At 69.5% G+C, this 56,359-nt stretch carries 44 protein-coding genes, 13 tRNA genes and 1 pseudogene (1 of these 58 cut by a window edge); 21 read left to right on the plus strand and 37 right to left on the minus strand.

What is annotated here, in order from left to right; genetic code table 11:
• Nucleotides 1-309 precede the first annotated feature (309 nt).
• Together K8640_RS15600 and K8640_RS15605 are read right to left on the minus strand one after the other, a co-directional pair.
• Nucleotides 310-1,017 (minus strand): hypothetical protein, encoded by a 708-nt coding sequence (locus K8640_RS15600; RefSeq protein ID WP_223747746.1) that lies wholly within the window; start codon nucleotides 1,015-1,017, stop codon nucleotides 310-312.
• Nucleotides 1,018-1,020: 3 nt separating this feature from the next.
• Complete coding sequence (locus tag K8640_RS15605) at nucleotides 1,021-1,593, minus strand: DUF4920 domain-containing protein (protein ID WP_141325240.1); 573 nt, start codon at nucleotides 1,591-1,593, stop codon at nucleotides 1,021-1,023.
• 89 nt (nucleotides 1,594-1,682) lie between these two features.
• Between K8640_RS15605 and K8640_RS15610 the strand changes: the two genes are divergently transcribed.
• Together K8640_RS15610 and plsY are read left to right on the plus strand one after the other, a co-directional pair.
• On the plus strand, nucleotides 1,683-2,114 hold the full coding sequence (locus tag K8640_RS15610) for a DUF2752 domain-containing protein (protein ID WP_223747747.1): 432 nt from the start codon (nucleotides 1,683-1,685) through the stop codon (nucleotides 2,112-2,114).
• Between the two features lie 9 nt (nucleotides 2,115-2,123).
• Complete coding sequence (gene plsY / locus K8640_RS15615) at nucleotides 2,124-2,702, plus strand: glycerol-3-phosphate 1-O-acyltransferase PlsY (RefSeq protein WP_141325242.1); 579 nt, start codon at nucleotides 2,124-2,126, stop codon at nucleotides 2,700-2,702.
• Here the strand turns inward: plsY and K8640_RS15620 are convergent.
• The 3 genes from K8640_RS15620 to K8640_RS15630 form a co-directional block, all read right to left on the minus strand.
• Complete coding sequence (locus K8640_RS15620; protein WP_223747748.1) at nucleotides 2,619-3,857, minus strand: class I SAM-dependent RNA methyltransferase; 1,239 nt, start codon at nucleotides 3,855-3,857, stop codon at nucleotides 2,619-2,621. The genes plsY and K8640_RS15620 overlap by 84 nt on opposite strands.
• A gap of 51 nt (nucleotides 3,858-3,908) precedes the next feature.
• Entirely contained in the window at nucleotides 3,909-4,193 is a 285-nt protein-coding gene (locus K8640_RS15625; RefSeq protein WP_223747749.1) for an antibiotic biosynthesis monooxygenase, read from the minus strand.
• 124 nt (nucleotides 4,194-4,317) lie between these two features.
• Nucleotides 4,318-7,416: a DNA translocase FtsK 4TM domain-containing protein gene (locus K8640_RS15630; protein ID WP_223747750.1), complete on the minus strand. Its 3,099-nt coding sequence runs from the start codon at nucleotides 7,414-7,416 to the stop codon at nucleotides 4,318-4,320.
• 179 nt (nucleotides 7,417-7,595) lie between these two features.
• Here K8640_RS15630 and K8640_RS15635 point away from each other — a divergent pair, with 179 nt between their 5' ends.
• The 4 genes from K8640_RS15635 to gatB are packed head-to-tail and all read left to right on the plus strand — an operon-like array spanning nucleotide 7,596 to nucleotide 11,186.
• Complete coding sequence (locus K8640_RS15635; protein WP_141328100.1) at nucleotides 7,596-7,925, plus strand: zf-TFIIB domain-containing protein; 330 nt, start codon at nucleotides 7,596-7,598, stop codon at nucleotides 7,923-7,925.
• 28 nt (nucleotides 7,926-7,953) lie between these two features.
• Nucleotides 7,954-8,241 carry an Asp-tRNA(Asn)/Glu-tRNA(Gln) amidotransferase subunit GatC gene (gatC, locus tag K8640_RS15640; protein WP_223747751.1) on the plus strand — a complete coding sequence of 96 codons (288 nt, stop codon included), beginning with the start codon at nucleotides 7,954-7,956 and terminating at the stop codon, nucleotides 8,239-8,241.
• An 18-nt stretch (nucleotides 8,242-8,259) separates the two neighbouring features.
• Nucleotides 8,260-9,726, plus strand: a complete 1,467-nt coding sequence (gatA, locus tag K8640_RS15645; protein WP_223747752.1) for an Asp-tRNA(Asn)/Glu-tRNA(Gln) amidotransferase subunit GatA — start codon at nucleotides 8,260-8,262, stop codon at nucleotides 9,724-9,726.
• A 20-nt stretch (nucleotides 9,727-9,746) separates the two neighbouring features.
• On the plus strand, nucleotides 9,747-11,186 hold the full coding sequence (gatB, locus tag K8640_RS15650; protein ID WP_223747753.1) for an Asp-tRNA(Asn)/Glu-tRNA(Gln) amidotransferase subunit GatB: 1,440 nt from the start codon (nucleotides 9,747-9,749) through the stop codon (nucleotides 11,184-11,186).
• 205 nt (nucleotides 11,187-11,391) lie between these two features.
• Here gatB and K8640_RS15655 read toward each other — a convergent pair whose 3' ends face one another.
• Nucleotides 11,392-12,408, minus strand: a complete 1,017-nt coding sequence (locus K8640_RS15655; protein ID WP_223747754.1) for a carbon-nitrogen hydrolase family protein — start codon at nucleotides 12,406-12,408, stop codon at nucleotides 11,392-11,394.
• 54 nt (nucleotides 12,409-12,462) lie between these two features.
• A complete protein-coding gene (locus K8640_RS15660) occupies nucleotides 12,463-13,425 on the minus strand; it encodes an isopenicillin N synthase family oxygenase (protein WP_223747755.1) in 963 nt (320 codons plus the stop codon).
• Between the two features lie 178 nt (nucleotides 13,426-13,603).
• Between K8640_RS15660 and K8640_RS43410 the strand changes: the two are divergent.
• Nucleotides 13,604-14,695, plus strand: a pseudogene (locus tag K8640_RS43410) (serine/threonine-protein kinase); the annotation flags it as partial.
• A 1,062-nt stretch (nucleotides 14,696-15,757) separates the two neighbouring features.
• Entirely contained in the window at nucleotides 15,758-16,933 is a 1,176-nt protein-coding gene (locus K8640_RS43415) for a PilZ domain-containing protein (RefSeq protein ID WP_223748022.1), read from the plus strand.
• A gap of 46 nt (nucleotides 16,934-16,979) precedes the next feature.
• On the opposite strand, the gene K8640_RS15675 is transcribed toward K8640_RS43415, so the two are convergent.
• Entirely contained in the window at nucleotides 16,980-17,339 is a 360-nt protein-coding gene (locus tag K8640_RS15675; protein WP_223747756.1) for a hypothetical protein, read from the minus strand.
• A 250-nt stretch (nucleotides 17,340-17,589) separates the two neighbouring features.
• On the opposite strand from K8640_RS15675, the gene rplU reads away from it, so the two are divergent.
• The 6 genes from rplU to K8640_RS15705 all read left to right on the plus strand — a co-directional run bounded on the left by rplU (nucleotide 17,590) and on the right by K8640_RS15705 (nucleotide 23,087).
• Nucleotides 17,590-17,898: a 50S ribosomal protein L21 gene (rplU, locus tag K8640_RS15680; RefSeq protein ID WP_223747757.1), complete on the plus strand. Its 309-nt coding sequence runs from the start codon at nucleotides 17,590-17,592 to the stop codon at nucleotides 17,896-17,898.
• 38 nt (nucleotides 17,899-17,936) lie between these two features.
• A complete protein-coding gene (gene rpmA / locus K8640_RS15685; RefSeq protein ID WP_046711556.1) occupies nucleotides 17,937-18,209 on the plus strand; it encodes a 50S ribosomal protein L27 in 273 nt (90 codons plus the stop codon).
• Nucleotides 18,210-18,337: 128 nt separating this feature from the next.
• Nucleotides 18,338-19,762, plus strand: a complete 1,425-nt coding sequence (gene obgE, locus K8640_RS15690) for a GTPase ObgE (protein WP_223747758.1) — start codon at nucleotides 18,338-18,340, stop codon at nucleotides 19,760-19,762.
• Between the two features lie 4 nt (nucleotides 19,763-19,766).
• Nucleotides 19,767-20,447 carry an RNA methyltransferase gene (locus K8640_RS15695; protein ID WP_046711558.1) on the plus strand — a complete coding sequence of 227 codons (681 nt, stop codon included), beginning with the start codon at nucleotides 19,767-19,769 and terminating at the stop codon, nucleotides 20,445-20,447.
• 77 nt (nucleotides 20,448-20,524) lie between these two features.
• Complete coding sequence (locus K8640_RS15700; protein ID WP_223747759.1) at nucleotides 20,525-21,382, plus strand: outer membrane lipoprotein carrier protein LolA; 858 nt, start codon at nucleotides 20,525-20,527, stop codon at nucleotides 21,380-21,382.
• The gene (locus tag K8640_RS15705) at nucleotides 21,330-23,087 is read left to right on the plus strand and encodes a hypothetical protein (RefSeq protein WP_223747760.1); all 1,758 of its coding nucleotides are present in this window, start codon (nucleotides 21,330-21,332) and stop codon (nucleotides 23,085-23,087) included. The genes K8640_RS15700 and K8640_RS15705 overlap by 53 nt, the downstream gene beginning before the upstream one ends.
• A 284-nt stretch (nucleotides 23,088-23,371) precedes the next feature.
• Here the strand turns inward: K8640_RS15705 and rimO are convergent, their stop codons facing one another.
• The 7 genes from rimO to K8640_RS15740 form a co-directional block, all read right to left on the minus strand.
• On the minus strand, nucleotides 23,372-24,769 hold the full coding sequence (gene rimO / locus K8640_RS15710; protein WP_255653149.1) for a 30S ribosomal protein S12 methylthiotransferase RimO: 1,398 nt from the start codon (nucleotides 24,767-24,769) through the stop codon (nucleotides 23,372-23,374).
• Between the two features lie 33 nt (nucleotides 24,770-24,802).
• Complete coding sequence (locus K8640_RS15715) at nucleotides 24,803-25,918, minus strand: hypothetical protein (protein ID WP_223747762.1); 1,116 nt, start codon at nucleotides 25,916-25,918, stop codon at nucleotides 24,803-24,805.
• Nucleotides 25,919-25,926: 8 nt separating this feature from the next.
• Nucleotides 25,927-26,424, minus strand: a complete 498-nt coding sequence (locus K8640_RS15720; protein ID WP_046711562.1) for a YajQ family cyclic di-GMP-binding protein — start codon at nucleotides 26,422-26,424, stop codon at nucleotides 25,927-25,929.
• 24 nt (nucleotides 26,425-26,448) lie between these two features.
• Nucleotides 26,449-28,089: a ribonuclease J gene (locus tag K8640_RS15725; RefSeq protein WP_223747763.1), complete on the minus strand. Its 1,641-nt coding sequence runs from the start codon at nucleotides 28,087-28,089 to the stop codon at nucleotides 26,449-26,451.
• Between the two features lie 105 nt (nucleotides 28,090-28,194).
• Nucleotides 28,195-28,557, minus strand: a complete 363-nt coding sequence (locus K8640_RS15730) for a hypothetical protein (protein WP_223747764.1) — start codon at nucleotides 28,555-28,557, stop codon at nucleotides 28,195-28,197.
• A gap of 108 nt (nucleotides 28,558-28,665) precedes the next feature.
• On the minus strand, nucleotides 28,666-31,380 hold the full coding sequence (locus tag K8640_RS15735; protein WP_223747765.1) for a protein kinase domain-containing protein: 2,715 nt from the start codon (nucleotides 31,378-31,380) through the stop codon (nucleotides 28,666-28,668).
• Between the two features lie 1,587 nt (nucleotides 31,381-32,967).
• Entirely contained in the window at nucleotides 32,968-34,179 is a 1,212-nt protein-coding gene (locus K8640_RS15740) for a polysaccharide deacetylase family protein (RefSeq protein WP_223747766.1), read from the minus strand.
• A gap of 361 nt (nucleotides 34,180-34,540) precedes the next feature.
• Between K8640_RS15740 and K8640_RS15745 the strand changes: the two genes are divergently transcribed.
• Nucleotides 34,541-38,182 carry a CARDB domain-containing protein gene (locus K8640_RS15745; RefSeq protein WP_223747767.1) on the plus strand — a complete coding sequence of 1,214 codons (3,642 nt, stop codon included), beginning with the start codon at nucleotides 34,541-34,543 and terminating at the stop codon, nucleotides 38,180-38,182.
• A 48-nt stretch (nucleotides 38,183-38,230) separates the two neighbouring features.
• On the opposite strand, the gene K8640_RS15750 is transcribed toward K8640_RS15745, so the two are convergent.
• From K8640_RS15750 to K8640_RS15810, 13 genes are all read right to left on the minus strand, one after another.
• The gene (locus tag K8640_RS15750; RefSeq protein WP_141332461.1) at nucleotides 38,231-41,050 is read right to left on the minus strand and encodes an AAA family ATPase; all 2,820 of its coding nucleotides are present in this window, start codon (nucleotides 41,048-41,050) and stop codon (nucleotides 38,231-38,233) included.
• Between the two features lie 332 nt (nucleotides 41,051-41,382).
• Nucleotides 41,383-41,468: transfer RNA gene (locus K8640_RS15755), tRNA-Ser, on the minus strand.
• Nucleotides 41,469-41,633: 165 nt separating this feature from the next.
• Entirely contained in the window at nucleotides 41,634-42,176 is a 543-nt protein-coding gene (locus K8640_RS15760) for an HNH endonuclease (protein WP_074949914.1), read from the minus strand.
• Nucleotides 42,177-42,196: 20 nt separating this feature from the next.
• Nucleotides 42,197-42,270, minus strand: a tRNA-Leu gene (locus K8640_RS15765).
• Between the two features lie 50 nt (nucleotides 42,271-42,320).
• Nucleotides 42,321-42,394 (minus strand) — tRNA-Leu (locus tag K8640_RS15770).
• A gap of 191 nt (nucleotides 42,395-42,585) precedes the next feature.
• Nucleotides 42,586-42,660 (minus strand) — tRNA-Arg (locus K8640_RS15775).
• Nucleotides 42,661-42,674: 14 nt separating this feature from the next.
• Nucleotides 42,675-42,748, minus strand: a tRNA-Arg gene (locus K8640_RS15780).
• Between the two features lie 6 nt (nucleotides 42,749-42,754).
• Nucleotides 42,755-42,825, minus strand: a tRNA-Ala gene (locus tag K8640_RS15785).
• A gap of 22 nt (nucleotides 42,826-42,847) precedes the next feature.
• Nucleotides 42,848-42,921, minus strand: a tRNA-Thr gene (locus K8640_RS15790).
• Nucleotides 42,922-43,022: 101 nt separating this feature from the next.
• Nucleotides 43,023-43,095 (minus strand) — tRNA-Phe (locus tag K8640_RS15795).
• A 10-nt stretch (nucleotides 43,096-43,105) separates the two neighbouring features.
• Nucleotides 43,106-43,177: transfer RNA gene (locus K8640_RS15800), tRNA-Asn, on the minus strand.
• Nucleotides 43,178-43,200: 23 nt separating this feature from the next.
• A tRNA-Lys gene (locus tag K8640_RS15805) sits at nucleotides 43,201-43,271 on the minus strand.
• Nucleotides 43,272-43,549: 278 nt separating this feature from the next.
• Nucleotides 43,550-43,708, minus strand: coding sequence for a hypothetical protein (locus K8640_RS15810; protein WP_223747768.1), 159 nt, complete (start codon nucleotides 43,706-43,708; stop codon nucleotides 43,550-43,552).
• 630 nt (nucleotides 43,709-44,338) lie between these two features.
• Between K8640_RS15810 and K8640_RS15815 the strand changes: the two genes are divergently transcribed.
• The 5 genes from K8640_RS15815 (at nucleotide 44,339) to K8640_RS15835 (ending at nucleotide 47,624) form a co-directional block, all read left to right on the plus strand.
• The gene (locus K8640_RS15815; RefSeq protein ID WP_223747769.1) at nucleotides 44,339-44,713 is read left to right on the plus strand and encodes a PadR family transcriptional regulator; all 375 of its coding nucleotides are present in this window, start codon (nucleotides 44,339-44,341) and stop codon (nucleotides 44,711-44,713) included.
• Between the two features lies 1 nt (nucleotide 44,714).
• Nucleotides 44,715-45,272 carry an HAAS signaling domain-containing protein gene (locus K8640_RS15820; protein WP_223747770.1) on the plus strand — a complete coding sequence of 186 codons (558 nt, stop codon included), beginning with the start codon at nucleotides 44,715-44,717 and terminating at the stop codon, nucleotides 45,270-45,272.
• Nucleotides 45,273-45,364: 92 nt separating this feature from the next.
• Nucleotides 45,365-46,531, plus strand: a complete 1,167-nt coding sequence (locus K8640_RS15825) for a metallophosphoesterase (protein ID WP_223747771.1) — start codon at nucleotides 45,365-45,367, stop codon at nucleotides 46,529-46,531.
• A gap of 256 nt (nucleotides 46,532-46,787) precedes the next feature.
• A complete protein-coding gene (locus K8640_RS15830; RefSeq protein WP_223747772.1) occupies nucleotides 46,788-47,411 on the plus strand; it encodes a hypothetical protein in 624 nt (207 codons plus the stop codon).
• Nucleotides 47,412-47,438: 27 nt separating this feature from the next.
• Nucleotides 47,439-47,624: an IS3 family transposase gene (locus K8640_RS15835; protein WP_370640351.1), complete on the plus strand. Its 186-nt coding sequence runs from the start codon at nucleotides 47,439-47,441 to the stop codon at nucleotides 47,622-47,624.
• A 101-nt stretch (nucleotides 47,625-47,725) separates the two neighbouring features.
• Here K8640_RS15835 and K8640_RS15840 read toward each other — a convergent pair whose 3' ends face one another.
• The 4 genes from K8640_RS15840 to K8640_RS15855 form a co-directional block, all read right to left on the minus strand.
• Nucleotides 47,726-48,991 carry a glycosyltransferase gene (locus tag K8640_RS15840; RefSeq protein ID WP_223747773.1) on the minus strand — a complete coding sequence of 422 codons (1,266 nt, stop codon included), beginning with the start codon at nucleotides 48,989-48,991 and terminating at the stop codon, nucleotides 47,726-47,728.
• 178 nt (nucleotides 48,992-49,169) lie between these two features.
• Nucleotides 49,170-50,183, minus strand: a complete 1,014-nt coding sequence (locus K8640_RS15845; protein WP_223747774.1) for a calcium/sodium antiporter — start codon at nucleotides 50,181-50,183, stop codon at nucleotides 49,170-49,172.
• Nucleotides 50,184-50,241: 58 nt separating this feature from the next.
• Nucleotides 50,242-50,898: a TrkA family potassium uptake protein gene (locus tag K8640_RS15850; protein ID WP_223747775.1), complete on the minus strand. Its 657-nt coding sequence runs from the start codon at nucleotides 50,896-50,898 to the stop codon at nucleotides 50,242-50,244.
• 9 nt (nucleotides 50,899-50,907) lie between these two features.
• Nucleotides 50,908-52,314, minus strand: a complete 1,407-nt coding sequence (locus K8640_RS15855; protein ID WP_223747776.1) for a TrkH family potassium uptake protein — start codon at nucleotides 52,312-52,314, stop codon at nucleotides 50,908-50,910.
• A gap of 860 nt (nucleotides 52,315-53,174) precedes the next feature.
• On the opposite strand from K8640_RS15855, the gene K8640_RS15860 reads away from it, so the two are divergent.
• Complete coding sequence (locus K8640_RS15860) at nucleotides 53,175-53,999, plus strand: hypothetical protein (protein WP_223747777.1); 825 nt, start codon at nucleotides 53,175-53,177, stop codon at nucleotides 53,997-53,999.
• Nucleotides 54,000-54,774: 775 nt separating this feature from the next.
• Here the strand turns inward: K8640_RS15860 and K8640_RS15870 are convergent.
• From K8640_RS15870 to K8640_RS15890, 5 genes are all read right to left on the minus strand, one after another.
• A complete protein-coding gene (locus K8640_RS15870; RefSeq protein WP_223747779.1) occupies nucleotides 54,775-55,833 on the minus strand; it encodes an amidohydrolase family protein in 1,059 nt (352 codons plus the stop codon).
• Nucleotides 55,834-55,893: 60 nt separating this feature from the next.
• Nucleotides 55,894-55,964: transfer RNA gene (locus tag K8640_RS15875), tRNA-His, on the minus strand.
• Nucleotides 55,965-55,971: 7 nt separating this feature from the next.
• Nucleotides 55,972-56,042 (minus strand) — tRNA-Ile (locus tag K8640_RS15880).
• A 44-nt stretch (nucleotides 56,043-56,086) separates the two neighbouring features.
• Nucleotides 56,087-56,172, minus strand: a tRNA-Tyr gene (locus K8640_RS15885).
• 98 nt (nucleotides 56,173-56,270) lie between these two features.
• Nucleotides 56,271-56,359 carry the 3' portion of a hypothetical protein gene (locus K8640_RS15890; RefSeq protein ID WP_223747780.1) on the minus strand. It continues 70 nt past the right edge of the window, so 89 of the gene's 159 nt are visible here — the last part of the coding sequence; the start codon falls outside the window, past its right edge; its stop codon occupies nucleotides 56,271-56,273.

Here is a 56,359-nt window from a genome sequence, read left to right on the forward strand (position 1 = left end):
CGCCATGTCGTGAGTCTTCATCCGGCCTGGCGCAGGGGCTTGATGGGCCGTGACGAAGAGCCCGAGTCACGGGCTCAAGGCCGCGTACGACCGCGGTCATCCTGAAACCCTCGTCGCCACCAGGGTGTGAGGCCTCTACCTGTCTGGCGCGTGGGCTTGAGGGCCAGGTCCCTGTCTCGAGGCTGCATACGAGCAGCGTCACCCCGCGACGCTCGTTGCCGTCACAGGCCGTGAGTTCGCTGACACCACGGCGCGAGGGCTCGAAGAAGGACGCGCTGACAGGTCAGCGATGGGCTCGTGAGCGCCCCGTCACTCCGACGTGCCCGGGCCGCTGCTCTCGGAAGCGTCCGTGGACTTGCGGCGCCGCGCCCGCTTCTTCGGCGCGGGCTTCGCGTCCTCCTGGGCGGTCTTCACCGGGGCCACGTCCTCGAGCTCGCCCTGCTTCGTGGGCATGGCCGCCGCGCCCGGAGCCTCGGGCGTCGTGGACTCCTCCTGGGCTCGCAGCGGCGTCGAGCGCCTCAGGGGAATCTTGAGCACGTTGGGCACGCCCTCGACGACGTCTCGCGTGGAGACCACCGCGCCCACCGTCGTGTAGCGGATGGCGCCCGTCTGGGTGAAGGCGTGCTTGAGCGGGTACTCCTTCGCGCGCGGGAGGAACCAGTCGCGCGCTGCGCGCAGCGGCAACACGTGCATCTCCCCCTGCGAGAGGAACACGTACACGAGCAGGTCCGCGCCGCTGTAGAGGAAGCAGCCCGGGGTGTCCTTCTCCAGGTTGGACACCAGCTCGAAGAAGTACCGCTTCCGGGTGGCGTTGCGGTCCCCCTTCACCTCGATGCCGCGCACCTCGCCCGAGGGCAGCTCCCACAGCAGGTCCACGCCCCGATGCTGGAAGCGCGGGTCCGACTGCACGTCGTGCACGCGCGAACCCGGCTCCGTCTCCAGCAACCACGCCCTCGCGTGCTGGACGGCGCGGTCCGCGGCGCCCTGCACGCCCTTCATGCTGAAGCTGCGCGCCATGTGTTACCGGCGCAGCTCGACGCCCGTCGCCACCAACTGCACCTCGCGTGGCTTGCCGTCCGCGCCGCGCGGGACGATGGCGCCCTCGGCCTCGTAGTGCGCCGCGTGGCCCTCGCTCAGCTCGGCCACCTTCACCACGCCCTCCACGCGCGCCTGCGAGCCCGCCGAGTCCAGCGGTACGAAGAAGCCGTAGTCCTTGAACGTCACGCGCACGCCCGGGCCCTTGGCCTGGCCCTCGGGGGCGAGCTCCATCCAGCAGCCCTTCTTCTCACACGCCTTGCGCACCGTGCCCTCGAGCCGCACCGTCTTCCCGTCGTGGGCCTGGGGCTTGGAGAGCAGGTCCGCGAGCTTCACCTCGGAGGCGCCCTTGAGGGCCTCGCCACGGGTGAGCTTCCAACTGTCGTCCTTCGCGGCCTCGGGCTTGGGCGCGGCCGCGGCCTTGTCGGCTGGGTGGTGACAGTCGGCGGCGGCCGCGGCCTTGTCAGCCGTCTTTCCCTTGGCGGGCGTCTTGTCGCCAGCGAAGGCCACCAGGGGAACAGCGACCAGCAGCATCAGGGACGTGCGGAGCGAGTTCATGACCTGCCCGCTTAGTCAAAACTCGTTGCCCCGGCAAGGCGGCGCCCGTACTAGAGTGTGACTCCCGCACACCCCGGGGCGCGCAGCCCATGAAGGTCTTCCTCCCTCCTCGCAACCGCCGGCTCGGCACGGTGGACTACCTGGGCCTCATCGGCCTCGTGGGGCTGCTCGTCGCCCGCTTCATCCCGGTGGCGAAGCTCATCCCGTTCTGGGGCTGCGTGCTGCGCGAGCGGACAGGGTGGCCCTGCCTCGGCTGTGGCCTCACCCGCGTGGCGGACCGCGTGGCCCACTTCAACTTCGTGGGCGCGTGGGAGGCCAACCCCCTGGGCACCGTGGCCGCCGTGCTGTTCGCGCTCGCGGCCGTGGCCATGGTGGTGCACCTGGTGTTCGCCGTCCCCATCCCCGAAATCCAGCTCTCGCTTCGGGAGTGGAAGGCGTTCCAGGTGGTGATGCCCGTCATCGTCCTGGTGAATTACGCCTACGTGGTGGTGAAGACGCGCTTCCCCCACCTGCTGCTATAGCGTGGGGTCGTGACTCTCGCGCTCGTCCTGCTGGGCTACCTCGCCGGCTCCATCCCCTTCGGTGTCCTGCTGACGCGGTGGCTTCGCGGCGTGGACGTGCGCCAGAGCGGCAGCGGCAACATCGGCGCCACCAACGTCACCCGCGTCGCGGGCAAGAAGCTGGGCGCGGTGGTGCTGGTGCTCGACGCGGTGAAGGGCGCGCTGCCGGTGGCGCTCGCGATGCGGCTGGTGCCGGAGCTGCCCGGGGTGCACGTGCTGGTGGCCCTCGCCGCGGTGCTGGGCCATGTCTTCCCGGTGTGGCTGAAGCTGCACGGTGGCAAGGGCGTGGCCACCGCGCTGGGCGTGCTGCTGGTGCTGGTGCCCCAGGCGGCGCTGGCCGCGGGGCTCGTCTTCATCGCCATCTTCGCGGTCTGGCGCGTCAGCTCGCTGGGCTCGCTCGCGGCGGGGGCGACGGCGGTGGGCACGTCCGCGCTCACCGCTCGCGCGCCCGAGTACGCGGGCCTCTCAGCGGTCCTCTTCGCCCTCATGCTGTGGACGCACCGGAGCAACATCCACCGGCTCATGCGACGCACCGAGCGGCGCTTCTGAGTCCTCGCCGCCGCCGCCCGAGGGCCGGTAGCCGAGCAGCGTGCAGTCGATGGGGCCGTTCATCAGGTCGCGCCGCGCGGAGGGGCGCGCGTGGAAGGCGCTCTCGAAGGCCGGGTTGCCGCTGAGGACCCAGACGCGCCAGCCGGGCACACGCAAGGACTCGCCCAGTTTGTAATAGAAGCTCTTCATGCCCTTCTGTCCGCCCGTGCCGATGCGGTCTCCATAGGGCGGGTTGGTGAGGATGAGGCCACTGGAGGCCGGCAGCGGCGGCAGCTTCGTCGCGTCGCCCTCGGCCAGGGTGATCTCCTCGGACAGCCGGGCCGCGCGCACGTTGCGCTGGGCGGCGTCGAGGGCCTCCGGGTCCTTGTCGAAGCCCCAGAGGGGGACCTCCACCTTTCGCTCGTCGCGCCGCGCATCCGCGCGCATATCCGCGAGCAGCTCCTTCGCCCGAGCCCCCAGCTCCGGCCAGCGCTCCACGGCGAAGTCGCGGTTGAGGCCGGGCGCGCGCCGACGGGCCATCATGCCCGCCTCAATCAGCAGCGTGCCCGAGCCGCACATCGGGTCCACCAGCGCCTCGTCGCCCGTGTAGCGCGCGGCGCGCAGGATGGCGGCGGCCAGCGTCTCCTTGAGAGGCGCCACGGTGGGCCGCACGCGGTAGCCCCGGCGGTGCAGCGGCTCGCCGCACAAATCCAACGAGAGCGACAGCGTGTCGCGCGACAGGTGCGCCACCACGCTCACGTCCGGGTTCTTCGTGTCCACGTCCGGCCGCGTGCCCACCACGTCGCGCATGCGGTCGACGATGGCGTCCTTCACCTTCAGCGCGACGAAGCCCGAGTGGCTGTGCTCGCTGTCCTTCAGCGTCGCGTCCACGGCGAACGTCGTGGTGGGCGTCAGGTGCTCCTCCCAGGCGACCCCGCGGGCGGCGTCGTACAGGCCCTGCGCGCCGCGGGCCTCGAAGGCGCCCAGCGGGTAGAGCACGCGCATGGCGATGCGGGACCAGAGACAGACCTTCAGCGCCTCGTCGAGCGAGGCCATGAAGCGCACACCGCCACGGTCCTGGCGGATGCGGCGCGCGCCGAGCTCCTTGAGCTCGTCGGCGAGCAGGTCCTCGGTGCCTCGGGTCGTGGTGGCGAATAGGGCGATGCGTTCAGCCATGGGACACCGCCCATAGACGACCTGCGCCTGCTTGGGAATCCAATACGCGCCTCACGTGCCCACCACCTCGTAGATGGCGAAGGTGGCCCCCTCCTGCTCGGCGCTGGCCTCCTTCGCCTTCCGGAAGTCCTCCGACTGGAAATAGCGCCGCATCGCCTCCTTGTCCCGCCAGCGCGTCACCAGCAGCAGCTCCGGCGAGCGCTCGAACGAGCGCAGCACCTCCAGCCCCAGGAACCCCTCGTGCGCGTCCACCCTGCGCGCGCGCTCCTGGAAGCGGGCGACCAGGCGCTCGGCGTCCTCGGGCGCGGCGCGGAAGCGGGAGATGGCGACAATCATGGGCACTCACCTGGAACACGTCGGGGCGGGCTGGGGATGCCCGCGCGGGGAGGAGAAACGGACAGGGGGCGCCCGGACCGAAGCCGGACACCCCCTGGGAGAACAACGGTGTGCCGCGGGTGGACTACATCGCGCCCGCGCCCGGCATGTCGCCCACCCCTCGGATGAGCACCTCGCGGGGCTTGGCGCCATCGGCGGCGCCGACGACTCCGTCACGCTCCATGCGCTCAATCATGCGCGCGGCGCGGTTGTAGCCGATGCGCATCTTGCGCTGGAGCATGGAGATGGAGACGGCGCGCATCTCGCTGACCGTGGCGAGGGCCTGGTCGTACAGCTCGTCGGACAGCTCGTCCTCCTCGCCGCCGGACTCCACGTCCTCGTCGCGCGGCTTGAGGATGGACTCGTCGAAGACGGGCTTGCCCTGGGCCTTGAGGTGGTCCACCGCCTTCTTGATTTCGTTCTCCGACACGAAGGCGCCGTGCACACGCTGCAGGTGCGCGCTCGTGGGCGGCATGATGAGCATGTCGCCCATGCCCAGCAGGGCCTCGGCGCCCACCGTGCCCAGAATCGTCATGGAGTCCGGCTTGGAGCGGAGCATGAAGCTGATGCGCGTGGGGAAGTTCGCCTTGATGATGCCGGTGACGACGTCCGTGGAGGGACGCTGCGTCGCGACCATCAGGTGGATGCCGGCCGCGCGAGCCATCTGCGCCAGGCGCGCCACGTACGTCTCCACCTCGCGGCTGGCGACCATCATGAGGTCCGCCAGCTCGTCGATGATGACCACGATGTAGGGCAGCTTCTTGAGCTCCTTCTTCTCCGGCTTGGACGCGGCGGCGTCCAGCGGCGCGCCCGCGTCGTCGTCCTCGGGCTCGGCCTCCACCTCGGGCACTTCCGGGGCGGACTCGTCCTCGGAGGACACCAGCGCCTCGCGCAGGTCCTCCACGTCCTCGCGCGGCGCGGCCACGCCCAGCCCGTCCGACGCCTGGGCCGCGGGCTTGGGCTCGCCACCCTCCAGGTCCACCACCAGGACCTTCTTGGGCTTGGACTTCTTGGGCGAAGGCTCCGCGGCGGCGAGCACCTCCTTCACCTCGGAGGCGGAGCTCTCCACCAGCTTGTTGTAGCCGGCGATGTTGCGCACGCCCGCCTCGGACAGCATCTGGTAGCGGCGCTCCATCTCCTCCACGGCCCAGCGCAGCGCGAGCGCCGCCTTCTTCGGGTCCGTCACCACGGGCAGCAGCAGGTGCGGGATGCCCTCGTACACGGAGAGCTCCAGCATCTTCGGGTCCACCATGATGAAGCGGACCTCCTCCGGCGTGGACTTCAGGAGGATGCTCATGATCATCGAGTTGACGGCCACCGACTTGCCGGAGCCGGTGGTGCCGGCGATGAGCAGGTGCGGCGCCTTGGCCAGGTCGAAGACGTACGGCATGCCCTCGATGTCCTTGCCCACGCACATGGTCAGCTTGCTGGGGCCCTTGAGGAACGCGTCCTGCTCGGCGATCTCCTTGAGATAGACGGTCTCACGGTCCTTGTTCGGCACCTCGATGCCCACCACGCCCTTGCCGGGGATGGGGGCGACGATGCGAACGCGCATCGCCTCCATCGCCATGGCCAGGTCGTCGGCGAGCGCGGCGATCTTGCTCACCTTGATGCCGGGGCCCGGCAGGAACTCGTACATGGTGACGACGGGGCCGGGGCGGATCTCCACCACCTCGCCGACGATGCCGAAGTCGGCCAGCTTGGCGCGCAGCTTCTCCGCCGTGGACAGGAACGCGTCCTTGTCCAGCTCCGAGCGCTCCTTCTTGTCGTACTCGAGCACGTCGAGCGGCGGCAGCGAGAAGCTCTTGCGGTCACCCACGAACTCGAACTGGTCCTGGGTCTTCTTGACGGTGGGCTTGGGCGGCGCCTTGGGCTCCACGATGAGCGGCATGCGCGCCAGCGCGGACGCGGCAGGCGCGGGCTGGGGCGCTGCGGCCTGCGGAGGCTGGGGCAGGGAGATGACGGGCGCGGGCGCCGGGGCCACGGGCTCGGTGGACTCGGGCAGCGCGGCGACGGGCGCGGAGGGGCCGGTGACGATGTTCGGCGTCTTGCGGCGGCCGCGCGGGGGCTCGACGCCCTCGGGGACGATGGGGGGCGCGGAGTGGGGCTGGGGCGCCAGGAAGGACGCGGCCCAGGCCGGGTCCGCGCCGGGGGCGGGGCGCTTCTCCGCGATGCGCGGCAGCAGCTTCTCGGCGGCCACCGGCGGGGAGGACGTGGGCGGCAGCGAGTCCGTGTCCTCGGGCAGGGGCAGGGCCTTGCGCGTCTGCTTCTCCAGCTTCTCCTTCTCGCGGGCCTCCTTGAGGGCCAGCTTCGCGGCGGCGGCCTGCTCCTTCTCGTTCTGACGGGCCAGGCGCACGGCCTCCTCGGCCATGGCCTCCGCCTCGGCGGCCTCGGCCTCCTCGGCGGCGCGCTCGGCCTCGGCGAGCTCCTCCTCGTCGGCTTCAATCTGCGCGAGGAATGCGGCCTCCTCGAGCTTCTCCTCGGCAGCGCGCTCCTGGCGGGCCTTGTAGGCGACCTTCTGCTGCTCCCAGAAGGCCTCGGCGGACTCGGAGACTCGGCGGCCCAGCACGCACAGTCCGGCCCACACCAGCGAGCACAGCTTGAAGAACGTGTACTGGGTGCCGACGATGAGCGCCGCGGCGCTGATGGCGGTGACGAGGATGACGGTGCCGACGGTGGAGAACAGCCCCTCCATGACGCCGCCCAGGCTCGCGCCCAGCGCGCCGCCGGGCGGGTGTGCCCAGCCCTTGTCGCCGGCGAAGATGAGCTGCGCCAGCACGGCCACGCTCGCCGTCAGCAGCACGAGGCTGACGATCTGCGGCCCGCGCTTGCGCTCGCGGCTGCCCACGAAGAGCACCATCGCGGCGTAGACGCCTCCGACGGGTGCCAGGTAGGCGCACACGCCGAGCATCCCCCGCAGGGTCTCCGCGATGAGGTGGCCCATGGGGCCCACCGCGTTGCGGAAGCCCGGTCCGACCCGGTCATGGGCGTCGAACGTGGCCACCGACAACAATGACAGCAGGGACGCCGCCAGCAGGAAGACACCGGTGATGGCTCGGGCCGTCGTGCCGTCGCCGCCGTCGACCCCCGCCTTGCGCCGTTTGTCCGCGAGCGCCTTTCGACGCGTCGCGATCTCCTGCCGGGACAGCACTGCCTTCTCCGCCCGACCCTTCTTCGCCGTCATGACCTTCTTCCCTCTGCGCGTCTCAGCCGCGTAGCGGGCTGTAGCAATGCCCGCGACGAGTGTAGGGAGGGAGGGGGTCCGGTCAATTTTCCGGCTGCCGGACAGGGGGCCTACATTTCGGCTGCGCGTTGCACCAGAGGGGGTATGGTGCCGCCACGATTTCCCGGAGGTACATCGCCATGGCAGACAACGACAAGCCGTCCTCGAGCGAGGAGGAGTACTTCGCCCGCGAGGAGATTGAGAAGAAGCGGAAGCTTGCGCTCCAGCAGGCCGCCGACACGGCCCAGGCCCAGCGCGACGAGCTCAAGAAGCTCCACTGGATGAAGTGCCCCAAGTGCGGCATGGACCTGCAGACGCTCAAGCAGGGCAAGGTCGAGCTGGAGACGTGCTTCAACTGCGGCGGAGTCTTCCTGGACGCCGGCGAGCTGGACCAGATGGTGGCGCAGCACGGGCACGAGGGTGGCGGCAAGGTGATGGGCGCCATCCTGAACCTCTTCAAGAAGAAGTAGACCCGAGGTCCCGGGGAGGTCTGCGGGCATGGCCCTCACGCTCGAGCAGGTGCGACACGTGGCCACGCTGGCGCGGCTGGCGCTGACTCCTGAAGAGGAGCAGCGCATGGCCACGCAGCTGTCGGCGGTGTTGGACGCGGTGGCGCAGTTGCAGACCCTGGACGTGGGGGACGTGGAGCCCACCTCGCATGCCACGCTCACGGCCTCGCTGCTCCGCGAGGACGTGACGCGGCCCTCCCTGCCGCCGGAGAAGGTGCTGGCCAACGCCCCGGCGAAGTCGGGGACCTCCTTCGCGGTGCCGAAAATCATCGACTAGCCGAAGGGGTTCCACGTCATGCAGCTGACGGACCTGACGATGCTGGAGCTCGCGCGGAAGCTGGACGCGGGCGAGGTGTCCTCCGTGGAGGCCACCCGCGCGTGCCTGGCGCGCATCCAACAGGTGGACCCGAGGATTCGCGCCTTCCTGCGCGTGGACGAGCAGGGCGCGCTGGCGGCCGCGGAGGCGAGCGACGCCCGCAGGCGCGCGGGCACCCCGGCGAGCCCGTTGGACGGCGTGCCGGTGGGGCTCAAGGACCTGTTCCTCACCGAGGGCGTGGAGACGACCGCCGGCTCGCGCGTGCTGGAGGGCTTCGTGCCGCCGCTGGACGCGACGGTGGTGCGGCTCCTGAAGGAGGCGGGGCTGCCGCTGGTCGGCAAGCTGAACCTGGACGAGTTCGCGATGGGCTCCTCGAACGAGTCCAGCGCGTACCACCCGACGCACAACCCCTGGGACGTGACGCGCACGCCGGGAGGCTCCTCGGGAGGCTCGGCGGCGGCGGTGGCGGCGCGCGAGGTGTTCGGCGCGCTGGGCACGGACACGGGCGGCTCCATCCGTCAGCCCGCGGCCTTCACCAACACGGTGGGGCTCAAGCCCACGTACGGGCGGGTGTCCCGCTACGGCGTCATCGCGTATGCGTCGTCGCTGGACCAGCCGGGGCCCATGACGCGCACGGTGGCGGACGCGGCGGCGCTGCTGCAGGTCATCGCGCGGCACGACCCGCTGGACGCGACGAGCGCGCCGGCGAAGACGCCGGACTACTCGGTGGAGCTGGAGAGCGGGGTGCGCGGGCTGAAGCTGGGCGTGCCACGCGAGTACTTCGCCGAAGGCATGGACCCGGAGGTGGAGGCTTCCGTCCGCGCCGCGCTGGCCGAGTACGAGCGGCTGGGTGCGACGCTGGTGGACGTGTCGCTGCCGCATACGCAGTACGCGCTGGCGACGTACTACCTCATCGCGCCCGCCGAGGCGTCCAGCAACCTGGCGCGCTACGACGGCATCCGCTACGGCCTGCGCGCGAAGGACGCGCGGGGGCTCAAGGAGCTGTACGCGCAGACGCGCGAGCGGGGCTTCGGGCCGGAGGTGAAGCGCCGCATCATGCTGGGCACGTACGCGCTGTCCGCCGGCTACTACGACGCCTACTACCTGCGCGCGCAGAAGGTCCGCACGCTCATCCGCGAGGACTTCACGCGCGCCTTCAAGGACCTGGACGCGCTGGTGGCCCCCATCTCCCCCGTGGCGCCGTTCAAGCTGGGGGAGAAGGTGGACGACCCTCTGTCCATGTACCTGATGGATGTCTACACGCTGCCCTGCAACCTGGCGGGCATCCCTGGCCTGTCGGTGCCCTGCGGCTTCACGAAGGCGGGGCTGCCGGTGGGGTTGCAGGTGCTGGGGCGGGCCTTCGACGAGGCCCTGCTGCTGCGCATCGCTCGGGCCTTCGAGCGTGAGCACGACTTCTTCCGCCGCCTCGCGCCTGTCCCGGCGTAGGGCCGCTTGGTGACACCGCCATGCCCGTGAGCGATTTCCAGCCCGTCATCGGCCTCGAGGTCCACGCGCAGCTCCTCACGCAGTCCAAGATTTTCTGTGGCTGCTCCACCGCGTTCGGCGCCGAGCCCAATCGGAACACCTGTCCGGTGTGCCTGGGCATGCCCGGCGTGCTGCCCGTGCTCAACGAGCGCGTGGTGGACTTCGCCATCCGCGCGGGGCTCGCGCTGGAGTGCCGCGTCAACGCCAGGAGCGTGTGGAGCCGGAAGAACTACTTCTATCCGGACCTTCCCAAGGGCTACCAGATCACCCAGTACGACCTGCCCATCTGCGAGTTCGGGCGCCTGGCCATCGAGACGCCGCGGGGGGAGAAGGTCATCCGCGTCCGCCGCATCCACATGGAGGAGGACGCGGGCAAGAGCGTGCACGACGGGGACGGGGGCCAGAGCCTGGTGGACCTGAACCGGGCGGGCGTGCCGCTGATTGAGATTGTCAGCGACCCGGACCTGCGCGACGCGGACGAGGCGGTGGAGTACCTCAAGGCGCTGCGCGACATCCTGGTGTACCTGGGTGTCAACGACGGCAACCTGGAGGAGGGCAGCTTCCGCTGCGACGCCAACGTGTCGGTGATGCCCAAGGGCTCCGACACGTTCGGCCAGCGCTGCGAGCTGAAGAACCTCAACTCGTTCCGCTTCGTGAAGCAGGCCATCGAGTACGAGATTGCCCGGCAGGTGGACGTCATCGAGTCCGGCGGGAAGGTGGACCAGGAGACGCGGCTGTGGGACCCGAACAAGGGCGTCTCGCGCTCGATGCGCAGCAAGGAGGACGCGCACGACTACCGGTACTTCCCGGAGCCGGACCTGCCGCCGCTGCACGTGACGACGGAGGTCGTCGAGGCGGTGGGCAGGTCACTGCCCGAGCTGCCGCGCGCGAAGCTCCAGCGCTTCGTGAGCCAGTACGGGCTGCCCGCGTATGACGCGCGCCTGCTGACCACGGAGCGCCCGCTGGCGGACTTCTTCGAGGCGTGCGCCCAGCGCTACCCGGACGCGAAGAAGCTCTCCAACTGGTTCCAGGGGGAGCTGCTGCGGTTGCTCAAGGAGTCGGGCACCACCGTGGGCGAGGTGCGCTTCACGCCCGCGCAGCTCGCGGAGTTGCTGACCTTGGTGGACCAGGGCACGGTGTCCGGCAACGCGGGCAAGGACGTGCTCGGGGAGATGTTCCGCACGGGCCGCGCGCCCGCGGACATCGTCGCGGAGAAGGGCCTGGCGCAGGTGAGCGACACGGGCGCCATCGAGGCGGTGGTGGACGACATCCTCGCGAAGAACCTGGGCGAGGTGGAGAAGTACCGCGCGGGCAAGAAGCAGGTGTTCGGCTTCTTCGTGGGGCAGGTGATGCGCGCCATGAAGGGCAAGGGCAACCCCGCGCTCGTCAATGATTTGCTGAAGAAGAAGCTCGGCGACTGACGACGCGGGCCCTCTTCCGCAAGGGGGCTCCGCATGCGCGAGGGCCCGTCGTGGGTTGGCACTGGGGCAGAGCCGATGGGCGGGCGCGAGCGCAGGACGCCGTCCATCACCTCACGAGGACTGCCGCGCGTTGGAGGCGATGTTCAGGGCGCGAGCGCGTGAAGCGCTCATCACCTTTCGAGGACGTGCCTCGGGTTGGCGCGCGTCAGGCGGCGCAGACCGGTACGAGCGCGTGAAGCACTTCATCGGCTCGTGAAGGCTCCGCTCGTGCGAGGACTCGCGTCGTTCCCCCGCTCGTGCGCTCGACGATGAGCGAGGGCGCCTCGAAGCGCTGGTCGAACAGCTCACCCGCGAGCTGCGCCGTCACGGTGTAGCGGACGTGACGCAGGGCCTGCAGTTGCCCGAGGAGCCCCTCGTCGAGCGAGCGTTCATCCCAGTCCCCTGGATGCGCGGAGGGATGGGCGACGACCTGTGCTCGCCATGTGTCCAGGTACTGTGCGCAGGGGACGAACCAGGGCTCCTTCGACGTGCGAGGTCGCGCGGCACCGTCGTAGCCAAGCAGTGTCCCCAGTCTGCCGAACGGCGTGTCGATGAGCGTCAAGTCCTCGGGCCGGCCGGGGCTCAGGCGCAGGCGGTCCTCGCTCGCAGGCAGGACGTTCACCTTGCGCGCCGTGGCCACGCGGACACCCTCGGGTGAGAAGGTGTGGCTGGTGTTGAAGATGCGCGCGCCCCGGGGCTCGAAGTCCGGGCCGTCCCGGGTCAGGCGGTTGTCGGGGAGGAACGCGCTGCCCGCGACGACCCACAGGCCGAAGTCCCGGGCGATGGCGGAGAAGGTCTCGTGCATCACCCGGTGCACGCGCGACGCGAGCGTGGCGTGCAAGCACTCCACCATCGTCGGCGGGTGGAGCTCCTTCCACGTGCGCCACACGTCCCACCACTCGGCGCGCGCCACCCTCCGCAGCGCGCTCCTCACCGTCGTGTGGCGCTGCACGCGCTGCACGTGGCCCAGCAGCTCCAGCGGCGCCCCCACCCACTCGGGCCACACGGCGAGGGCGGGATGGCGCGGACGACCTGCCTCGTCGCGGGTCCGCAGGCGGTCCACCCGCTCGGCGAGCGCGCGGTGCCTCGCGGCGAAGGTGGAAGGGGAGGCGTAGTCCTCCAGCGCGACGCGCGGCTGGAGGGCGAACAGCTCCACATGCGTGGGCAGGGGGGCTTCGTCCACGAGTGCATCCAATGCCCGGTGGGACGCGCGCGTCGGACACCGGACGGTGAGGGACTACTTGATGAGCCCGTTCTCGCGCAGGCGCTGCTGCAGGAAGGCGCCGGCGGTGATGGGCCCGTGGCGGGCGGGGTTCTCCGGCGTCTGGGTGCAGGGCAGGGGCTCCAGCACGCAGTCGGAGTAGGGGTGCACGAAGAAGGGCAGCGAGTAGCGGACGGTGTCCTCGTCCGCGCTCTTCGGGTTCACCACCCGGTGCGTGGTGGCGGGGATGACCTCGTTCGTCACGCGGCTGAGCATGTCGCCCGAGTCCACGACGATCTGCCCGCGCAGCGTGTCCACCGGCAGCCACTCGCCATCGCGCGTGAGCAACTCCAGGCCCGACGCGGTGCCCTCGCACAGCAGGGTGATGAGGTTGATGTCCTCGTGCTCGGCGGCGCGCACGCCTCCGGGGATGAAGCGCTCCTTCAGCGGCGGGTAGTGGATGAGGCGCAGCACGGAGTTGCCATCCGTGGCCATGCCGCTGAAGGTGTCGCGCGCCACGCCGAAGAACTCGGCCAGCGCGTGGAGCATCACGCTCGCGGCGCCATCCAGCTCGCGGAAGAGGGCGAGCGCGTGCTCGCGGAACGAGGGGACCTCGCCGGGCCACACGTTGGCGCCGTAGTGCTTCAGGTATGGGTGGCCTTCGGGCAGCTCGCGGCCCACGTGCCAGAACTCCTTCAGGTCCCCCACCTTGCGGTCCTTCGCGTGCTCCTTGCCGAAGCCCGTGTAGCCGCGCTGGCCGGCGAGCTCCGGCACCGCGTAGCGCGTCTTCACGTCCTCGGGGAGCTGGAAGAGCTGCTCGACGTCCGAGTAGGTGCGGCGGATGAGGCCATCGTCGATGCCATGTCCCACCACGGAGACGAAGCCGAACTCACGCAGACCCTCGCCGAAGACTTGGACGAAGCGGGCTCGCTCGGTGGGAGTGCCGGTGCGGTAGTGGGACAGGTCGATGAGGGGGATGCGGCGTGAGGTTCCGGACATGGGCGCCGCACTCTAATCGAGCGTGATGGATTGTCGGCACCTTCAGCGTCCGCCGGAGGACCGTCTCCTGGCACCGCGGCGCGAGAGCCCACTTCGCCAGCCGACATCACCGGAGGCCGGCAGTGGCCCCGCCTGGACGTGAATGTCCAGATTAGCTGGGCAGGCCCGGGGGAGTGGCATGGCCCAGGAGAGCAGCGCTGATGCGTGCGAGGCGTGCGGCCACCGACATGGGTCGGCGTCGTCATGCTCGACGCTGGTCCGAGCCGAGGGTGAGAGCGTGCCCGCCCGGCCCCGCTGTTCGTCCGTCTCCGTGGAGGTGGACCCGCTGGTGGGCACGAAGCTGGGGAGCTTCCGGCTGGTGCGTCGGCTGGGCCGCGGGGGGATGGGCGCGGTGTACCTGGGCGAGCACGTGTCCATTGGCAGCCGGGTGGCGGTGAAGGTGCTGCACGAGCACCTGGCGACGTACCCGGAGCTGGTGCAGCGCTTCCACGCGGAGGCGCGGGCCGTGAATGTCATCGGCCACGAGAACATCGTCAGCATCTTCGACCTGAACGCGGGGCCGCCCAGGCCGTACCTCATCATGGAGTATCTGGATGGGGCGCCCTTGTCCGCGTGGGTCGGCTCGCCGCTGCCGGCGCCGGCGGTGGTGTCGGTGCTCTCGCAGGTGTGCGACGCGCTGCAGGCGGCGCACCTGAGCGGCATCGTCCATCGCGACCTGAAGCCGGACAATGTCTTCCTGGTTCGGCGCGGGCGGGGCACGCCGTTCGTGAAGGTGCTCGACTTCGGCATCGCGAAGCTGGCGGACGCGAACATGCCGCAGACCCACGCCGGCATCATCGTGGGTACGCCCGAGTACATGGCGCCCGAGCAGTCCCTGAGTCGACGGGTGGATGGTCGCGCGGACCTGTATGCGCTGGGGGTGATTGCGTATCAGTTGGTGACAGGTCGGCTGCCGTTCGAGGACGAGGGGCTGACGGCGCAGTTGGTGGCGCATCAGATGCGGGCGCCTCCGCCGCCCCGGTCCGTGCATGCGGCCGTGCCCGTGTCGTTGGAGCGGGTCATCCTGCGCGCGCTCGAGAAGGCGCCGGAGCAGCGGTACGCGACGGCGGCGCTCCTGCGCGCGGCGCTGGAGGGGGCACTGGCCGAGGAAATCCATGTCCGGTCGCGGCAGGCGCGGCCCGTGGAGCCCGCTGTTCGAGCCCGGAGTGTTCCCGCGCCCGTGGCGGGTCCGGGGCCCGTGGCGGGCGATGGGAGGAACGCGCTTCCCGTTCCGGTGATGCTCGAGACGGACCTGCCCGAGCCCGTGTCGAACGGGAGTGTGGCGCCGCGACAGGGCCGGCCCGTGGAGGGCGTGAAGTCGACTGGGGGCCGGCCCGTGGAGGGGGCGATGCCGCACGGGGCACGGTCCGAGGAGGCCCGTCTCTCGCCGCCGGGACTCGTGCACGCGGTGGGCGAGGTGTCGACGTCGGGAGGCCCGCGACCGTCGCCGCGCGCCCAGGTGTCGCAGCCTGTGGATGCGAGGGGGGCGGGTGCGGGGGCGCGTCCGTCTCCGCCTGTGCCCGTGCAATCGCCGGTGGGAGCGATGCCAGCGGGGGCGCGTCCGTCGCCGTCCGTACCCGTGCAATCGCCGATGGGGGCGATGCCACCGGGGGGGCGTCCGTCGCCGTCCGTGCCCATGCAATCTCCGATGGGGGCGATGCCACCGGGGGGGCGTCCGTCGCCATCCGTGCCCATGCAATCACCGATGGCAGTGGTGCCATCTGGGGCGCGCCCATCTCCGTCTGTGCCCGTTCACTCACCAGTGGGCGCGGTGCCACCGGGGTCGCGTCCGTCGCCGCCGGTGCCGGTGCAATTGCCGATAGGAGCGATGCCACCGGGGTCGCGTCCGTCGCCGCAGGTGCTGGTGCAATCGCCGATAGGGGTGATGCCACTGGGGGCGCGTCCGTCGCCGCCGGTGCCGGTTCAATCGCCGATAGGAGCGATGTCGCCGGGGGCTGGGCCTGCCCCGATGCAGGCTCGGCCGTCCGTCGAGGCACGACCGGAGGCTGCTCGACGTCCTTCGCCATCGCCTCACGCACAGGCCCGACCGTCCGTCGGCGAGAAGTCAGCGGAGGCACGTCGTCCTTCGCCATCGCCTCACGCACAGGCCCGGCCGTCCATCGACGCGAAGCCAGCAGAGGAGGCTCGTCGTCCTTCCCCATCAGGGATGGCTCGTCCACGCACCGACGAGATGCCGACGGAGGCTCGTCGTCCGTCGTCCCCGGGCAGCCCACCCCGCGCGTCCGATGTCGCGCCCTCCGGGCGCCCGTCATCCGACAGACGCGATGCTCCAATGCTCGCCACACCGAACCACAGCGCGCCGGCTGCCCCGCTGTCGTCCGGACGGAGCGTGCCTCCCGTCCCCACGCCGAAGGGGGTCGCGGCGTCGGAGGACTCCGTCGCGCCCTGGTCCCCGGTCGCGAGCCTCGCATCCCGGAACTGGGGCGCCGCTGTGCAGAACGCCTCGGGCGCTGCACCTCCGGTCCTCCACCCCTCCGGCGACGGAGCCCAGCCCAGCCCCAGCGAAGTCTCACAAGCCGCCCGGCCGCGCACGGTGGAACTCCCCGTTCGCGTCGTGCTGCGCCCGGGCGAGACGCCGGTCTGGCTGACCGCGTCCGACCTGTCTCGTGGTGGGTTGTTCCTGCGCAGCGACGGCCTGTTGCCACCGCTGTTCGCGCGACTGCCGCTCGTGCTGGAGCTGGAGTCGGGCCCGCAGTCCGTCGTCTGCGAGGTGGTGCGCCACGTGCCCGCGGAGCAGGCCCAGGTCTGGGGGATGCCCACCGGCTTCGGCGTCCAGTTCGTCGAGGCCACCCTGGCCCTCAAGTCCTCCGTGGACGCGCTCCTGCGCGCGGGTCCTGGCAGACGGGTGGCTCCGCCCGCAGCCGCCTCACCCTCGGAGGACAAGGAGGCCGCCCGCGTGCTGGAGGCCTATCGGGCCCGCTTGACGGGGGACCACTACGCCGTGCTGGCCGTCCCCCCCGACCTGGACATGGGCTCCCTGCGCCGTTGCACCCGCGAGGCCCGAACCACCCTGGAGTCCCTGCGACAGCGTCCCCTGTCCTCCGCGCAGTCCCTGCTGCTCGACTCGGTACTCACCCGGCTGCACGAAGCGGGGGAGGTGCTGGGCACCGTGACGCAGCGGGCGCTGTACGACGCCTGGCGGGGCAATCACCGGGGCGTCGCGCGCTGCCTGGAGGCAGGGCTCACGCCCGAGCAGCTCGAGTCCCTCCGCCGCGAGTTCCTCACGCGGCGGCCCCAGTCCGCGGGCATGGCGCGCGTGCACTACCTGTCCGGCTCCGCCCTGGAGCGCGAGGGCCAGCTCGCCCGCGCCCTGGAGACCTACGAGCGGGGCCTCGCCCTGGACCCCCTGGAGTCCAGCCTCCATCACCGCTACCGCAGCGTCCGTCGCGCGCTGGACGCCCGGGGCGCCGCCGCGGAGCCCTCGAACGAGAGGGCCCGGCCCCCCTGAGGGGAGCCGGGCCCGGTGCCACCAGCTCGGACGGCGGGCTACCCACCTACCCACCGGCCGCCGCGGCGCAAGCGGCGCTCAGGCCCTCTGCCCGCTGGAAGCAGGCGCTGAACTGATCGACCCACTCCATCTCGGCTCCCACCCGGCAATCGGGCAGGCCCCGGATGCAGTCCGCCACGTCCCGCAGGCGGTCCTTGTCGCTGTCCGAGCAGGCCTCCAGTGCGTCCTCGCAGCGCCCCTTGTCGAAGTCCTCCCCGTCCATCCCCGTGTCGGTCCCACAGGCCTCCGTCTGATCGTTCACCGCCCGGCTCGCGTCGGCCAGGTCGTCGCAGACGTCGTCGCCGCCACAGCCGACGCCGAACAAAAGGGTGCCGGCGGCCACCAGGCCGTACATGAGTTTCTTCATTGTGGAATTCCCCCCGGGGGTTGATGGTAGGACGGTGTGAGGCCGGGCTTTTTCGGCCGGACCATCAGGTAGGGGCGCCTGGGAGCGGGGGCAATCTGCACCGCCGGACGAGATGATCCAGCATCCGTCTTGACTCCCCAGGGCATCTCCCGTAAATCCGGCCGTCCTTTGCGCTAGGGCGGCCCGTCCGTCCGAAATGCGCGGCCGATTCCACGGGTTGACCCAACCCGAAGCTGACAGGGGTTAGACGATGTACGCAGTGATTCGCACGGGCGGAAAGCAGTATCGCGTCGCCGAGGGCGATGTCCTCCGGATCGAGAAGATCGCCGGCGACATCGGGGCCGAGGTGTCCTTCACCGACATTCTCCTGCTGGGCGGTACGGACAGCCCGAAGGTGGGCCGGCCGACGGTCTCCGGCGCTCGCGTCGTGGGCAAGGTCCTGGCGCAGGACAAGCACCGCCGCGTCCTCCACTTCCGCAAGGAGAAGGAGGGTTGGACCCGTCGCCGTGGCCACCGTCAGCCGTACACCGAGGTGAAGGTCACCTCCATCTCCGGCTAGTCCGGACGGTTTCACCTCAACTTCAGGAGCAAGGTGTCATGGCCCATAAAAAAGGTCAGGGTTCTTCGCGCAACGGTCGCGATTCCAATCCGCAGTACCGCGGCGTGAAGGTGTACGGAGGCCAGGAGGTCTCGGCCGGCAGCATCCTGGTTCGCCAGGTCGGCACGGTCATCCACGCGGGCGCGAACGTGAAGCTCGGCCGCGACTACACCCTCTACTCGGTGGTGGACGGCGTGGTGAAGTACGAGCGCCTGGGCCGCGACCGCAAGAAGGTCTCGGTCTACCCGGCCGCTGAGCAGCCCAGCGCCTGACGGTTTCCCGGCCCCTCTGAGGGCCGGTCGCCGCGCGGCATCCACGAGCGGGTCGCTTCTCCCGTCCCCGCGCCTTCTGGCGCACAGGACGTGAGGCGGCCCGCTCTGCGTTTTTCAGGAGAGCTTTCATGAAGTTCGTCGACGAGGTCCGCATCTTCGTGAAGGCGGGCGATGGCGGTAACGGCTGTGTGTCCTTCCGCCGTGAGAAGTTCATCGAGCGCGGGGGTCCCAACGGCGGTGACGGCGGCAACGGTGGCTCCGTCATCTTCGTGGCGGATCCGCAGCTGACCACGCTGCTCGACTACCGCTACCAGCAGCACCACCGCGCGAAGAGTGGCGAGCACGGCATGGGCAACGACTGTAACGGTCGCGCCGCGGAGGACATGATCCTCAAGGTGCCGGTGGGCACGCTCGTGAAGGACCACGCCACGGAGGAGCTGCTGGTGGACCTGAGCCAGCCGGGGCAGGTCTGGGAGGCGGCGAAGGGCGGGCGGGGCGGCCTGGGCAACATGAACTTCGCGACCTCGACGCGGCAGACGCCGCGCTTCGCCCAGGACGGGACGAAGGGCGAGGAGTTCACGCTGCGGCTGGAGCTGAAGCTGCTGGCCGACGTGGGCCTGCTGGGCTTCCCCAACGCGGGCAAGAGCACGTTCATCTCGCGGGTGAGCCGGGCGCGGCCGAAGATCGCCGACTACCCGTTCACCACGCTGGCCCCCAACCTGGGCATGGTCCAGTACAAGGACCACCTGTCGTTCGTCATGGCGGACATCCCCGGCATCATCGAGGGCGCCAGCGAGGGCGTGGGCCTGGGGCACCAGTTCCTGCGGCACGTGGAGCGGTGCAAGGTGTTGATCCACCTCATCGACATGGGCGCGGAGGGCGAGGGGCGCGAGCCGCTGCACGACTTCGACGTGCTCAACCGGGAGCTGGAGAAGTACAGCGAGGAGCTGTCGAGGCGGCCCCAGGTCGTCGCGGCGAACAAGCAGGACCTGCCGGACGCGCAGGCGCGGCTGGGGCCCTTCACGGAGGCCCTGCGTGAGCGCGGCATCCGCGTGTTCCCGGTGTCGTGCGCCACGGGTGAGGGGATGCAGGCGCTGATGGACGCGGTGGCGGAGGTGCTGTTCACCGGCCGCACCGACAAGCTCCACGTGGAGGCGCCGCCTCGGGCCAAGGGCGCGGCGAGGAAGTCCGGGGCCTCCGTGGCCAGGGCGACCATCGCGGCGGTGCGCGAGGCGTTCTCGGGCAGCGAGGCTCCGAGCACGAAGAAGGCCCCGGCGAAGAAGGTCGCCAAGGCGAAGAGCACGAAGGCTCCGGCGAAGAAGGCCGCCAGCGCGAAGAAGAAGCCGGCCACGAAGAGCGCGAAGGCTCCGGCGAAGAAGGGCGCGGCGAAGAGGGCTGCGGCGAAGACCACCAAGGCCGCCGCGAAGAAGGCTCCGGCGAAGAAGCCGGCCGCGAAGAAGACCTCGGCCAAGAAGGCCGCCACGAAGAAGGCTCCGGCGAAGAAGCCGGCCGCGAAGAAGGCCCCGGCGAAGAAGTCGGGCGGGAGGCGCTGATCCGATGTCCGGTGGTGGCCCTCGCTACGAGCGCTTCGAGAAGGACAAGCTGGAGCCCGAGCAGTTCCTCCTCGACGTGCGCAAGGAGAAGATCGACCGCGTCGTCAGCCAGCGCACGCGCAACTTCACGGTGGTCCTGGACCGGCTGGAGGACAGCTTCAACATGGCCGCGGTGCTGCGCACCTGCGAGTCCATGGGCGTCCAGGAGGTGCACGTCGTCATCAACCCGGAGGCTCCCTTCCTGCCGAACTCGAGGGTGGCCCAGGGCTGTGACAAGTGGCTGGACGTGAAGCTGTACAAGTCCTTCGCCGAGTGCCGCGAGCACCTGAAGTCGCGGGGCTTCCAGCTGTACGCCTCGGCCATCCGCGAGGGCGCCACCAGCCTCTACTCGCTGCGCTTCGACCAGAAGGTGGCCATCGTCCTCGGCAACGAGCGCTACGGCGTCAGCGACGACGTGCTCAACGCCGTGGACGGCACCTTCTGGGTGCCGATGAAGGGCTTCAGTCAGAGCCTCAACATCTCCGCGGCCGCCTCGGCGTGCGTCAGCCGGGCGATTGCCTGGCGGGACGAGCACCTGGAAGGCGGCTCGGGGGACCTGCCGCCCGAGGAGGCCCAGGCCCTGCGCGAGCGCTTCTACGTGCTGGCCATCAAACAGAGGAAGCGGCTCTTCAAGAAGCAGCCATGAATGCCGGCCCCCCGGGGCGCGTCGGTATGGGGTAGATGGACGCCGGGGGCCTACCTGCCCTCCTGGAGACGCACGCCATGTTCCTGGAAACCCTGCTCGCCACGCTCCTGTCCGCGCAAGCCGTGCCGCAGTCCTCCGCTCCTGCTCCGGCCGCCACGGTGGTCCAGGGAGCCCCGGCGGGCGCTGGAAAGCCCCTGGTGACCCCGTCCGAGGCGGCGAAGACTCCGGCGCCCTCCGGTGTGAATCAGGCCGCTCCCGCGCAGGCGCCGGGCAAGCCGGCCACGACGCCCGCGCCGGCCGCCGAGACGAAGCCCGCGGCGAAGCCGGCCACGCCGATGACGCCCGAGGTGAAGACGCTCGTCGACCGGATGCAGGCGTTCTACGAGAAGACGGGCGACTTCCGGGCGAGCTTCAAGCAGGACTACAAGTACAAGACCTTCCGCCGGACGCAGTCGTCGGAGGGCGTCGTCACGTACAAGAAGCCGGGGCTGATGCGGTGGGAGTATCAGACGCCCTCCGCGCGCACCTTCGTGCTGGCCGGCAACAAGGTCTACGCGTACGACCCCGCGGCCCAGTCGCTCACGGTGGCCAGCGTGGACACCAGCCAGCTGTCCGCGTCGGTGACGTTCCTCTTCGGCCAGGGGCGGCTCGCGGACGAGTTCGCCATCACCAAGGGCGCCTGCAAGGACTGCAAGGGGACGCTGCTGGTGTTGAACCCCCTGAAGGAGGAGCCGCGCTTCAAGCAGGTGCGGCTGGAGGTGGACCCGGCGTCGGCCCAGGTGCTGAAGAGCACGGTGGTGGACCCGGATGGCAGCGAGAACACCATCTCCTTCGTGAACCTGAAGACGAACGTGGGCCTGGCCGCGGACAGCTTCAAGCTGGATGTCCCGGACGACACGCGCGTGGATGACTTCACCAAGCAGAAGAAGCAGTAACCTGCGCGGCGTGCGCGGCGCGTTCCTGCTCTGGCTGTGTCTGGGTGTGGTGGGCTCGGGATGTCACCGGGAGGTGGCGCCCGGCCCGTCGTCCCGGACCGAGGTGCTGGTGGGCCGCACGTTGCCGCTGTTGGCCTCGCCCGCGCTGAGGCTCACGGTGGCGGGGAAGCTGGGGACGCGGACGGTGCCCGTCGTCCTGGACGTGGCGCGGCCCCTGTCGATGGTCTCCCAGGAGTGCTTCGAGGGCGGCATCCCTCCGCCCGAGGGCACCGTGCGCGCGCCCGAAATCGCCGGGGGCTTTCGTGCCTGGCCGGTGGTGCCGTTGCCCGCGCTCACGGTGGGTGGCGCGTCCGTGCCGCTGCGCACGGCGGGCGTGTCCGGGGAGAAGCCCTGCTCGGTCACGCTGGGCTCGGACGTGCTGGAGCCCTACGCGCTCACCGTGGACCCCTTGCGTCGCGAGGTGACCTTCACGGCCTCTCGGTCGCGGGAGGCGTATGTGGCGGAGACCTCCGCGTCGGACGCGGCGCGGGAGGTCCACCGCGTGGAACTCAGCCGCGAGCCGGTGGGGGACTGGCCGCTGCTGGCCGCTCGGGTGGCACAGGGGGAGTCGGAGCTCACGGGCCCGTTCGTGTTGTCGACGCGGGAGCCCTTCTCGCGCATCGCCCTGGGGCCCGCGGAGGCGCAGGGGCTGCAGCCGCTGGAGACGGCGGCGAACCTGCCGCCACGCACCTTCGCGGTGGACTCGGTGGACGTGGCGGAGGGCGTGGGCGTGCGGCCTCTCGTCGTCGAAGCGGCGGGGCGATGGGACTCACCGAGCAGCCTCGGTCGACTGGGCCCGGATGTCTGGGGGCGCTTCACCGCGACGCTGGACGCGAAGGGCGGGGTGCTGGTGCTGCGCAGGCCCCGGGTCCTCGCGTCCGAGGCTTCAGCGTCGAGGGGCACCGAGGCGCTCGGCCCGGACAACGTGGAGAGCGTGGGGCGGATGCAGGGCAGCTCTCCCGACTCGGGCATCGCGTCGGGAGGAGGCGCCTCGTCGAAGGGGGCTCGTCCCGACGGCCTCTCCACGCCAGCGCCAGGGTCCGTAGCCGCGTTGGAGGACACGCATGACGTATCGAGACCCGGGCCGGCGGCCACACCGGCGGAGGTCTCTCGGGAGGTCTCCAGCCCGTCGGGAGCTCCATCTTCACGGCTGACACCGCGCCAGCGCTGCGCGGATGCACACGGTGTCTTCAGCGAGGAGGCCTGTTACGGGCTCCATGTGCGCCGCGAGCCGGACGGGACGGTCTCGGTGGTCGGCGCGGTGTTCCGAGACCTCCCAGAGGGAGGCCGGGTGCACCTGGAGCCGGTGGGCGCGGAGGGGCAGCGCCTGGAGCCGGGCTGCGCGGTGGGCCTGAGCTTCCCCGCCACCAGCCGAGGTCTCACGACGCAGCACCGTCTGCCCTGGCCCTCCCTGGCGCAATCGCTGCCCGCGTGCCACGCCGCGCTCACGCAGGCGAAGGACTTCCGGCTGTCCCTCTACGAGGAGGCACGTCAGCCCGAGTGCCCCACGGCGTGCGCCTTCGTCACCGAGACGGCCACGCGCCGCACGGTGTGCGAGTGCCAGCCCACGCCGCTCGGAGAAGGCGTCGCGGCGCCATCCCGCAAGAAGACCTCGCGCGAGCCCCCGCCCGAGGAGCGCGAGCTGGAGCCCGAGGACCCTCGGTAGTCGCGCGCGGGCTCGCGTGACACGCGCCGAGGCCCCGTGCACCCGCGTGAGCGGGCGGGACCTGTAGCGCATGACGGGCCGGTGGCTTCGCGACGGCGCGGCACTGTCGAGGAGCCTTGCACCCTCCAATCACCGGGTCCTTCCTCGGGGCTCCGTCGCGAAGACGGTGAGCTGCCCCGAGGCGCGCGGTGCCGAGGAGCCACGCTCCCTCCAGGCACCTCACCCCAGACAGCCAGACGCCCGGGCCACGTCGCGAAAGGCGCGCGGCCCGGGATGCTTCACGTCTACTCCAGCCGCGTCACCGGCCGGGGCGCGGGCACCACCGGCACGGGGGCCGGGTGCGCGTCACGCGCCACGTGCTGACGCTGCTTCGGGTCCGGCCGCTCCACCACGCGCGCCACCAGGTCGTAGTCGTGCGCCTCCGTCACCTCCACGGTGACGAGCTCACCCGGGTACGCCAGGCCGTCGTTGATGTAGACCAGACCGTCAATCTCGGGCGCCTGCCCCTGGTGGCGCCCCACCAGCAGGTGCTCCGTCTCCGGCGCCGGGCCCTCCACCAGGACCTCCAGCCGCTTGCCCACGAGCTTCTTGTTCTGCTCGCGGTTGATGCGCTTCTGGATGGCCATCACCTCGCGCCACCGGCGCTCGATGATCTTCTGCGGCACCTTGTCGGGAAGGTCGTACGCCGCCGTGCCCTCCTCGTCGGAGTACTGGAAGACGCCCAGGCGCTCGAAGCGCTGCGTCTTCACGAACTCCTTCAACATCTCGAAGTCCTCCTCCGTCTCACCCGGCAGGCCCACGATGAGCGACGTGCGCATCACCAGCCCCGGCACGCGCTCACGCAGCTTGGTGAGCAGCCCCTTGAGGAACTCCGAGTTGCGGCCGCGCTTCATCGACAAGAGCAGCTTGTCGCTGACGTGCTGCACCGGCATGTCCAGGTAGCGGGCGATCTTCGGCTCCGCCGCCATCACCTCGATGAGCTCGTCCGGGAACACGCGCGGGTAGGCGTAGTGCAGGCGGATCCACCGCACGTCCACCTTCACCAGCGCCTTGAGCAAATCGTGCAGCTTCGGGCGGCCCGGCAGGTCATGCCCGTACGCCGTGAGGTCCTGCGCGACCAGGTTCAGCTCCTGCACGCCGCTGTCCGCCAGCCGCTTCGCCTCGATGACGATGTCTTCGATGGTGCGCGAGCGCTGCCCGCCGCGCAGCGTGGGGATGATGCAGAACGCGCAGGCGTTGTCACAGCCCTCGGACACCTTGAGGTACGCCGTGTACTTCGGCATCGAGTTGATGCGCGGCGTGTCGGCGTCGTGGATGTAGTCGGGGTCCGGAATCACCTGACGCGGCGACGCCTCGGCCGCCAGCAGGTCGCCAATCTGGGCGTACGCGCTGGTGCCCAGGAAGTGGTCCACCTCCGGCATCTCCTTCGCCAGCTCCTCGCCGTAGCGCTGGGACAGACAGCCCGTCACCACCAGCGTGCTGCAGCTCCCCGACTTCTTCAGCTCGGCCATCTCCAGGATGGAGTCCACCGACTCCTGCTTGGCCGGACCGATGAAGGCGCACGTGTTGACGACGATGACCTGCGCCTCGGAGGCCTCCTGCACCAGCGTGTAGCCGCGGTGCTTCAGCGTGCCGAGCATCACCTCGGAGTCCACCCGGTTCTTCGGGCAGCCGAGGGTCATCATGTACAGGCTCTTGGTGGTTTCCACTGCGGTCTACCTGCTTCCCAGTTCGGTTCGCGTGAAGTGGTCCCCACTCCAAACGAAGTTCATCATCGCGCCGTTCGAGTAACGGATGGTCAGCCCGTCCTCTTCGTCCAGCTCCACCGAGGACGCGCGCCCCAGCGCGCAGGTGGCGGCCGGCCACTCGAGCACTCGCCGCGCCGTCTTCCCCGTCACGAGGTAGAGCCCCAACCGCAGCTCCGTCTCGGCGTCGCATTGACCCGCGACGGCATATGGATTCTTCCCCGAGAGCACCGTCACGAAGGACAGCTCGCCTGTCAGGCTGAGGGACTCGGGGACGTTCACGTTCACCGACTTGGCGTCCACGGGCTTGCCCACCACCAGCTCGCGCAGCGACTCGGGGGACAGCTCCTCGTCCCCCTGCGCCCAGGCCGGGTAGCTGAGCAGGTCCCACCCCAGCCAGCCGGTGGCCGCGGGCTCCAGCGCCGTCACGGACTCGGGCGGCTTGAGCTTGAGCGCCTTGCGCGGCTCGTCCGGCAGCCGCAGCGCCTCGCCCACCATGGTGCCGCTCTGGCAGTTGGAGACGGGCACGCCCTTGCCCTCGCCGTCCTGGTCCTCGTAGGTGATGCACACGTCCATCACCATCGGGTCGATGGAGGGGAAGCGCGGCAGCGCGCGCACCGGCACCGCCGCCACCAGCGACAGCGTGGTGCCCCGGCGCTCCACCGCCCCGTTCACCTTCTGCTGGGCGAACTCCGGCGTCCCGCTGGTCGCGCCCGAGTCCCGCTTGCCGTCGAACCCGAAGCGCCACGTGTAGCCCGTCGTGAGCGGGCCCGTGTCCGGGAAGTAGATGGACAGCGTGACGGTGTCGCCCGCGAGCAGCTGGTCATCCTTGGCGTCCACGCCCACGTAGAGCGTGTCCTTGCGGAAGCCCACCTTGGCGGTGAACGACGCGCTGGCGCCGGACACGTCCGTGGACTTGAGCGTCAGCGGCGAGGCGAAGCCCTTCAGGCCGCCCTGCAGCTTCGGCGGCTTGGACATGTTGGGCACCAGCTTGGACGGCCGGGGCGGGGGAAGGGCTTCGTCCTGCGCGGAGGCAATGGCCGGGACACAGAGCAGACAGCAGAGGGACAGGGCAGCGACTCGCATGGCTTCTATCAATCGCGGAAGTTGGTGAACTGCATGTCCAGCTTCAGTCGGTCCTGCTCCTTGCGGAACAGGGCGATGGCGGCCTGGAGGTCGTCCCGGTTCTTCCCGGTGACTCGCAGCTGGTCGGCCTGGATGGAGCCCTGCACCTTCATCTTCGAATCCTTGAGGAGCTTCACCAGCTCCTTGGACTTCTCCACCGGGATGCCCTGCTGGAGCTTGATGACCTGCTTCACGTTGTGCAGGCCCGTCTTCTCGATGTCGCCGTAGTCGAGCGCGTTCAAGCTGATGTTGCGCTTGGCCAGCTTCGCCAGCAGGACGACCTTGGCGGCCTTGACGTGGTCCTCGCTGTTGGCCTTCACGGTGATGGCCGTGTTGTCCGGGGCGATGACTACGTCCGCCTGCGCACCCTGGAAGTCATAGCGGGTGCTGAGCTCCTTCTTGGTCTGGTTGACCGCGTTGTCGAGCTCGGCGATGTCGATTTTCGAGACGACGTCGAACGAGGGCATGGGCAACAGCGGCGCTTAACACACCTACACCCTGACGACCATGGGCACCACCAGGGGGCGCTTGGAGCTGTACAGCCGGAACGCACGGCGCACCACCCGGGTGAGTTCCTCTCGCACCAGGGCGTCGTCGCCCCGCAGCTGGACGGACAGCTCCTCGAAGAGCGCCCGGGCGTCCTGGGCCACCCGGGGCAGCAGCACCTGTTCATCCAGCGACAGGCCCTGGCCCGACAGCTGGGGGCCGCCCACCAGCTGCTGCGTGCCCCGCTGCAGGACCACGACGGCGGCCACCAGCCCCGTCTCCGACAGGCGGACCCGCTCGTGGAGTGTGTCCGGCGTCACCATGCCGCCTCCGAAGCGGTCCTTGAAGATGCGGCCGGAGGGCACGCTCCCGGTGAAGCGGCCCCGGCCCTCCTCGAAGCCCACGACGTCGCCGTCCTGGGCCAGCAGGCACTGCGCGGGCTCCAGGCCGGCCTCGCGGGCGGTGGCCAGGTGTCGGTGCAGGTGGCGGCCTTCGCCATGGACGGGGATGAAGTGGCTGGGGCGCACCAGCTCCAGCACGCGCTGCTGCTGGGGCCGGCTGGCGTGGCCGGACACGTGAACGCCGGGCTCCACCTGGGCGTACACGACCTTCGCGCCCCGCCAGTGCAGTTGGTCGATCAACGCCCCCACGCCGCGCTCGTTGCCGGGGATGGGGCGGGAGCTGAGGACCACCAGGTCTCCGGGGCCCACCTTCAGCGGCCCGTCACCGGAGGCGAGCTGCGACAGGCCCGCGCGGGGCTCTCCCTGCGCGCCGGTGGTGAGCACGAGCACGCGCTGGGCGGGGAGCAGCGGCACCGTGTCCAGGTGCACGAAGAGCGAGTCGGGCACGTCCAGGTAGCCCAGCTGCCGCGCCATCTCCACGTTGCGCTGCATGCTGCGGCCCTGCAGGGCCACCTTGCGCCCCAGCTTCTCCGCGAGCGTCAGGAGATGTCGCACGCGGTGCAGGTTGGAGGAGAACAGGGCCACGACGATGCGGCCGGTGGCGCCCTGGAACAGGCGCTCGAAGGTCTGCTCCACCACGCGCTCGCTGCCGGTCTCCTCCGTCAGCTCGGAGTTGGTGGAGTCCGACAAGAGGCACAGCACGCCCTCCTCGCCGGCCTCGCCCCAGCGCTCCAAGTCGGTGCGCAGCCCGTCGATGGGGTCCGGGTCCAGCTTGAAGTCGCCGGTGTGGATGAAGGTGCCTTCGGGCGTGCGGATGATGAAGCCCACCGCGTCCGGCACGGTGTGCGTGACGCGGCTGGCCTCCACCTTGAACATGGTGCCGACGTTGAACGGCTCGCGCGGCTCGATTTCGCGCAGGTCCGCCTCCACGCCCAGCTCGTCCAGCCGGTGGCGCGCCATGGCCAGCGTGAAGCGCGTGCCGTACACGGGCACATTCACCTCGCCCAGCAGGTAGGGCAGCGCGCCCAGGTGGTCCTCGTGGCCGTGCGTGAGCACCACGCCCTTGAGGCAGGCGGCGTTCTGCTTCAGGTGGGTGAAGTCCGGGATGATGATGTCGACGCCGGGCATCCCCTCGGAGGGGAACATCAGGCCCGCGTCGATGAGCAGCATCTCCCCGTTGCAGGCGATGACCAGGGAGTTGAGGCCGATTTCTCCCAGGCCGCCCAGGGGAATGACTTGAAGCATTTGGGGGAGTCTAAGGACTCACCCCGCCTCGCGCGGTGGAAAGTTTCGCCGTGACATCCATGGAGGGGCCGCGGACCCCGGCGATGAACCTGGACGGCGGGCGGCCTAGGAGAGACGGATGGGCAGGCCGCAGCCGCAGGGCGACGCGGGCCGGGCGGTGGCGCCGGTGCCGAAGAGGTCCGGGTAGCGCAGCCAGGGCTTCTGGGGGACGCCGCTCCAGGGCTCCAGCTTCGAGTGAGGCGTCCAGGGCCTGAGCGGCAGCCTCAGGAACGGGCGAGGGGGCTGCCCGGAGAGTCGGATGGGGAGCCCCGCGCCCTCCAGCCTGTGCCCGTCGAACCTGTCCCGGCGAGGGGTCGAGGGGGCTCCCGTCTTCGGTGACGCGGGCCGGGGCGCCGGGGGAGTGGGCTTCGAGGTGGCCGGGCGTGGCCCCATCCTGGCGGCGGACTTCGATGGCTTGTCGATGCTCATGACGCAATCCCCCATCGCGTGCGGTGCCTTCAGTGAAAAGGCTTGCATGGGGAGTATCGGGCGAGGCCGGCGCGAAGGTGCTTGGGATGGTTTTCGAGGGTTGGCTTTTCAGGGACGTGACACGGGGCCGGTGCTCATCCAGTCCCGGACGCGGCGGGCCTCGGCGGTCCACAGGTCCGGTGTGGCCTCGTAGAAGCCCAGGGCCTGCTGCGCGAGCGAGCGCGCGCGGGAGGACTCGGCGGCGCCGAGGGCGCGGGCGAGGGCGAAGCGGGTGGCGGCCAGGTCCTCTCCGAGGCCCGGCGTGGTGGCCCGCAGGGTGAGGGCGCGCTCCAGCGTGGCCCGGGCCTCGCGGGTGCGTCCCAGCGCGAGCTGCGCGAGGCCGAGCGTGGTCAGCGGCGCGGCCTGGTCGGGGTGGCCCTTCTGGAAGGCCTCGTAGGCGTTCACGCTGCTGCGGGCCAGCTCCACCGCGTCGCGCGTGCGTCCCTCGCTCAACGCGAGCTGGGCCAGAAGCGCCCAGTCGGCCGCGGTCTCCGGATGCGTGGCGCCGTGGGTCTTCAGGTCCAGCGCGAGGGCGCGCTCCCGCAGTGGACGCGCCTCCGAGAAGCGCCCGAGGGATTCCAATGCGGTAGCAAGGTTGTTGAGGGGATAGCTGAGCGTCGCGCTGTCGGGGCCCATCGCGCGCTCCTCCAGGGTGATGGCCTGGTGCAGGTAGGGCAGGGCCTCGTCGAAGCGGCGGCGGAGCGTCAGGTGATAGCCGACGGCGTTGGCGGCCAGGGCCGTCTGGGGATGGTCGGGCCCCATCACCACCTTCGTGAGGTCGAGCACGCGGTGGAGCAGCTTCGAGGTGCGCTCCGTCTCGTCGGTGCGGGAGAGAGCGGAGGCTTGATTGCGCAGGGACTCGAGCGTGAGCAGGTGCTCGGGGCCGTGCGCCTGTTCGCGCAGGGCCGCCGAGCGTCCGAAGGCCTCCGCGGCCTCGGCGTACTGGCCGCGGAAGAACGCGTTGCGCGCGAGGCTCGTGTGGAGCAGGGCCTCCAGCTCCGGGGCGCCCCCCGCGCGCTCGATGCTGGCGCGGGCCTGCGCGACGCCCCACTCCTCGAGCTCGGGGGAGCGCGAGAGGGTGGTGACCCAGCGGGCGGCGGCGCGCGCGGCGACCTCGTCATGGCGCGTGGCCTGGGCGAGCAGCAGGGCCTCTCGCAGCGCCTTCTGCGCGCGCGCTTCGTCTCCGAGCACCAGGCCCAGGCGTCCCTCCAGCTCCAGCGCCTCCGCGAGCACGGGGCGGTAGCCGAGCGCGCGGGCCTGGACGAGCAGCGCCTGGAGCTCCGTGTGGGCCTGCTCGTAGCGGCCCGCGTCCACCAGGGCGGTGGTGCGGTCCAGTCCGGCGCGGAGGCGCTCCACGCGCTGGCGTTGCTCGCTCGACTCGGGGAGGCCCAGGCGCAGGGCGTCCACGTTCGCGCAGTCGTCGACGGAGGGCAGCCGCTGGGCGGCGTCCAGCGCGGTGGCGAAGGAGGCTTCGTCCGTCTGCGCGAGCACGCCCACCACGGCGTCGAGCGTCGAGCGGCGCCGCTCCAGGCACGCCATGCGCAGCGACAGGACCGCGTCGGATTGGTGGCCATGCACACGGGTGGCCTCGCAGGCCTCCAGGTGCATGCGCGTCCAGTCCTGGGCGAAGGTGTCCAGGCTCTGCGTCACGCGCGACAGCAGCTCGGGGGCCTGGGGCTTGTGGGTGGCGGAGAACGCCTTGCTCACGGCGTCCCGGCGCGAGGCGTCCCAGATGCCCGTCAGCCGCGCCCCTGCCTCCAGACAAGGCGCGTGACGGCGATTGCCCATCCACCACGCGACGCCGATGGCGCCGTAGAGCACGAGCACGCCGGCGGCCATGATTCCCCGGCGTCGCCAGATGACGGACGGGTCCTTGCTCAGCTCCGCGAGCAGGGCCTCCATGGAGGGGTAGCGGGCGTCGGGGGTGGGCGCGAGTCCCCGGCTGATGGCGCGCAGCAACCACGCGGGGACGCGGCTGCCTCGCGGAGGTGGGCGCACGTTGCCGGCGAGCGACTCGCGCAGGTAGACGCTGGCGGCCTTGCCCTCGAAGGGGAGCTGTCCGTAGAGGGCCTCGTAGAGCGAGGCGCAGAAGCTGAACTGGTCTCCGCGCGCGTCGGTGCGTCCGTCCTCGTGTTGCTCGGGCGGCATGTACGCGGGCGTGCCCATGACGAGGCCCGCCTCGGTGAGCGGGGACTCCAGGAGGTCTTCGCGCCGCAGGGCGAGCTGGGAGGGCGCGGTGGGACGACCATCCTCGGCGGCCTCCTGGTCCGCGCTGTTGCGAGCCAGTCCGAAGTCCGTCACCTGCGCGCGGCCGTCGCGGCTGACGAGCACGTTGGCGGGCTTGAAGTCACGGTGGACGAGCCCGGCGGCGTGCGCGGCGGCGAGCCCCTTGCCAGCCTGGCGGAAGAGGTCGAGGACGTCGCGCCAGGAGTGGTCCGTGGCGCGCAGCCAGTGGCGCAGGGACACGCCGTCGACCAGCTCCATGGCGATGAAGACGCGGCCGGCGAAGGTGCCCGCGTCGTAGACGGAGACGACGTTGGGGTGGGAGAGGCGGGCCATGGCCTGGGCCTCTCGCAGCAGGCGCGTCGCGCCGTCGGCGCGGACCACGGTGTTGGCGCTCGGGTGGAGCAGCTTGATGGCGACGCGGCGGTGCAGCTCCGGGTCGTAGGCGTTGTAGACGACGCCCATGCCGCCCGAGCCCAGCTTGTCGAGGATGTGATAGCGGCCGACGAGCGTCCGCGAGGGAGCCTCGATGGACGGCGGCTCCGACGATGGGCGAGGCACACGCTGGCTGTTGCCAGGTGGCGGAGCGACCTGCGTGCCAGCGCCGAAGGGAGGGCGGGGCGGAGGAGCGACCTGTGTGCCCTCGACGACGGGAGGGCGGGGTGGCGGAGCGACCTGCGTGCCCTCGACGACGGGAGGGCGGGGCGGCGGAGCGACCTGCGTGCCCTCGCCGTAGGTCGGTGATGGAGCGCCGGCGCTGGACGGGCCTTGGGAAGCCGCGACCGGCTCGGAGGCGGAGGGAGGCGGAGGACCGGAGGCGCTCGCACCGGCCATCGGCCGAGAGGCAGGCGAGGGTACGGAGGTGCTTGCTCCGACCAGTGGCCGAGAGGGAGGCGAAGGACTGGAGGTGCTCGTGCCCACCGGTGCCCGCGATGACGGCGGCGGCACGGAGCTGCTCGCGCCGGCCAGGGGGCGCGACGGCGGAGGAGACGCGGAAGCGTCTTCACCGACCAGGGTGCGCGATGGATTCACGGGGGACTGCCTCGTGCTTGCGGACGAGGCCGGGGAAGAAGGGGTCGCCGCGTTCGTCCCGAGGGGACTCGCTGGTGGCGTAGGTGCACGTCCAGCAGCCACGGCTGATGCTGGGTCCGATGTCGCCGCCGCGTTCGTCCTGAGAGGCCCCGCTGGTGGCGTCGGTGCACGTCCAGCATTCGCGGATGATGCTGGGTCCGATGTCGCCGCCGCGTTCGTCCTGAGAGGCTCCGCTGGTGGCGCAAGTGCACGTCCCTCATTCTCGGAAGACGCTGGAGCCGATGTCGCCGCCGCGTTCGTCCTGAGAGGCCCCGCTGGTGGCGTAGGCGAGCGTCCAGCCGCCACGGATGACGCTGGAGCCGATGTGGCCGCCACGCTCGTCCCGAGCGGAGCCGGTGGAGCCGCGGCCGAACGTCCCTCATTCGCGGATGACGCTGGAGGCGAGGTGACGGGACTGCTCGCGCCGACGGGAGGCCGCGACGGTTGCCCCGAACTCATGGACACCTTCGGCGCCGGCGCAATCTGGGTCCCCGCCTCCGCGACCGCTGGGAGCTCCAGCAACGTCTTCGGACCCTCCAGGCGCCGGGGCACTGGCGCAATCAGTGTCCCCGCGTCCGGCGCGGCCTCCTCGGGATGAGCGCTCGAACTGCCCACCTCCGGGTCCATGCCCCTCTTCCGCGCGGCACGCAGTGGCTCCGTGGGCGGGTCGAAATCCCCCACCATCGCCATCAACGCGGCGCGCGGTAGGGCCAGCTCCGTGGCGTCCTCCTGCTGCGGCGTGACGCGATGTGCCGCGCTGCCGGGCGGTGTCAGCCTCGCCAGGAGCGCCGCGCACGCACGGCATCCCTCCGCATGACGCCGCAGGCGCTGGGCCTCCACGACGGAGAGCACACCGCTGACCAGCGTTTGCGCGGTCTTCTCGTCGAAGCAGGACACCCCTCGGATGTAACCCCACACGGCGGGTACATGAGAAGGGGGCCCGGATTCGCGACTCCCAATGGGCCACACAAGGGTCGGACACAGCCCATTCTCAGCCGATGGGAGCCCTGTCTGTCCTTTCGGCCCCACCCCCGGATGCCGCGGCGCGGCGAGCCGACCCCGCGCCGCCCGGGAGCCTCATCGGGGGATGAGAGCGATTGAGTCCAGGTACACCGCCGCCTGGTCTGCTCCCGAGTCGTCCTGGATGTAGAGGTCCTGCATCACGCCCGACGAGGCCCCCAGCGCATCGAGCGAGAGCGTGACCTTGCGCCACTCGCCCGCGACCAGCGGCCCGCCCAGCGCCTCGTCCAGCCGCTGACTCCCGAGCACGTTGGTGCCGTCATGCAGCACGACGCGCACCCCCTGACCGCCCGTGGTGCCACCATGCACCCACAACTCCAGGGACTGGTACCCCGACAGGTCCACGCCCGAGTGGTGGAGCATCAGCCCCGCCCACGCGTCGGGCTCGAAGCGGATGGACGCCGAGCCCGAGTGGACCGTGGTCGTCTCGTCCAGCGAGTGCTCCGCCCAGCTCCAATCCGCGAAGCCTCCCTCCAGGGCATCGCCATAGATGCTCATCCCCGCGGTCGGCTCCGGCTCCGTGCGGCCGTTCATCAGCGCGAGCCCCTGCGACAGCGTCACCGTGAGCGCGCCCCGGGTGTGGAGGTGGTCCAGGATGCTCGCGAAGTTGGACGTCTTGTATTGCGTGTCGCGGGTCGGCGTTCCGTCCACGAACTCGTGGAAGACGAGGATGAGCCAGCTCTTCTCCGCGAGGGCCTGGTCAATCCAGCCGCGCACCGTGGCGACGGAGACGCCACGCGCCACGTCGTTGCCACGCAGCTCGTACACGATGGTGTCGCGGAAGTTCCGGCCCGCGTTCACCGTGCGGCTGCTGGCGTAGTGCTGCCGGATGGAGGCGAGCACGGTGGCGTCGTAGGCCCCATACGGGATGATGAAATCCGGCACCGCGCTCAGGCCCAGCGACCCCACCAGCCAGTCGCGCGAGTCCCGCAGCTCGGCGACGAGCTCGGTGGGCGACAGCGTGGTGAGGTCCGGGTGCGTGAGGGTATGGCTGGCGATGCCATTGCCCTCGGCGATGAGCGTCTGGACTTGGGAGGTGCTCATGTAGCCACCCCAGCCCTGGGCGAGCGCCTGGGTGATGATTCCATACGTCGCGGGAATCCCTCGCGCATTCAGCGCGGGCCGCGCCTTGGTGTACTGGGTGGCCCAGCCGTCATCCAGGGTGATGGTGACCATGCCCTGCGAGAAGGGTTCGGCCGCGAACGCGGACGTCGTCAACAGCACCAGCAGCGCGGCAAACCCTCGCATCGTCTCGGAACCCTTCGCCATGGACAGCCCCCCGGGGCAGTTCGCCGCATGCGGCGCGAGGCGCGCGATAGCAGAGGACTTCCACACAGGGCAACCCGAGGCCCTCGACACGTTCACCCGTGGATGCGCGTCGCGCTCAGGGGGCGCAGGGGACTCGCTCGCCGTCACACGTATCGAGAAGTGAGGTTTTGTCGTCGAGGGAGTCCTTTCCGACTTCATGAAACGGTCATGTTTCATCAGGGCTTTCATTCGGGCGGCCACACCCTTAGTGCGCGTGCCTGGAGCCGGCGTCGAGGCTCGTCGCCGTGCTCCACATGTGACTTCAACGGGAGACTTCATGAAGAGGCCGGAGTGGAGCGTGACCGCCACGAGTTGGCTGGTCATGGGTTTGTTCATCGGTGTGGGCACGGGCTGTTCGGGAGGCGAAGGGGCCTCGCGGGAGCCCGGAGTCGAGGCGGCATCCAGTCCGCTCCAGACGGGGCCGGACCTCGTCATCCGCGAGCTGCGGGTCCCCGCGAGTGTGAGTCGGGGTCAGGGCTTCAACGCCGCGCTGACGGTGTGCAACCAGGGCAGCGCGCCGGTCAGCGGCGTGCAGACCCGGTTCTTCATGTCCGTGGATGACGTGCTGACACCCAGCGGCCCCCAGGCTCCTCCGCTGGACCAGCTGCTCGTGGGAGACTTCTCCCTGTCGCAGACGCTTACTCCAGGAGCCTGTGTATCGCGCGAGGTCTCGCTGACCGCCTCGCTGCCTGCGTTGGCCCAGCAGGACGGCGCCTACTACGTGGGGGCCATCGTGGATGACCCGTCCTCCGTCCAAGAGCTGCGGGAGGACAACAACAGCGCGGTCCAGCGCATCGGCGTGGGCAATCTCCCGGACCTGGTCATCACGGAGCTGCGCGCTCCCGCCAGCGTGATGACGCAGCAGATGTTCGAGGTTCAGGCCCGCGTGTGCAACCAGGGCACGACGGCCTCCTCCAGCACGTGGGTGAGCTTCCTGCTCTCCGTGGATGATGTGTTGACGCCGTCGGGGCCCGGCGCGCCTCCGCAGGACCAGGTCGTGGTGGGCTCGCTGCAGCTCCCCTGGTTGGAGCCGGGGCAGTGCATCGCTCGCTTCTCGCAAGTCGGCGCGTGGCTGCCGCCGTCGGGAAATGGCCAGGGGCGGTATGTGCTGGGCGCCATCGTGGACGACCCGGCCTCCGTGCCGGAGCTGCGCGAGGACAACAACACCCACGCGACCACCGTCATCGGGGTGGGCAGTCGCGCGGACCTGGTGGTCCGGGAGCTGTCGTCTCCCGCGAGCTTCACGCCCGGGCAGTCCACTCCCGTCCGCGTGACGGTGTGCAACCAGGGCACGCAGGCCAGTGGCTGGGCGCGGCTCGGGCTGTACCTGTCGCTCGATGACGTGCTGACGCCGATGACGCCTCCGGGGCCTCCGCCGTCGGACCAGGTGCAGGTGGGCATGGGCTCGTTCCCGTCGCTCGCGCCTGGCCAATGCCTGACGCGCGAGGAGAGTGTCTGGCCCTCGTTCCCGCCCATGCCCACGGAGGCCACCGCGCTCTATCTGGGTGCCATCGTGGATGACGCGGGCGAGGTGCTGGAGCTGCGCGAGGACAACAACACCTTCGTGAAGGGCCTGGTGGGGCTGGGGTATCGCCCGGACCTCGTCGTCACGGACGTGCAGGCTCCGCCCTCGATGTCCTTCAGCCAGTCCTTCCAGGCGACGGTGACGGTGTGCAACCAGGGCACGCAGTCCAGCAACCCGGTGCGCGCGCAGCTCTACCTCTCCACGACTCCGACGCTGTCGCCCATGCCGTCGGGCCCCGCGCCCATGCCGCCGAACCAGTCGCCGGTGGGCGACGTCCAGGTGTCCTCGCTGGTGCCGGGACAGTGCGCGACGCGCTCGCTGACGGGCTGGCCCATGGTGCCGCCGGGTGCGACGGGCGCGGGCCCCTTCTACGTGGGCGCCGTCGTGGATGACGTGAACCAGGTGCTGGAGCTTCGCGAGGACAACAACACCTTCGTGAAGGGGCTGGTCGGCGTGGGCAACGGGCCGGACCTGGTCATCACCGCGATGACCGCGCCGCCGAGCCTCGCCTCGGGGCAGCCCTTCCAGGCGACGGTGACGGTGTGCAACCAGGGCACCCAGCCGAGCAACCCCGCTCGCGCGCAGGTCTACCTGTCGACGGACACGGCCCTGACGCCGATGACGCCGTGGCCCGGCCCGTCGATGCCGCTGGACCAGACGCCGCAGGGTGAAATCTCCGTGCCCTCGCTGAGCCCGGGCGCGTGCCTGGTGCGCGAAGGGGCGATGCCGGGCGCCGTCATCCCGCCGGCTGGAACGGGCGATGGGGCGTACTACCTGGGCGCCATCGTGGACGACCCGCCCTCCGTGCAGGAGCTGCGCGAGGACAACAACGCCCTCATCCAGGGGCAAGTGGGCGTGGGCCTCATGCCGGACCTGGTCGTCACGGCGCTGGGCTCGCCGGAGAGCCTGCCAACCTCGGGGCCCACCACGGTGACGGTGACGGTGTGCAACCAGGGCACCCGCCCCAGCAACTCGACGCAGGCGCAGCTCTTCGTGTCCTCGGACGCGGTGCTCTCGCCCATGTCGTCGAGCCCCGGCCCCGCGCCCATGGACCAGGTCCCGGTGGGCTCCGTCTCCGTGCCGTCCCTCGGCGCGGGCCAGTGCACCACGCGCTCCAACCCGGTGTGGGCCTCCATTCCGCCGGACTCGCAAGGGGGTGGCGCGTTCTTCCTGGGCGCCATCGTGGATGAGCCGTCGTCCGTGCAGGAGCTGCGCGAGGACAACAACAGCTTCGTGAAGCGCGTGGGCGTCGGCCAGCGCCCGGACCTGGTCATCACCGCGATGACCGCGCCCCGGAGCGTGGGGGTGAGCCTGCCGCTCGCCTTGTCCGTGAATGTCTGCAATCGCGGCACCCTGTCGAGCCCTCCGTCCACCGCGCGCGTCTACCTGTCGACGGACGCCGTGCTGACGGCCACCGCGCCGTCCGCGCCTCCCGCCATGGACCAGGTGATGCTCGGGAGCGTGGATGTCCCCGCGCTCGCCATCGGCCAGTGCCTCTCCCGCTCGCTCACACCGAACGCCTGGCTGCCGCCGGACGCGCAGGGCGATGGTGCCTACTTCCTGGGTGCCATCGTCGACGAGACGAACTCCGTGCAGGAGCTGCGCGAGGACAACAACGTCTTCCTCCACGGCCTCATCGGCGTGGGCAGCCGCTCCGACCTGGTCGTGACCGCGATGACCGCGCCGGCCAGCGCGCAGAATGGCCAGTCCCTGTCTGTCTCCGTGATGGTCTGCAACCACGGGACGATGCCCAGCCCCGTGTCGAGTGTCCGCCTCCTGCTGTCGGTCGATGACCAGCTCTCCGCGTCGCCGCTGCCCTCGGAGGAGCAGCAGCCGCTCGGCACCGTGGACGTGCCCGCCCTGGCCGTGAGTCAGTGCCTGCAGCGCAGCACCACCGTGTCGGTGACCGCGCCGCCGGGCCTGCAGGGCTGGGTCTTCCACCTGGGCGCCATCGTCGACGCCGCGTCGCAGGTGCAGGAGCTGCGCGAGGACAACAACACCTTCGTCCACGGGCTCATCGGTATCGGCGCGAGGCCGGACCTCGTCGTGTCCTCGCTGACGGGACCGGTGTCGGCCATCTCCGGCAGCCGCATCTCCGCGACGGTTCGGGTGTGCAACCAGGGGACGACGGCGAGCGCCTCGAGCACGGTGACGTTCGTGGTCTCGTTGGACACGAGCCTCGCCCCGGAGGCGCCCGTGCTCCCGGGTGGCGTGCCGCCGCTGGACCAGGTGCCCATGGGAGGCGCGAACATCCCCAGCCTGGCCCCGGGAGCCTGCATCACGCAGTCGGTGACCAACCTGCAGGTGAGCCTGCCCCCGGATGCGCAGGGCGCGCCCGGGGCCCGGTTCCTCGGTGCCTACGTGGACTCGTTCCTGGCGCAGCAGGAGCTGCGCGAGGACAACAACACGCGCACCACCCCGCTGACGGTGACGAACTAGCGTGAGGGCGGAGGGGACGGGGCCGTCGAGCCCGTCCCCTCGCCGCCTTCAGCTCCCCAGCGGAGGCTCGGTGGGGGCGCGTGAAATCCACGCGGCGATGAACACGTCCAGCTCGCCTCGCAGCACGTCCTTCACGCGGGGCGTGCCGGCGCCGGTGCGCGGGTCCTCCACCCGGGCGCTGCGTCCCAGGTAGTAGCGGCGCGCCTCATCCGTGCTGCCGCCCTGGCCCGCCACCACGCGCGCGGCGATGTCCTTGAGCTCCTCCAGCTCCCCCGCGCCGGTGAGCGTGAGCACGCGCCCGGTGGACTCGTCCTTCACCGTCACCTCGGTGCGCACGCGCTGGAGGTAGGCGCCCTCGTGGCTCTTCACCGGACGGCCCAGCACCTCCAAGAGCTCCAATTCCTCCTCGGAGAGCGCGCCGCCCCGGTGCACGCGGACATACGCGCGCTGGCGCTTCTCGTCCTCCAGGCGTCGGTGCATGCCCGCCTCTCCCGCCAGGAACCCGTATGCACCCGGCCCGGCGATGCGCACCACGACACGCGAGGGCTCGTCCGCCTCGGCCACCGCCACCGCCTCGTAGCCCCGGCGCTGCGCCCACCCCAGGTACATGGTGGCCAGCTCCTGCACCCACACCGCCTGCGTCTCCGCCGAGTCGCTCGCGCAGATGTCCACCAGCGCCTCGGTGTCCTGCTGCGAGGCGCCCGAGGCATGGAGCGCCTCGGCCATCTGCACCTCGCGCGCGACCTCCTCCACCTGCCGCGCCGCGGAGCCCAGCTGCACCTCGTTCTTCGCCTCGCGCACCAGCCGGCGGGCGAACAAGCACGCCGCCTCCAGCCGCTCCATCTCGTTGAGGTGGGCCTCCACCAGCCGGAAGGCGCGGATGACGTCCGCCGCGTGCGTGGGGTCGTCCCAGAGGTTGGGGGCCTGCGTCTCCGTGAGCAGGGCCGTCCTGCGCTCCTCCAGCTCCGGTCGCCCCGAGGACGCCGCCAGCGCGCGCGCCTTGCCCACCAGCCGGTCCATCTCCACCAGCAGCGACTTGCGGTCCAGCCGCCGCTTCACCGGGGCCGCGCGCGCGGAGGGCAGCAGCAACTGCGCGGTGGGCGACGGCGGCGGGGCGGCGGGCTCGGCCACGGCCACCACCCGGTCCCCCGCGCGTGCCTCCACGCGCACGGGCGTGCCCGGAGGCAGCGGCTTGCGCGCAATCTCCACCGCGAGCGCCGCGGTGAGCGTCTTCTCGATTTCACGCTGCAGGTAGCGCGCGCCGAACTGCGGCGAGTACCCGCGCTCGACGAGGATGTCGACCACCTCGGGCGTCACCTCCACGTCCAGCGAGCGCGCGCGGATGCCCTCGCGCTCCAGCACGCGGCCCACCTCGCGCTGGGCAATCTTGCGGATGTCCACCTTGGACAGCGGCTGGAAGTGACAGATGGCGTCGAAGCGGTTGAGGAACTCCGGACGGAAGGACTCGCCGATGCGCCGGTCCACCTCCGTCACCATCTCCTCCGCGCGCCGCGTGCCCGCGAAGCCCATGGCGGGCTCGCGGTACACCTCCGCGCCCACGTTGGACGTGGCGACGATGAGCGTGTTGTTGCACGACACCACCTCGCCCGCGCCGTTGACGAACGTGCCCTCGTCGAAGAGCTGGAGGTAGCGGTCGTGCACGCTGCGCGCGGCCTTCTCGAACTCGTCCAGCAGCAGCACGGAGAACACCTTGCCGTCGAGCAGCGCCGTCAGCTCGCCGCGCCGGGTCTCCAGCGCCGGTGCCCAGGACGCGCCGAAGGGCACGCTCTCGTCGCCGTCGTTCGGGTAGTCCGCCATGTTCAGGCGCACCAGTCTGTCCGCCGAGCCGAAGAGGTACTCGGCCAGCAGCTTCGCCAGCTGCGTCTTGCCCACGCCCGTGGGGCCCGCGAACAGGAACACGCCCAGCGGCCGGCGCGGGTCGTTCAGCCCCGCCTTGAGCAGCGCCACCGAGCGCAGCACCGCCGCCACCGCGTCCGTCTGGCCCAGGAGCCGCTCGCCGAAGAAGCGCTCGGTCTCCTCCAGGTCCAGCGGCATCGCGTCGTCCACCACGAAGCGCGGCAGGCGCGTGGCGGCGCAGAAGCGGGTGAGCACGTCCTCGGGACCCACGTGGTCCTTGGCCGCGCCCGCCGCTTCCGCCGCCGTCTCCTTGAGCAGCTCGATGGCCTTGCGCGGCATGCGCTGCGCGAGCAGGAACTTGGACGACAGCCGCAGCGCCAGGTCGCACGCCGCCGGGTCGATGGGCAGCCGCAGCTCGCGCTCGAGCTCCTCCGCCACCCGTCCCAGCACCCAGCGTGCCTTCTCCAGCGGAGGCTCGTGCAGGGGCAGCAGGTGGAGCCGCTCGGCGAGCGCCTCGTCGGAGCGCAGGAGCTCCTGGACGCGCTTGGGCTCGGTCTCGAAGATGAACCGCATGCCGCTGGTGCGCAGCGCGCGCACGGCGACGGGGGCCAGGGGGCCGCCCAGCGCCACGGGCAAATCACGGATGTAGACGATGGGGCAGGCCTGCCGGGCGAGCCGGGCCAGCAGCTCCTCGAAGCTCTCCGCCGCCTGTCGTTGGGTGGAGCGCGCGAGGATGTTGGCGATGGACACCTCCACCAGCCGGGCCTGCGCCAGCTCCGCGTCCACGCGGCCCTCGGCGATGCGCCGGGCCACCTCCTGCACGAGCGCGCTCTTGCCCACGCCGGGGTCTCCGGCCAGCAGGGGATGCTTGCCACCGCGCGTCAGCAACCCGAGGACCTCCGTCACCGCGGCGTCCACGCCATGGGCGGCCGGCAGCCGGCCCTCGCGGGCCAACGCGGTCAGGTCCCGGTCGATGAGTCGCTCCTGGTCCTCGCTCTTCCTCGTCGCCATGTCTCGTCAACCGCCCCCTCGCCGGAGCACGCACTCTAACCGCTGAACCGTCGAGGTGAGCGCGCAATCCCGGCCTGGGTCGGCAACAGGCCCGCCTGTGCGAGCCGGGCCCGGACCCAGGGTGGGCGGGTGTGGCAGCGGAAGTCGGAGGACTCGAACCCCAAGCCGGAAGGCCGGCTCGCACCCGGTAGCAGCGGGGCCTGGCGCCATCGCCAGTCCAACTTCCAAAGAGACAGACCGGAGCAGGGTGGAGTCGAACCACGGGCCCCGAAGGGCCCTCCCGATTTCCAGCCGGGCGGCCGGCCACCCGGCATGCATGCTCCAAGACACAGCGGAAGACAGGGGACTCGAACCCCGAGCGCGTCATGCACCCGCACCGTTTTCGAAACGGGCCGCCAGCCTCTGGCGTCGGTCTTCCAGGAAATGTGCCGGCAGCGGCGCTCCCGCCTGCCGGCGCGCGGGGAGCTTCCTCCGGGCGGGAGGTCCACCTCTGGCGGACCTCCTCATCCCCCGTCACCCGTGTGGGCGGGGACGAAGGGGACGGAGGCCCGCCTCTGGCGGACCTCCTCCACTCGGAGGGAGCTCAGGACTCCAGCTCGCCATGCCAGTACGCCACGTCCCTGAGGAACTTGGCCCACGACATGGGCATGCCCTTGTCGAAGACGAACGATAGGTGCAGGGTGTCCGGCAGCTTCTTGGGCTTCACCGGGGCGCAGCGCAGCGCCATCTTCGCGTGCTCCGGCGTCCGGTTGCCCTTCTTCTGGTTGCAGGGCACGCAGGCGATGACGACGTTGTCCCAGGTGGTGCGGCCGCCCTGGGCGCGAGGCACCACGTGGTCATACGTGGCCTCCGCGCGCGACACCTTCAGGCCGCAGTACTGGCAGCGGCAGTGGTCTCGCACGTAGACGTTCTCCCGGCTGAACTTCACGCCCTTGGGCCCCTTGCGCAGGCCGCGGAAGAACCGGATGACGGACGGCATGCGAATCTCCACCGTCACCGAGCGCACGAAGCGGTCCTCGTACTCCTCGACCACCTCGACCTTGCCCTGGAAGATGAGCATGACGGCGCGCTGCCAGGGAATCCGCGCGACGGGCTCGAAGGACTGACTGAGAACCAGCGTCTCCATGACGCAACGCCTTTCGTTTGTATCCGCGGCGAGACTCGAACTCGCACTGGGCCGGGTTTGAGCCGGCGGCCTCTCCCGTTTGGGCTACGCGGACGGACTTCGGGAGCTCCTGCTGACCTGCGACGACACGACGACGACGAACAGTGCCGGCGGCGGGAGTCGAACCCGCAACCTCCAGGTTCTCGACCTGGCACCTCTACCTGTTGGGCTACACCGGCAAGACTTCGAGGACAGTGCACGCCCCGGGAATCGAACCCGGCGGGAACGGTGTGTGGGACCGTCGCCGTCTCCAGCTGGCTCGGCGTGCGAAAGACGAGTTGCGGAGCAGGGAGTCGAACCCTGGAGGCCGGGCTTATGAGGCCCAGTGGGGCACCGACCCCACACCGCAGAAAGAGGTGAAAGCTTGTGAAGCCCCCGGCAGGATTCGAACCTGCGACCTTGCGCTTAGGACGCGCGTGCTCTGGTTCCGCTGAGCTACGGGAGCGTGAGGAGAGACAGTGCCCCTGGCAGGGATTGAACCTGCGGCCTCACGGTTCGGAACCGTGCGCTCTCATCCACTGAGCTACAGGGGCGAGAAGTGGAACCGCCGGGACTCGAACCCGGACCGCTCGGGTGCAAACCGAGTGCTCTCCCATTGAGCTACGGACCCATGATGACTGCGTGAAGAACAGTGCCCCCGGTCGGGTTCGAACCGACAACCGCCGGTTTACGAAACCGGTGCTGCTACCAGTTGAGCTACAGGGGCGAAACGAAACAGGCCGCCGAGGAGTTGAACCCCGCCCGCTCGGATTTGGAGTCCAGGCTGCTCCCGGAGCGCGGCCTATGAAGGTGAAGCAGTGCTGCGAGTGCCGACCCTCGGAATCGAACCGAGTCCTCCCGCTCTTCAGACGGGCGCGCGGACCACCTACGCCAGGTCGGCAGATGTGAAGCTTCCCAGGAGGGACTCGAACCCTCAGCCTTGCGGTTAACAGCCGCCTGCTCCGCCATTGAGCTACCGGGAAATGTGCTGCGTTTGTTCTACGAGTACCTCCGGAGGGATTCGAACCCTCGCCGTCCGCTTAAGAGGCGGATGCTCTTCCAATGAGCTACGGAGGCAGATTGCTCGCCGCCCCGGATGCGCGCGGGCGGCATTCATTCACCACGACGATTCAGTTGTCAGAGACCTTGATGCTGCCGGGGACACGAGCCAGGAGTTCTGGCGCACGAACGCGCGCCAGGTCCTCGGTGATGCCCCGCGATGCGGTGTTGCTGTGCGTGGCGGGCCACGCGGGGCGGCATGGGGACGCTGGAGCCCTGAAAGCCGAGAGGCCGGGTCCCCTGGATGGGAGCCCGGCCTCTGCGTGGCTTGGCGCTTCGATGACGAAGCGCGAGCGTCAGCAGGGGACGGGCGGCTGGCCGTGGAGAAGGCCGAAACCCACGTTGGCGGTCGAGCCGAAGCTCGCGAGGGAGTTGGAGGCGGCGTTGAACTGGGACCAGAGGTTGTCGAGATTGCTGCGCTTCATCGGGTTCGTCCGCATCGTCAACGTCGTCATGGTCGCCGCTCCTTTCTGGGAGACTCTACGGCGAGTGATTTTCGTTCCTGACAAGGCCCGATGATTCGAGCTTCACGGCCGTGGCTCACGTGCCAGTGGCGGGGGCAAGTCCCGAACCTGGTGGCGTTGGTGCATTGGGCGTTGTCGTCGGGTCGCACTCGACGCAGAGGAGGGATGCCGCCAGGGCACTGTGAGCATCGTCGGTGCCGTCCACGCAGGGAGGGATGTCGCTGGGTGGGGGTAGCCCAGTTCCGCAGCAGCGATGGCCGAGTCCCATGTGGATGGGTCTGCCCTGCGCGCCAGAGAGTGTCGGCTGGCGCGCAGGTTTCGGTGAGGCAGGTTGGGGCGGCTAACCAGCTTCAGGGATGTCCGGCAACGCACGAGCCTGTGTGAAGAAAGAAGGCAGCGAAAGGGTCGTGGCAGTGGCCCCCTCCTCGATTCTCGGTCCGCGCCCATTGACGCAACAATGTGACTGCGCCCCTCCTTCGTTGCGCACGTGCGGTGAGGATCCGAGGTGTCGAGGTCGCCGCCGCTGGCCCACGAGCGCTCTTCTCGGAGGGGTTGACAGGGGGCCCCCTGCCCAGCAATGTGCCTTGCATAACAAGGTATGCGGCATGGCAAGGTGCGGAAGTGGCAGACCAAGATCCGCAGGAGAAGTGGCAGGTACAGCTGCGCAAGGGGGCGCTGGAACTGGTGATTCTGGCGGCGTTACGAGGGCGGTCCGTGTACGGCCTGGCGTTGCTGCGCCATCTGCAGCGCTTTCCCACGACGGCCATCACGGAAGGCACGCTGTATCCGCTGATGGATCGACTCAAGCGTGAGGAACTGGTGAGCGCCGATTGGTTGCAGGAAGGCGATAGCCGGCCTCGCAAGTACTACCAGCTCACCGTGAAGGGCGAGCAGAAGCTCACCGCGCTCGTGCAGGCATGGCGGCAGTCCGTCGCTGATATCGACGCCCTGCTGACCGTATCGGCCAGCACCGAACTCTCCGACAAAGGAAGCTGACATGGACTCGCGTCAACCCATCCATGCGTACATGCACGCGCTCCGCTCGCGGCTTGGCAAGTTGGACCCGGCCGAGGCCGAAGAGGTCATCCGCGAAATCGAAAGCCATCTCCACGAGGTGGTGGAGCAAGCCGAATCCCGAGGTGAAACACCTGACGTCGCCGCGTTGCTGGAAGGCTTCGGCGCTCCGGATGTGCTGGCCGAGCAGTATGTGGCGCACATCCAGACGGGTGCGCCCCCTCCATCCGGCTTTCGCGTCATCCAGCGGGTCAGACAGACTGTCACGCACGGTTTGTATTACTCGATGGGCGCATTCGGGTTCTCGGTCGCCGCGGCGCTCCTGCTTCTGGCGCTGGCGAAGGTATTCGAGCCTTCGTCTGTTGGCGTGTGGTCGACCCGGAGCGGCGAATCCGTCACGGTGGGCTGGTCGGGCTCGCCGTCTCCGGAGGCCACGGAGCTGTTGGGGTTGGGGTTGATACCCCTTGCCCTGCTGGCTTCGGCATGGTGCGCGGAGCTGACCCGTCGGGTGCTGCGCGTCTTGCGACGTGGGCTGGTCTGAGCAACCCCGAGCCCCCCTCCCCATCGGAAACATTGTGTTGCGGCCCGCGCGGCTGCGGGCCTTCTTTTGTCTCAAGAGAAGGAGCATCTGCCGTGAGAATCGTCTGGACCTTCGTCTGGCATTTCCTCTCCGTGCTCTCGATTCTGGTGGTGGTCGCCGCCGGCATCGGACTCCACGAGGGGGTCGACATCTACTATGGAGAAACCACGGAAGCCTTCAAGGCGGGCGACGAAGGGCCGCATGTGTTCCAGCAGGGAGGCCAATGGGTATCACAGACCCTGCGGGGTAACCGTGAGGAGGGGTTCTGGGTCGAAGAGAAACGCCACGCGCTGACGGACACGTTCCAACTCGAGGTGTCCTTCCCGTTGGACCGGAGCCGGTTCAGCGTCCAGGCCACCCCGGAGTTCGCCACCCCGCCATCCCGCTATCAAGATAGTGGACCGGTGTTGGCCCTCTCCGACATCGAGGGCAACTACAAGGCGCTGCGCGACTTCCTGGTCCACGCGCGGGTGATGGATGCCCAGCTCAACTGGACGTTCGGGGAAGGACATCTGGTGCTGCTCGGTGACTTCGTCGACCGCGGCCCCTCGGTCACGCAGGTGCTGTGGTTGATCTACAAGCTGGAGCACAGCGCCCGACAAGCGGGCGGACGCGTGCACTACATCCTGGGCAATCACGAAATCAAAAGCCTGCAAGGCGACCTTCATTCGTCGCATCAGAAGTACTTCAATGTCGCCACAATCCTCGGTCGACAGCAGTCGGAGCTCTTCGGAGACGATTCCTTCCTGGGGCGCTGGCTGATGAGCAAGAACACCATCGAGGTGATCAACGGCGTCCTGTTCGTGCATGGCGGGTTGCATCCAGCGCTCGCCGAGCGCGACCATTCCCTCGACGACCTCAACCGGATCGTGCGCGAGCACTATCGCCAGAGGTGGTACCCTCGTCGCGGAGCTGGCGAGGAGGAACTGCTGCTAGACACCAAGACAGGGCCGTCATGGTATCGCGGCTACTTCAAGGAAGACCTGACGCAGGAGCAGGTGGAGCAGACCCTGTCCCGGTTCGATGCGAAGGCGGTCGTCGTCGGTCACACGCTGAACTGGCGCGTCACGACGTTGTTCGACAAGAAGGTGTTCGCCATCGACGTCAAACACCCGTTGGACCACCGCGAAAGCCTTCCACCAAGACACTCGGAGGGCCTGCTGCTGGAGGGCGACGCCGCGTGGCGTGTGTTGGAGGACGGCAGCCGTGTGGAGCTGTAGGGGCTCGCGATGTGCCCCAGGCACGGGAAATGTCATATGTCCGCCACTAGGGGCAGGAAATCACAGCGACGCTGGGCCATTGCGATACAGCCGTCACTGGGTTTGCGTCAGTTTCGTTGAGTCCGTTCAACAACCGAAGCCTCCATATCCCCCGCATCGCGACGCCCCTTCGGAAGCCTGCAAAGCATGTAAGAAACCAGATTGCTCCCGGTTCGTTTCCACGTCCGAAAGGGAGCAGCAGGATGCGCTGGTGTCGATGGGACAGCCCGTCGAATCATCGGCAGCAGCACACGGAAATCTCACGAGATTTCAGGTCCCGATTTCCGGTGTAGCGCGAGTAGCCGGTCTCCTACTCCGAACCGAAGACCTGCGAGAGATAGTGCTTCGAGAACGCCGTCCAGTCAGGACTGTCGAAGAGTGCTGCCTCGACCCAGTGGTGTATGAAACGCATGGCAAAGCCGCGCTGCAGATAGTCCTCGACGCCCACGGGGAGCGGCCGGAGCTCTCCGGCTCCGTCGAGTGGCACGAAATGCAGCCGGTCGAGGACCCGGCCCGATTCCATTTCGAGGCAGACCGCGAACTCGCCCTCGCAGCAATCGAAGGGCGCGAGGCGGTCGAGCAACTCACGCGCCTCCGGAAAGGCTCCGTACGGGTCGAGGAGTTCCGCTCCACGTCGGCCGTCGATGCCGTCGACACATGTGGAAACAGGGAGGACGTTCGCCTCTCCCCCAACGATGTCGATCTCGCGGTCGAGGTGCTCGATTGCGGCGCCTTGTTGCAAGCGCCATCGGAGCTGAATTTCGCCACCGAGGAAGCCGCGAGGGGCGTGATGCAAGCATGGTATCGGTCCGAGACCGGATTATCGCTCATCGATGGATGATACGTGAGGAGATGTGTTCGTCGAGCTGTGCCACCCACGCTGAAGCTGGAGCTCGTCTACGCCACCTGCTTCAAGACGCGTGAGGAAGTGAAGCGAGCGTTGTTCGAGTCCATGGAGGTGTTCTACGACCGGAGGCGTCGCCACTCATCCCTGGGCTACATCAGCCCGGTCGAGTTCGAGCGGGTGTCCGCAACGAGCAGGCTGGCAGCTTGACCCACCTGTCTACGGAGCCGGGCCACGCCCCAATGACGCCGCGGCCGAATTGAGAGGCAAATCCAAAGCGGGCTGAGCGGCCGATTGGCGAGGGGCATGCATTAGGTTGATGCCCGCCGGTAACTCCCCTCCAAATGTGCCTGTTCGATGAGGCGTACGGCGCGCGCGGCCCCGTCCTCTGCTCGGATGCGTTCACCCACCGCTGCGGCCTGCGCCCGTACCGTCGGAGACAGTGCTGTGCGGATGGCATTCGCGAGCCGTTCGGCTGTGAGCGACTTCTGCGGTACCGGCTGTGGCCCGACCCCCGCGCGGAGAACCACGTGCCCCCAGAAGGGCTGGTCGCCGAGAAAGGGGCAGATGACAGTGGGCTTGCCCGCGCGCAGTCCCGCCATCGTGGAGCCGGCCCCGCCGTGATGGACCACCGCGCTCATTCGAGGAAACAGCCAGTCATGCGGCGCGGACTCCAGCATGAAGACACTGGACGGGAGCTCGCGCGCTTTCATGCCTCCCCAGCCTGTGGCCAGCACCGCGCGCTCGCCGGTCAACGCGATGGCCTTCAGGACGGTGGCGGCACGAGAATCTGCATGCGCCGCGCCCATGCTGCCGAAGCCCACGTAGACGGGCGGAGGCCCCTCCTCGAGGAACGCGTGCAACTCGGCGGGCGGAGTCCATTGGTCAGCCTCGTCGAGGAACCAGCAGCCCGTCACCTGGGCCTGGGGAGGCCAGTCGGAGGGACGTGGTAGCAGCTGCTCGCTGTATGCGTACAGCGCCGGCACCGCGGAGCCATCGGCCTTCTTCATCGGGTCCGCGAAGCGAGAGAGCGGCGGGAGGCCCAGTGTCTTCACCCGGAAGTCGTTGGTTGCTCCGGCCCAAACCGCGTTGGCCAGCGTCAGGACTCGATAGCTGAGCGCGTTGAGCCAACCGCCGAGTCGGAAACTCGGGACTATCGGCACCGGGAACTCGCGTGTCGGAGTCAGCGGCAGCGGCATCGCCAGCAACTCGACGGCCCCGAGCTTCTCCGCGATGTGATGACTGCCGAGCGCCTTGGAGTGGTACACGAGCACGTCCGGCTCCAGCTCCCGCGCCGCCTTCCACTCGTCCTCCAGGCCCGCCCGGATGATGGCGCCGAACCCCTTGAACAGCCGCCGCTGCTCGGCACGTGTCGGGGCGCGTAGAACCGCCTCCGTCAGCTCCAGCACCGCATTGTCCATGTGCGCGTAGGGAATGCCGTGGCGCTCCGCCATGCCTCGGAAGCCGGTGGGCGTGCAGAGTGCCACGACGTGTCCATGCGCCTTCAGTGCCTTGGCGAGCGCGACGAAGGGTTGGACATCACCTCGGGTTCCGTAGGTGGAGATGAGCACGCGCATGAGAACCCCATTCAGGAGCTTGTCCGCGGCAACAACCGCGGGCGGGTGGCGGCCCGACCACCGAGGAACCTGTGCGTGCCAGGAGCGCGCGACGCACACCCTTCGAGATGTGTGGCCAGTGTCTCAGAACAGGGGGCTCCAAGCCACGGAAACCATGTGGCCCTGCCAGGCCTCTTGCCTACGTGCTGGTGAGCCCCACCCAGAGCTGCCAGCCCATGAATGCCAGGTAGAGCGCGACGAGCAGCAGTCCTTCTGGGCGCGTGATGGTCCAGTCGAAGGTGATGGAGAGTGGGAAGAGCACCAGGGTAAACCCGAGAACGGCCATCAGGATGAGGGGGCCACCCCCGGGCAAGGGGACCGTGGCAATGATGGACGTCGTGCCCAGGATGAAGAGCAGGTTGAAGATGTTGGAGCCGACCACGTTCCCCATGGCCATGTCGGACTGCCCCCTCCGCACCGCCATCAGGCTGGTGATGAGCTCCGGCAAGGTGGTGGCTATCGAGACCACGGTGAGCCCGATGAGCTGCTCGGACAAACCCAGTGCCTGCGCCGCCCCGGTGGCGCCCACCTCACCGAGCTTCCCTCCGAGCCCGAGCAGCGCAAGCCCTCCAAGCACCATGCCCACTGCGAGCCGCCAGGACAGCAGGGGTTCGCGTCGCACGACCTCGGTGGCGTCGCTCGCAAGAGCGGCGCCCACCTTCGAGGGCTGCTTCGCCGCGCGGAGGAGCATCACCAGGAAGCCGAGGAAGCAACCCACCAGGAGCACCCCGTCGAGCCGCGACAGGCCGAGCTGTCGCCTGGCATCGAGGTGGTTGGGAAGCCAGGAGAGCGTCAGGAGGAGCACCACGGTGCCCAGCAGCACGGGCAGCTCCCGCCGGAGCAGCGAGGATTGGACCTTCACGGGGCGGACCACCGCTGCCAGGCCGAGCACGAGGCCGATGTTGGTGAGCGACGAGCCCGTCATGTTGCCGAACGTCAGGGCTGTCGAGCCGCCGAGCGCGGCCGCGACGTTGAGCGCGAGCTCCGGGGCCGAGGTTCCAAAGGCGACGAGCGTCAGGCCGATGGTGAGGGCAGGGACACCATGTCGCTCGGCCAGGGCGACCGCGCCCTTGACGAGCAGGTCGCCACCCAGCAACAGCAGCACGACGCCTCCAACAAAGAGTCCCAATGAGGTGAGCAGTTCCGAGGACATGGGTTCCCCAGGGGCCGGTGAGCGGGCACGGCAGAGACTTTGGCGAGGGAGGTGGGCGTCACTTCAGCACGGCCACGGCCGCGAGCGCGGAGGGCTCTCCGGCGACGAGCAGCGCGTCGGAAGGAGTGAGCGGCCGGTCCGGGTCCGGTACTGGCAGCATGCGGTCCTGGAGCACGTCGTGCACGGCCACCACATGCACGCGGTAGCGCTGTGGCAGCGCCAACTCGCGCAGGCTTCTTCCATACCAGGCCTCCGGCACCGGCATCTCTTGCAAGCCGAAGTCCTGCCCCAACTGGACGTACTGGAGGAGCCGGCCGCTGGTGATGCGGTTGGCGAGCCCGAGCGCGCTCTCCCGCTCGGGAAAGATGCTCTCCGAGGCCCCCAGCGCGTTGACGATGCGCGCATGGTCGTCCGAGCGGACCTTCACATAGATGTCCTGGATGCCTGTGTCCCGCAGGGCGAGCAACGCGAGGATGCTGGCCGAGAGGTCCTCGCCCGTGGAGACGATGGCCGCGTCCGCGCCGCGCGCGCCCACCTCCTGTAGCACCTGGCGCTGTGTGGCGTCTCCCACCATGGCCTTGGAGACGCGCGAGCCCAGGGCATCCACGACCGCTGGCCGTGGGTCGATGGCGATGACGTCATGTCCCTGCTCGTGCAGGCGCGCGGCGATGACCGAGCCGAAGTTGCCCAGGCCCACCACGATGATGCGCTTCATCCCTGCTCCTTAACCAACGATGAGGTCCTCTTGCGCGGGGCGCACATGTCGCAGGTGTGTCCGGGCACGCAGGCTGAGGGCGGCGAAGAAGGCAAGGGGGCCCAGCCTTCCCACGAACATCAGCCCGATGACTTGAAGCTTGCCCGCGACACTCAGGGAAGGGGACACGTCCATTGTCAGCCCCACCGTGCAGAAGGCGCTGACGACTTCGAAGAAGAGGGGCAGGAAGCTGGCGCGAGCAGCCTGCACCGATTCCTCGCCGTGTCCCTCCGTGAAGCTGAGCGCGAAGACAGCGGCGGTCATCACCCCAAAAGCGATGAGGGCGAGCGATACGGTCCGCTCGATGGTGCCCTCCGGAATGGCGCGACCGTGCAACTCGGCATGCCGGCGGCCCCGGATTCGAGTGAAGGCGAGCGCCGCGAGCACCGCCAGCGTCGTCGTCTTCAGGCCTCCAGCGGTGGAGCCAGGACTGCCCCCCACCACCATCAGCAGGATGGTGAAGAAGCCACTCGCGTTGCTCACCTCGGAGTAGCTCACGCTGTTGAATCCCGCGGTGCGCGCCGTGGCGGACATGAACCAGGCGTTGGCGACCCGGTCCACGTAGCCCATGGACCGCAGCACCCCGTTCCACTCGAAGAGCGTGAAGAGCACGGCGCCACCAACGAGGAGGACACTCGTGACGAGCAGTGCCGCGAAGGTATGGACACTCATGCGCCGCGAGCGTTGGTTCCGACCGCGCCACCAGCGCAGCGCCTCTTCTCCTGAAAGGTAGCCCAATCCCCCGAGAATGATGAGGCTCGAGACGATGAAGAGTGTGAGTGGGGCGCTCGCGAAGCCCACCAGTGAGTCACTGAATGTCGAAAAGCCCGCGTTGCAGAATGCGCTCACTGAGTGGAAGACGGCATGCCACGCCGCCTCCTTCCATCCGAACCGTGGCAGCCATAGCAGCCACAGGAGCAGCGCCCCCAATGCCTCCACCCAGAGGGTGAAGCGCGCGACCCGCAGGGTCAGCGACACGACGTTCTGTCGGTGCGTGTAGTCGATGGGGGCGCCGACAATGACCTCGCTGCGAAGGGACAGCTTCCGGCCGAGCGCGCCAATGACAAGGGTGGCCAGGGTGATGAGTCCCAGCCCACCCAACTGGATGAAGACGAGGAGCCACAGTTGACCCCAGCGGGTAAAGGTCGTGGCGGTGTCCACGACGGTGAGTCCCGTCACGCACACCGCGCTGGTCATCGTGAAGAGCGCGTCGAGGAGCCCCAGTCGCGGCCCGGTGTACAAACCCGGCAGCCAGAGCAGTCCGAGCGTCCCGAATGCGATGAGGACCCCGAAGGAGAGGGCCAGCAGCATGGCCGGAGAGATGGAGGACCAGCGCAGCCAGAGCCACTGTATGGGCGAGCGAAGGAGGGGCGTCACTGAGTGGGGGCAACCATCCATCACCCAAGGGCGGCCCACCAGTTTTTCGAGTGTGAATCTGGACGCCCGGCACGCGGGGGCCTCGTGCCCCACTCCTCGCCGGCGCCATGAACCTCTCCGGCTCCGGTGGCAGAGGCCATGATGCGTGGAGCGAGGCCTCGCGATGCGGAATTTGTGCGGGCCTCCCTGCCCGGGCTGGCAGCAGCGCCAGGTGCTGCAGGTCCCCTCGTGTCAGGGACGTTGACGGGTCGTGGGCGGCCACGCGCCCACCGACTCGCTGCCGCCCTGCATCACGGCCCACGACGGAGACGGGGCCCATCTTCGCCCACACGTTGAGCTACCAGGGCCGAGCCGTCCCGCCCGGGCGCCGCGCTCACTCGCCTTGACGCGCTATTGGACTGGCCTTGGCGCGCCCATGACGCAGCGACCGAGTTCTGGGGAGGCACAGGGCCAGTTCCTGCTTCTCGTCCGTCCCTCCTTCGCCAACTCGACGATTCGCGCTCGGAACTCCGGCGGGTATGGAGGCTTCGGTTTCGGCATCGTTGGGTCCTTCTCCCACAGTTGAACGGACTCAACGAGCCCGACGCAAATCCAATCGAGGTCCTCCCTCGAACCACAGAGGCCCTCATCGCAATCACTGCCGCGGCCGGCAAGGTTTGCCCCCGTTCTCGCGGCAAACCTTACCGGTCCTCTCGCGCCCCTCCTCGGAGCATGCACTGGCACTCGGGTTGCTCTACCCGGGCTCACTCCGTGATTCGGACCCGCATGACGCGGTATTCCGGTCCGGAGCCTCCTCGGCCACGCTCGGTACGCTGCCTTCCGCTCGCGCGTGGCTGTCATTGAAAGGAACAGGTCTCGCCGTGCGCAACCTCCTTTTCGCCCTCCCTCTCGCCACCTTCACTGCCGCTTGCGGCGGTGAGCCCCTCGCTGCCGACGCTCCCGAGGCGGCCTCGCCCGTCGTCGCCGATGAGGCCGTCGACCAGGTCGAGCAACAGGTCAGCCTCTCCAGCCCCTATACGTGGCGAACAAACCGGGCCGAATCCATCTCCACTTCCATCGGCACCTCCACCAACCGTACCTGCTTCCTCACCGGCCTCGGCGGAAGCCTCCAGCCCGCCTTCCCTGACGACATCAGTTGGGCCTCCGCCGGCACCCACATCTACGGGGGTGAGTGGATCCTCTCCATCAACCAATACGTGAGCACGGCCCTCTCCACCACCGTCCAGTGCGTCAACACCGCCGCCAACCGAACCCCCGAGGTCTTGTGGTCCAAGGGCGAGGCCGCCAAGCTCCTCGGCGCCGTGACGCCCAACCGTCGCTGCTTCCTCACCCGGATTGAAGCCTCCGGCGCATTCGACTCCACCGCCGACTACGTCCGCGTCTGGAATGACAACATCAACTGGTACCTCGGCGGTGACCTCGCCGATGACGGCGGCGCCCGCGCCCTGTGCGTCGACTTCCCTGAAGGCCACGGCAATTGGCTTTGGGTCTCCGGCGCTGACCCCATCAACCGCGACCTCGCCTACAACTCCGGTGGCGTCGCCTGCTTCCTCTCCGAGCTCGGCGGTCGCTTCAACCAGGACAGCTATTACGACGGCGTGAGCGTCAACTACAACGCCGGCACCCGCACGTGGGAGATGGACCTCTCCCCCGTCAAGCGGGGCCGGGCCGGGTGCGTCAAGTAATCCCTCTCCCCCCAAGACCTGGGCTCGTCTGCAGCGGGCCCAGGCTCCTCTCCCAGTCATCCCGCACCGTGCTCACGTCGTCGAAGCCGCACCCCGTCGCCACACGGTGACTGTCTCCACCCACGAAAATCCATACCCGCGATGCTCGTCCAGTCAGAGCAGGGGGAAGTGCGCATCGCCGGTCTCGCGCGCGACCTGGGACTCAACCAGGACGCGTTGGAGAACGGGGTGTGCCGCTTCCGCGAGTCGAGCGCCAGCGTCACCAGGACGAGGAGCCCGAGCACGGACGTCCCACTCCACGAGCTGCAGCAACCGCCACCGCCTTCGTTCCCCCCGAAGCGGGAGACGCCACGCAGAAGACGTCCGAAGCATCGACCGTGCCTCCGCCATTCACCACCGTCCACATGGCCAGGAATGCGGGCGCCTCGTTGCCGTACATGTCGAACGCCCGCACGCTGAAGGTCACCGAGCCTCCCGCGGGACGCAGGGGGTTCTGCGGCGAGAGGAGAACTCCCAGGCCCCCTGATTTGCTCACGAATCATCCTGTTTCACGGGCCCGAAGACACCGTTTCACCCCTGCGGAGAGCAACGAGAGGCCGGGCGGGAGGTCGCGTGCGGGGAGCCGAAAAAACTCCACGGAAACGAGGACCCGGCTCGGGCGACGCCGGCCGGAGAGACCCACGGCGCACCGCGGAGACGAGGTCCTGGGGACCTCGGAGCAGGAGCGCCCTGTCAGCGATGGATTCTGCGAGTCGGCAGAGACCGACGGGGTTGGTTACCGGTGTCCCTGGGCGAGGACCCCATGAGGGCTTGGGGCCAGCCGGAGCTGGAACAGGTCCCTGGCATTGCCGTGGGTGATCTTCCGTCGGTCGAGCTCGCTGATGGGGGCGCGGTCGATCCATGCCGCCGCGGGCGCGGCTTCGGAGTAGGGGTAGTCGACCGAGAACATGATGTGGTCGGCTCCGACGGTGAGGATGGCGTTCGTGAGGGCGCTGTCGGAGAAGCTGCCGCTCGTGGTGAGCCAGATGTTGTCGGCGAAGTACTCCGGCAGCGTCTTCTTGAGTCGCTTGTCGAAGCGGTTCAGCTCGAACATGTTCTGGGTTCGCCACAGCAAGGCGGGCAGGCCCTCGCCCATGTGCCCGAGGATGAGCTTGCAGCTCGGGAACCGGTCGAAGTGCCCGCCCAGGAGGAGCCGCACGGCGTGGGAAGCGGTCTCCGTGCCGAAGCCCCAGGTGGCGCCCTTCATCTCGGGGTGACCGGCGTAGGCCAGCAGCCCTCCTGGAAGCGCTGGGCGAGGGTGCAGGTAGACCGGCACGTCGAGCCCACAGAGGGCCTCCCAGAATCCGTGGAGCGAAGGGTCGTCGAGGTAGAGACCGACGTTCGGGTCCGCGGTGTTGGTGTAGCCGTTGATGAGCACGCCCTTGAATCCGAGCTCGGTGACGGCCCGGCGCGCTTCGGCGATGGCCTCTTCACCGGCTTGAAGCGCGACGGCGGCGAAGCCCGAGTAGCGGTCGGGGTGCTCCGCGATGCGCTCGGCCAGGAAGTCGTTCTCGAGCCGGGCCTGCGCGGCGGCCTTTCGCGGGTCGACGATGCGCTGGATGCCTGGAGCGGTCAGGGACAGGATGGCGTGAGCGATGCCCGCCTCGTCCATGCTGCGCAGGCGGGCCTCATCGAAATCACCGAGGAGGGGCAGGATCGGACGGTAATAGTCGGTCGTGACGCCACCGCCATCGGAGAGCTGGGCGAGGGCGGCCTCGTCGCCGAGCACTCGGGCCACATCGGCGGGGTGGAGATAGGCCTCCTCCAGGGCAACCTTCGGCAGGCGGACGTTCATCGGGATGCCTCCTCAATCCCGATGCCTATCTCACGAGCGCCCCGCGCTTCAAATGTTGAGGTTGACCGGAGGGAATCGAACCCTCTTCGCCGGGGTCACATCCCGGTGGCTCACCATTCGCCTTCGGCCAACATGATGTCGGGGTACCCGGAATCGAACCGGGACCGCTCGCTTATCAGACGAGCACTCTGCCTTAGAGCCATACCCCGTGATGCAAGGTCTGTGATTGAGGTGCGTGGCCTGCGCCACGCAATGGGGACGCTGGGAGTCGAACCCAGCGGGCCCTGTCGGGCTCGGGCTCTACAGGCCCGCGCGTCTTCCCTAACGCTCTACGTCCCCAGGAGGAGCAGTGGGACCCTGGAAGCCGAGAGGCCGGGTCCCTTGGATGGGAGCCCGGCCTCTGCGTGGCGCGGCGCTTCGGAGACGGAGCGCGAGCGTCAACAGGGGGCGGGCGGATGGCCATGGATGTGGCCGAGTCCCACGATGGAAATCGAGGCGGCGTCCACGTGCGAACGGGAGGCGGCGT

It is taken from the genome of Myxococcus sp. XM-1-1-1 (assembly GCF_020037095.1).
GTDB lineage: Bacteria > Myxococcota > Myxococcia > Myxococcales > Myxococcaceae > Myxococcus > Myxococcus fulvus.

Excerpts from the sequence above, each read along its gene's own strand:
- K8640_RS15845 (WP_223747774.1), bottom strand. The coding sequence starts at position 50,183 with ATGTCCTCGGAACTGCTCACCTCATTGGGACTCTTTGTTGGAGGCGTC.
- K8640_RS15850 (WP_223747775.1), bottom strand. The coding sequence starts at position 50,898 with ATGAAGCGCATCATCGTGGTGGGCCTGGGCAACTTCGGCTCGGTCATC.
- K8640_RS43415 (WP_223748022.1), top strand. The coding sequence starts at position 15,758 with ATGCTCGCCACACCGAACCACAGCGCGCCGGCTGCCCCGCTGTCGTCC.
- K8640_RS15675 (WP_223747756.1), bottom strand. The coding sequence starts at position 17,339 with ATGAAGAAACTCATGTACGGCCTGGTGGCCGCCGGCACCCTTTTGTTC.
- K8640_RS15830 (WP_223747772.1), top strand. The coding sequence starts at position 46,788 with ATGGGACAGCCCGTCGAATCATCGGCAGCAGCACACGGAAATCTCACG.
- K8640_RS15740 (WP_223747766.1), bottom strand. The coding sequence starts at position 34,179 with ATGGCGAAGGGTTCCGAGACGATGCGAGGGTTTGCCGCGCTGCTGGTG.
- K8640_RS15600 (WP_223747746.1), bottom strand. The coding sequence starts at position 1,017 with ATGGCGCGCAGCTTCAGCATGAAGGGCGTGCAGGGCGCCGCGGACCGC.
- K8640_RS15840 (WP_223747773.1), bottom strand. The coding sequence starts at position 48,991 with ATGCGCGTGCTCATCTCCACCTACGGAACCCGAGGTGATGTCCAACCC.
- gatC (WP_223747751.1), top strand. The coding sequence starts at position 7,954 with ATGGCCCTCACGCTCGAGCAGGTGCGACACGTGGCCACGCTGGCGCGG.
- K8640_RS15620 (WP_223747748.1), bottom strand. The coding sequence starts at position 3,857 with ATGGCTGAACGCATCGCCCTATTCGCCACCACGACCCGAGGCACCGAG.
- rplU (WP_223747757.1), top strand. The coding sequence starts at position 17,590 with ATGTACGCAGTGATTCGCACGGGCGGAAAGCAGTATCGCGTCGCCGAG.
- K8640_RS15870 (WP_223747779.1), bottom strand. The coding sequence starts at position 55,833 with ATGAACGTCCGCCTGCCGAAGGTTGCCCTGGAGGAGGCCTATCTCCAC.
- K8640_RS15695 (WP_046711558.1), top strand. The coding sequence starts at position 19,767 with ATGTCCGGTGGTGGCCCTCGCTACGAGCGCTTCGAGAAGGACAAGCTG.
- rpmA (WP_046711556.1), top strand. The coding sequence starts at position 17,937 with ATGGCCCATAAAAAAGGTCAGGGTTCTTCGCGCAACGGTCGCGATTCC.
- K8640_RS15700 (WP_223747759.1), top strand. The coding sequence starts at position 20,525 with ATGTTCCTGGAAACCCTGCTCGCCACGCTCCTGTCCGCGCAAGCCGTG.
- K8640_RS15630 (WP_223747750.1), bottom strand. The coding sequence starts at position 7,416 with ATGACGGCGAAGAAGGGTCGGGCGGAGAAGGCAGTGCTGTCCCGGCAG.
- K8640_RS15660 (WP_223747755.1), bottom strand. The coding sequence starts at position 13,425 with ATGTCCGGAACCTCACGCCGCATCCCCCTCATCGACCTGTCCCACTAC.
- K8640_RS15730 (WP_223747764.1), bottom strand. The coding sequence starts at position 28,557 with ATGAGCATCGACAAGCCATCGAAGTCCGCCGCCAGGATGGGGCCACGC.
- K8640_RS15745 (WP_223747767.1), top strand. The coding sequence starts at position 34,541 with ATGGGTTTGTTCATCGGTGTGGGCACGGGCTGTTCGGGAGGCGAAGGG.
- K8640_RS15605 (WP_141325240.1), bottom strand. The coding sequence starts at position 1,593 with ATGAACTCGCTCCGCACGTCCCTGATGCTGCTGGTCGCTGTTCCCCTG.
- K8640_RS15705 (WP_223747760.1), top strand. The coding sequence starts at position 21,330 with ATGTCCCGGACGACACGCGCGTGGATGACTTCACCAAGCAGAAGAAGC.
- K8640_RS15720 (WP_046711562.1), bottom strand. The coding sequence starts at position 26,424 with ATGCCCTCGTTCGACGTCGTCTCGAAAATCGACATCGCCGAGCTCGAC.
- K8640_RS15725 (WP_223747763.1), bottom strand. The coding sequence starts at position 28,089 with ATGCTTCAAGTCATTCCCCTGGGCGGCCTGGGAGAAATCGGCCTCAAC.
- K8640_RS15610 (WP_223747747.1), top strand. The coding sequence starts at position 1,683 with ATGAAGGTCTTCCTCCCTCCTCGCAACCGCCGGCTCGGCACGGTGGAC.
- K8640_RS15750 (WP_141332461.1), bottom strand. The coding sequence starts at position 41,050 with ATGGCGACGAGGAAGAGCGAGGACCAGGAGCGACTCATCGACCGGGAC.
- gatB (WP_223747753.1), top strand. The coding sequence starts at position 9,747 with ATGCCCGTGAGCGATTTCCAGCCCGTCATCGGCCTCGAGGTCCACGCG.
- rimO (WP_255653149.1), bottom strand. The coding sequence starts at position 24,769 with ATGACCCTCGGCTGCCCGAAGAACCGGGTGGACTCCGAGGTGATGCTC.
- K8640_RS15810 (WP_223747768.1), bottom strand. The coding sequence starts at position 43,708 with ATGACGACGTTGACGATGCGGACGAACCCGATGAAGCGCAGCAATCTC.
- K8640_RS15625 (WP_223747749.1), bottom strand. The coding sequence starts at position 4,193 with ATGATTGTCGCCATCTCCCGCTTCCGCGCCGCGCCCGAGGACGCCGAG.
- obgE (WP_223747758.1), top strand. The coding sequence starts at position 18,338 with ATGAAGTTCGTCGACGAGGTCCGCATCTTCGTGAAGGCGGGCGATGGC.
- gatA (WP_223747752.1), top strand. The coding sequence starts at position 8,260 with ATGCAGCTGACGGACCTGACGATGCTGGAGCTCGCGCGGAAGCTGGAC.
- K8640_RS15760 (WP_074949914.1), bottom strand. The coding sequence starts at position 42,176 with ATGGAGACGCTGGTTCTCAGTCAGTCCTTCGAGCCCGTCGCGCGGATT.
- K8640_RS15820 (WP_223747770.1), top strand. The coding sequence starts at position 44,715 with ATGGACTCGCGTCAACCCATCCATGCGTACATGCACGCGCTCCGCTCG.
- K8640_RS15635 (WP_141328100.1), top strand. The coding sequence starts at position 7,596 with ATGGCAGACAACGACAAGCCGTCCTCGAGCGAGGAGGAGTACTTCGCC.
- K8640_RS15715 (WP_223747762.1), bottom strand. The coding sequence starts at position 25,918 with ATGCGAGTCGCTGCCCTGTCCCTCTGCTGTCTGCTCTGTGTCCCGGCC.